Below are 57,671 nucleotides of genomic sequence, written 5' to 3'. Positions count from 1 at the left end.
ATCTATCTGCTGTTCCCGCTTTTGTACCCTTTCCTTATTGCCTGGCTCATCGCTTATGCCATGAACCCGCTTGTATCGGTGCTTCAGAGGAAAGTCCGTTTTCCCCGCTGGCTGGCCGCGACTTTTTCGCTCATTCTTTATTTCGGAGCCGTAATGGTCATCTTATCTGCCGCGGTCACCCGCATTGTGCGGGAGGTTATCTCGCTGACGGCAAGCTTTGACTTGCATATCGACGAACTCAGGGATGCATTGGTTCGCTGGACCCAAAGCGATACGATCCAGAACCTCATCGAGCAAATCAGCAGCTTTTACAGAGATAACCCCAATTATCGGGAAACCATCAACAACAATATCAGCAAAACGACGGAAACGGTCGGAACAGCCGTCACGGATCTCGTCACCGGTTTTTTCAACGGCATCGTAAACTTCCTGACCTCCTTGCCGAGTATGGGCGCAGTTTTCATTGTCATTTTGCTGGCCGCCTTCTTCATCAGCAAGAACTGGGCCAGACATGGCGATACCGTTTCACGCTGGGTTCCTGCGGCCATTCGCAGACCGATCGTTGACATCTGGAATGATTTGAGAAAGGCTTTGTTCGGTTACGTCCGTGCCCAGCTCATCATGATTTCCATTACGGCTCTGTTCGTGATGATCGGTTTGCTCGTCCTTCAGGTCAAATCCGCCTTTACCATTGCATTGATGATTGGACTTGTCGATCTGCTGCCTTACCTCGGCGTTGGTCTGGTCATGGTTCCGTGGGCGGCATATCTGCTTATGAACGGCGATCCCTATCTGGGCATCGGCATCGCCGTGATCTATTTGATCGTGCTCGTCGCCAGACAGATGATCGAACCGAAAGTGTTGGCCAGCAGCGTGGGATTGGACCCGCTCGCTACCCTTGTCGGCATGTTTGTCGGACTCAAGCTGTTCGGCGTGCTTGGGCTGATCATCGGCCCGGTCAGCCTGGTCATTCTTGATGCCTTCAACCGGGCCAACGTATTTCGTGATTTACGCAACTACGTTGTCAACGGGAAGGTTCGTTGAACGCAAAAGAGGCATCGCTTGCAGCGTATGCTGCAGCACGAAGCCTCTTTTCAATGAATACGCCAGTTCCGGACAACCTTCATGTCACCGTCGGCGGTAAAATGTGATGCTGCCGTTTTTCATTTTTTTCTCAAGCCACCCCAGGAAGAACAAGCGGTATACGGCGCGTGTTATCGGAAAGACAAGCGTAAACCCGATCAGATCCGTAACAAAACCGGGAATCAGCAAAAGAAAACCGCCAACGAACACCAACAGCCCATCCACCATTTTTCGGCCGGGCACCTGTCCGCGCTCCATTTCTGCTCTTGCGTCATAGAGCACTTTCCGTCCCTCAAATTGCAGCATGGCTATACCGATCAAGGACGTGAGAAGCATGAGCAGCAGCGTCTTTCCAGCCCCGATCCAGTCGCTCATAACAATAAAACCAAACAGTTCGATGACCGGAACAATCAATAATATGCCCCACATCCATCTTCGCATTGCGAATTACCCCTTTCCTGAAAGCCACACTTTCTCAAGCGCGCTGTAAAGCTCAGAGGCTGCCTTATCCAGCCTGACCGGCTTCCAGTCCCGGTTCACCCATACGTGCTGGGTAGCACCGGTAACCAAACGTTCTCCGGGAAGCGATTCCTCGGATGACCATACCCGCAGCTCGCCGTCAGCCTGACCGGGAGAGTCTGAAGTCATGCGTCTCACGTCATACTCGTAATTCAGGCGCAAGCCGCTAAACGCAGCAATTCGGGTAAAAATCATGATTTCATCATCATACCGGGCCGGCTTGTGATATTTTACATCCAATCCGGTGACGGGAAGCAGAAACCCCTGCTCCTCTATTTTACGATATGAATACCCCATTTGGCGAATCGTCTCGGTCCTGCCGATCTCAAACCAGTTCACGTAGTTCATATGGTACACGACCCCCATCTGGTCGCTCTCCTGATACCGAACGCGGAGCTTTGTCATGTACCAATTGCCATTGCCCGAATGCTGCATTGTCCCTGCCTCCTTTGATTCGAAATAAAAAGCAATGGGGCGCAAAACGCCCCATTGCTTCATGCTGCTTCGATGTTCTTACGAACCATTAAGCGTTGTTTGGAATTTGGCTAACTTTGATCAGGTTGGTGGAACCGGAGCGGCCCAGAGGTACACCCGCAGTGATGACAACCAGATCTCCTTCTTTGACAATGCCGGATTTCAGACCGCCTTCGATTGCGTTCTCGAACAAGGAATCCGTCGAATCGCAACGTCTGCCTTTCACCGGCGTAACGCCCCAAGCAAGCGCCAGGCGGCGGGAAGTTCTGTCTTCCGTTGTTACCGCGATGATCGGAGCTTCCGGACGGTATTTGGATACCATGCGAGCCGTATGGCCGGATTCCGTGGAAGTGATGATCGCTTTGGCGTTCAGGTCTTGAGCGGACAGCGCAACCGATTGGCTGATCGCTTCCGTAACCGTCGTTTGTTGAGCCACGCGTTGTTTCAGGTACAGCTCCTGGTAAGGAAGCGCAGATTCCGCTTTTTCGGCGATGCGGGACATCGTCAGAACGGATTCTACCGGATATTTACCGGCAGCCGTTTCGCCCGAAAGCATGATGGCATCCGTGCCGTCGAAAATCGCGTTCGCTACGTCGGAAGCTTCCGCACGAGTAGGACGCGGGTTGCGCTGCATGGAATCCAGCATTTGTGTTGCCGTAATAACCGGTTTGCCAGCAACGTTACATTTTTCGATCATGCGTTTTTGTACCAATGGCACTTCTTCCGCAGGAATTTCAACACCCAGGTCTCCACGGGCAACCATCAGGCCGTCGGACACTTCAAGGATTTCGTCCAGGTTGTCGACACCTTGTTGGTTCTCGATTTTGGAGATGATTTGAATATGGCCTGCATTGTGTTTTTCCAACAATTCGCGGATTTCCAGCACGTCGCTTGCTTTACGCACGAAAGAAGCCGCGATGAAATCGACGCCTTGTTCGATACCGAATACGATATCGTTCGCATCTTTTTCCGTAATACCCGGCAGAGAAATGGCAACGCCTGGAACGTTAACACCTTTTTTGCTTTTGATCGTACCGCCGTTAACGATGCGGCATTTGATCTCGGTGCCTTGTACTTCCACAACGGTAAGTCCGATCAGACCGTCGTCGATCAGAATGGTAGATCCCGGCGCTACATCTTTCGGGAGATCTGCATACGTAATGGAAATACGATCTTTGTTGCCCAGAATTTCTTCTGTTGTCAACGTGATGTACTCGTCCTGAACCAAATCGATCGATTCAACTTCGAGTTTACCTGTCCGAATTTCCGGTCCTTTGGTGTCCAGCAGAATAGCTACTGTTTTGTTCAATTCTTCGCTTGCTTGGCGAATGTTTTTGATCCGTCCGCCGTGCTCATCGAAATCACCGTGGGAGAAGTTCAGACGGGCTACATTCATGCCGGCCGTAATCAATTTCTTCGTGTTCTCCAGCGATTCGCTGGATGGTCCGATGGTACAAACGATTTTCGTTTTGCGCATTTTGGGTTTCCTCCGATTTTAAAGGTCTCTCTTTATCTGTTTTTTTCTTTTTCCAACTATTAAATTTACTACATTTTTGAGCATTTGTATAGGAATTTCGTCACATCATTCCGCATTTCCCGACAAATTTCTCACCGGTTCAGCTTCCACGGGCGGTTCGGAGGCCTCCGCTTCCGCTGGCTTTTCGAATGAAACGGATCCGATTTTGCGGAATTTTTCATAACGATCCTGTCTAAGCTGCTCCCCGCTCCAGCTGCCGATTTCGCCCAAATGACGAACAAGGGCTTCGCGAATAACCTCCGCGGTTTCTTCGTAATTGCGATGAGCTCCTCCGCGCGGCTCGGGAACGATCTCCTCAATCACCTGCATATCGAGCAGGTCGCTCGCGGTAATTTTCATCGCCTCTGCCGCCTGATCTGCCTTGGAAGCGTCCTTCCACAGAATCGACGCAGCGCCGTTCGGGGAAATGGCCGAATAGATGGCATGCTCAAGCATCAGCACGCGGTTGCCCACGGCAAAAGCCAGCGCACCGCCGCTGCCGCCTTCGCCAATCACCACAACGATGACGGGCACGGACAACTTGGCCATTTCCAGCAGGTTGCGGGCAATGGCTTCGGATTGGCCTCTCTCTTCTGCAGTATTACCCGGATACGCCCCTTTAGTATCAATAAACGTAATAATTGGGCGGCCGAATTTGTCCGCCTGTTTCATCAGGCGCAGCCCTTTCCGGAATCCCTCCGGATGCGCGCTCCCGAAAAAACGGGCGATGTTGTCTTTCGTATCCTTCCCCCGCTGTTGCCCGATCACGGTCACCGTTTGTCCGTTCAATCTGGCAAGGCCCCCTACGACGGCCAAATCGTCGCCGAACATGCGGTCCCCATGCAATTCTATGAAATCGGTGAAAACAAGCTGAATCAGGTCAAGAGCGGTCGGACGCTGCTGATGCCGCGCCAAATGCATTTTTTGTGCAGCCGTAATTCCGGAATAAATCTCCTCTTCCAAACGTTGATATCGCTCTTCCAGCCTGGCAATTTCCTCCGTAAAATCGATGCCTTTCTCCTGGCCGAACTGGATCAGTTCTTCAATCTTTTTGCGCATCTCAACCAGAGGCGCTTCATATGGCAACTCACCCGCCATTCAGACCCCTCCCTTTTCACTGTGCATATCCAGCAGTTTACCCAGCGTGGACCGCAATTCCTTGCGATGAACGACCAGGTCCAGCTGTCCATGCTGCTGATTGAACTCCGCAGTCTGAAAATCGTCCGGCAGCTTCTGGCGGATCGTCTGCTCGATGACGATTCGGCCCGCAAAACCAAAGACGGCTCCCGGTTCTGCGATAATGATGTCGCCCAGGCTCGCAAAGCTTGCGGATACACCACCCGTCGTCGGGTCCGTAATGACCGATATATATAATCCGCCCTGTTCGTCAAGGCGTGACAGCGCCGCGCTTGTTTTCGCCATCTGCATCAAGCTGAGAATGCTTTCTTGCATCCGGGCACCGCCGGACGTGGAGAAAATGATCAAAGGCAGACGTTTTTCCGTCGCTTTCTCGATCGCACGCGTAATTTTTTCACCCACTACCGAGCCCATGCTGCCTGTAAAAAAATCAAAGCTCATGACGGCAACGACGACAGGCAGTCCTTCGATGGTGCCTTCGCCGGTGATCACCGCTTCCTTCAGCCCAGACTTCAACCGCTGCTGCTCCAGTTTGGTGCTGTATCCCGGGAAGCCGAGCGGGTCTACCGATACCATGTCGGCATCGTATTCCACGAACCCCGTCTCATCGAGCACCATGGCAATGCGCTCCATCGCGTTCAAGCGCATATGGTAGCCGCATGCAGGGCAAACTTTCAAATTTTTCTCCAGTTCCTTGCTATATTGAATCGTGCCGCATTTGCTGCACTTGTTCATAAGCCCTTCGGGTATTTCACGTTTTGGGCGTTCCTCAGTTTCCTGGCCTTCGCCACGAACTGCACGCTCGGAAGGTATGGTAGCGTACTTCCGTTTCTTCTGGAATATATCTTTGAACACAACTACACCTCTCCAGCTGTTGATTTGATATCCGCAGCACACTCAGCCCATCACATTAATGCCTCAATAGTCTGAACGACTGCGGTAAACCGCTTACGAGCAGCACGGTGCCGCGGGGCTTGTCTCATCCGTCCACAACAAAACAATCCGCCGGCACGGGCAGCCACCAGCGGTCAGCATCATTACCGCCCTATGCTGCCGCAATCACCGAAAGATTGCCTGAGCGAATGCTTGAATCTGTGCTGGCGCAAGGGCACGGCATCACCGGTCCGATCTTGTCCTAACAAAAAAAGAAGGAAGGACAGCAGCATAACGATACGTGCAAGTCGATTCCTCTCTCTCCCTGTGCGGTCAATCCCTTATGTACCGGTTCATCGGTACTCCTTCATGCGCCAAGGCACGTCTTCTATTGAACGAATCAGGAATGCAGAATCGAGTTCAGCACTTCCTGAATCTCTTCCAACTCCCCGGAAGGGACGCGAATCTCGTATTGTTGCTTGGATACACTGATGGGACGGGTCTGTACCAGAAAACCTTCTTCCGAAAGCTTGGTTTTGATCTTGTCCGCAACCTTTGCTGTCGGTGCAATGTAAATCACCGTCCACATTCCTCGTCCGCCCCCTAAGCTAATGTTCAGAGCCCGTATATTGGACTAATGATAACATACCTCACTTTTTTTCTGCAAGGAAGGGTTCGGGACTGTACGGAAGAAATCTGCAATTTGAAGGACATTCGTCCTGTATTGCAACACGGTCCGACCGGCTCATCTATCCTGAATTTTCCTGATGGGGAGCAATCTTATCCGGCAGGGCAGCGCATGCCGCCCATGGCTGTTTTCAGAAATGCGGCAGATCCATGTTCATTCTCCTGCAGGATATTTTTTGGCCTTGACGTTGTTGTGGGCGATTCTTGCAGAGGCGGCCGCGGCCAGACCAGCGACAAGGTCGTCAAGAAAGACGTGGATGCCTGTACCATGCTCATTCAGATCCCGGATCACCCCGATTTTTTCTTTATCCAAATAACCAAAGCTGGTTAAACCAATCATGCCGAACACATGGGTAATGCCCAGGGCCAGAGTCTCGTCCACCCCGTACAGGGATTCGTCGGCTTCCATAATGGCCTGAAGCGGCTGGGGCAGCAAGCGTTTCTCCGCAAGCTCATCCAGCGCAATTCCCGTATACAGGGTATATTGCACTTCACGTTTATGCAGCACGGCCTTTACGCTGTTGACGCAATCGTCCATGGTCAGATCAGGATGATACCCGATTTGCAGCTGGTAAACAATTTTCGCAATGGAATCAAGCCCGACGCCCCGTCTGGACAGCATCGCTTCGACAATTTCATATGACATCATTTGGCCTCCCGTCTCGCTCCTCAAGGACCGTCAGGTTCTTTGGTGTTCTCAAGTGTATGCGGCAAGCCGGTGAAATGTTCATAAAAAATGCGACGAATGGCGCCCAGCGCTTTGTTTCTCCATACGGATTCCGTCCTCTGCGTCACCCCGGATGATGACAAGGATCAAAAAACCTGTCCGGTTCCGGACAGGCTTGACATGATGCCTTGAGGCCCGCGTTGGCCCCAAATCATTTGATTCGGACCGTGTCCTTGCCCAGCATGTTCTCCATCTCGGCGAACAATTCCGGCGAAGGTTTGATGCGGTAAGCATCGCTGAGTGCCAGCAGCTTCTGCTGCCGCTCATAGAAGAGCACCGTGGCCACGGGTCCCTGATGCCGCTGCAGCAGCTGCTTCAGACGCTCCAGCAACTCGGGCTGTTCCGATTGCGGCGTGATCTTCACGAACACCCGCTGCTCCGCTGCCGGGGCGCGCCGCTCCTGCACGGCTCCGCCATCGGCTTGGCCAGCCGCCGCTCGGGCAGCTGCCGATCCTCCGCCGCCGCTGCCTGAGCTGGCTCCGCCGCGCGGCCCTGCTGCGCCATCGCCTGCCCCGCTCCGCTGCTGAGCGGCTCCCGCGCCAACCGGCTGCCGTGCCCCGGCTGCCGGGCGCGAGGCGCTGCCGCTGCCGGACCGGCCGCGCCGTTCGCGGCTGCGCAGCTGCTGTTCCAGTGCCGCCGGACCGAGCGGCGCCACTTCCTCGGCCAGCAGCTTGAACCCCTCGTCCTGGTGCTGTACGCGCGCACGCACGACGAGCAGTTCGCCTTTCCCGACATACTGCTGGCTCCGCCGCCATACTTCGGGAAAGAGAACCACTTCGCAGCGTTCGATCTGGTCTTCCAGCTCCATGAACGCCATCGCCTTGCCCTGTTTCGTCGTGATCGACTTCACGGACACCACCATCCCGGCCGCGACGGCCATCGCATCGTCCGCCGCTTCCGTCAGTTCCATGATCCGGTCGGCCCCGCTGGATTCCAGCAGCGCCTCGTAATCGTCCAGCGGATGGCCGGACAGGTACAGTCCGAGCAGCTCTCGTTCGAGCTCCAATTGCTGGGTAGCGGAATATGGCGGAATTTCCGGATAATCGATTTCCCAGTTCGGCGTTTCCACAAAATCGAACAGTTGGATCTGCAAATCCTCACGTTCCTTCCGCCATTTCAACGCCGCCTCTACCGTTTCGTCCAGCATGGCCAGCAGCTGGGCCCGATGACCAGGCAGCGTGTCGAAAGCCCCTGCTTGAACCAGCGACTCGATCACCCGTTTGTTGCATACCCGCAAGTCCACGCGGCGACAAAAATCGAGCAGGCTGTCGAACGGACGCTCCTTCCGCACCTGCATGATGCTTTCCATCGCCTGCGTGCCTACGTTTTTGACCGCAGCAAGACCGAAACGAATGGAGCCCCGTTTGCTGTGCGCCTGCATGCCTTCACTGGCAATTCGGCGATCCCCGCCTTCTGTGAAGTCGAACACCGGCGTAAAAAGAATGCCGCTCTGGTTGACGTCAGGCGGAAGCACCTCGATGCCCATTCGCCGGCATTCCACGACATATTCCGCGACTTTGCGGTGGCTGCCCATGACGGCCGTCAGCATGGATGCCATGAAATGTACCGGATAATGCGCCTTGAGGTAGGCGGTCTGAAACGCCAGCACGCCATACGCCGCCGCATGCGCGCGCGGAAAGCCGTAGTTCGCGAAGCGTACGATCATGTCGTAGACATGATCGGCTTCCGTTTCGCCGTACCCTTGCTTCAAGCTTCCCTGCACGAAGTGGCCGCGCTCTTCATCCAGCACTTCCCTCTTTTTCTTGGATACTGCCCTGCGCAGCAAATCCGCTTCTCCAAGCGAGAAACCCGCCATGCGGGACGCAATCTGCATAATCTGTTCCTGGTACACGATGATGCCGTACGTATCCTTCAGGATCGGCTCCAGGTCCTTGTGCGGATACTCCACCTCAATCTCTCCATGCTTGCCCTGAATATATTTCGGAATGAACTCCATCGGACCCGGACGATACAAGGCGAGCACCGAAATGATATCCTCGAACACGCTGGGCCTCAGTTCTTTCAGCACCCGGCGGATGCCCGCGGACTCCAGCTGAAATATGCCCATCGTATCGCCCCGGCCGAGCATTTCGTAGGTCGCCGCGTCGTTATCCGGGATATGGCGGAAATCGGGAACCTCGCCCGTCTCGCCGATCCACCGCAAACACCGTTCGATGATCGACAGGGTGCGCAGACCGAGAAAGTCCATTTTGAGCAATCCGATCGCTTCCAGGTTTTCCATGGAATACTGGGTTAGCGCCGTCCCTTCGCTGCCTTCCTGGAGCGGCACGGCATCCGTCAGCGGATCGCGGGAAATGACGACCCCCGCCGCATGCGTCGATGCGTGTCTTGGCTTGCCCTCCACTCTCACGGCCATGTCCAGCAATTCGCGCGTCCTTGGTTTGGTTTCGTACAAACCCTTCAGCTCCGGAGACGCCTCCATCGCCCGCTCGATGCTGATGCCGAGTTGGGCAGGGATGAGCTTCGCCGCTTTGTCGACCTCGCCGTACGGCACGTTCAGGGCGCGGCCGACGTCCCGCACGGCCGCACGGGCCGCCATCGTCCCGAAGGTAATGATCTGGGCGACGTGTCCCTTGCCGTACTTTTGGGCCACGTATTCGATCACTTCGTCCCGGCGTTCGTCGCTGAAATCGATATCGATATCAGGCATGGAAATGCGCTCGGGATTCAGGAAACGTTCAAAGAGCAAGTTGTATTTCATCGGATCAACGTCCGTAATGCGCAGCGTATAGGCAACAAGGCTGCCTGCCGAGGAACCCCGGCCCGGGCCCGTCACGATCCCCTCGCGATGGGCGTACGCAATGAAGTCCCATACGATCAGAAAATAATCCGAGAATCCCATGCTGTCGATGACCTGCAGCTCGTAGTCAAGCCGCTGCTCCAGTTCGGATTTCAGCTCCGGATCGGTCCAGCGCGGCGTTTCCGCGTATCTGGAGTGCATGCCTTCCACGCACAGCTGACGCAAATATTCCGAAGGTGTCATGCCATCGGGAAGCGGACGGTACTCCGGCAAAATCGATTTGCCGAATTCCAGTTCCAATTCGCACGCTTCCGCGATGCGGACCGTGTTTTCCAAAGCCTGCGGCACATGCGGGAACAGGCGGGCCATCTCCTGTCCGCTTTTGAGGTACAATTGGTTGGTGCCGATGCGCAAGCGGGTGTCGTCGTCCACCGTTTTGCCGGTGCCGATGCAAATCAGCACGTCCTGAAGCTCGGCATCTTCCTCGTTCAAGTAATGAACGTCATTGGTCGCGGCAAGCGGGATGTCGAGTTCTTCCGCCAGTCGGATCAACTGAGGGTTTACCCGTTTCTGCTCGGGCAGGCCATGATCCTGCAGTTCCAGATAGAAGTCGGAGCCAAAGATCGCTTTGTAACGCAGCGCCGCGCGCCGCGCTTCTTCCTCGCGCCCGTGAAGCAAATGCTGCGGCACTTCCCCGCCCAGGCACGCGCTCATGCATATGATCCCCTCATGGTACTCGGCCAAACTCTCCATATCGATGCGGGGTTTATAATGAAATCCTTCCAGATGACCGATGGAGCACAATTTCATCAGATTGCGGTAACCGGTCATGTTTTTGGCCAGCAAAATCAGGTGATGGATCGGCTGGTCTTTCCGGCTTCCCCTTTCCTTCCGGGAACCTGCCGTCATATAAGCTTCGCATCCGATAATCGGCTTGATGCCGCGCTGAACGCAAGCTTTATAGAAAGGTATGGCGCCATACATGACGCCGTGATCGGTTAGCGCCAATGCGGTCATTCCAAGATCTGCGGCCTTGTTCACGAGATCCGGAATACGCGCAGCGCCGTCCAGCAAACTGTATTCGCTGTGAACGTGCAAATGCACAAAAGAACTCATGGCTTGTCTTCCTTTCGCCGCGGATTGCTATTCCACATTCCTTCGTCTCTATCGTTAAATTTATTTGCTCGGCTTTCCGCTCTCGGGACGGCGATTTCCCGCTCCATCGAGCTTCTGTCCTCCCCAAATTCCCGTCTATTCATCATCGCTATATTCATGATATCAGGACATACAAACACTTGTTTCCATCATAATTCATCGGCGCAGCAGAGTCAAAGCGGAAAAGCGTTTCCGTTCGTCCCGACGACTATGAAAATGAAGGAATCCCGAACGAATCTTTAAAGTTTATCATAACGTTCGGGGGCATGCCCATACATATAGAAGTACAAGCTGCTCCCCCTGCCTCTGACCGAAGACAGGAGGTGCGCCGCTGGGTCTGAAAGGGGTGTTTTACAGGTGAGCACATTTTTGTCCAAAGCCATTCTCGATTTTTTCATCGCGTTCGGCATCGTGCTGGGTGGAGCTATGTTGGGAGGCATCGGAGCCGTTCTGTCCATGCAGCCTCCGACGCAGACGATGCTTGACATTTCCAGCAAAATCAAAATATGGGCGCTGGCGGCTGCCGTGGGAGGTACCATTGATCCCATGCGGGTGATCGAGAGCAATTTCCTCGATGGCAACATGTCTCCGGCGGTCAAACAGATTTTGTATCTGATCTCGGCATTCATGGGCGCTCATATGGGAACGGAATTGGTCAAGTGGATCTGCGGGGGACGGAGTTGACATGAGGATGAGGAAGGGGCGATGTGTATGAGAATCCCTCCCTTTTCCCGCTATCGGCCGCTGATGCGCATGACCGCTGTTTTTGTACTCGGAGCGATCGCCGGCAGCATCGTATATAACGGGATTTTCCATCTAAGCTACAACAAGCTCTGGCTTACGAATCAGGAATTGCAGCTTCGACTGCATCAAAACGAAAAGGATATCATCACGCTGAAAAAATACAGCAAACGGCAAACCGTGATTAAAGAGATCAAAGTGCTGTCGGAGGAATCCGACAACGGGCCGGATCAGGCAGCGCTCAAAATCATGCTGCAAAAGCTGGGCGACGAACTTGAAGTGCTGCGCGGGCGGGACGTCTTTAACATTGACGAGTACAGCAAAATGACCCGAATCATGCTGAATCAAAAAACGTACACCGTTCGCGAAAAGCAGTACAGCGTGCAGGTCAAAACGATGCTGGTCATGGAAGGCGTGCTGCATGTATGGGTGCAGATTCGGCTGCATGTTCCTACCTAGCCAGTTGGCCGATCGGATGGAAACAAAAAGATATCCTTGTCCAAAAGGGCATGGTACACTGAGAGCAGTGAATGTTTTCCAGAAAAGGAGATGCACTGCATGCTGATTGAAGTTTTAAAGATGGTCCTCATTGCAGCATTTGCCCTTGCCATGATCTGTTCCGCCCTGAACAGCATTCGTTCACATCGTTCTTCCGGCGCCGCCCAAACGGGATTGTACCGTTCGTGGACCAACATTTGGATGGGCATTATGTTAATTCTGCTCGCCCTTATTCTGATGTTTGTGTTTACGGGCTCCACCCTGTCCGTTATTGTGGAAGCGCTATTTCTGGTTATCGGTGCTTTCAATCTGTTCGCTGGCCTCCGCAACCGAAGCCATTATGCGAGACGAATAGACCAAGCGCAAGGCGCCGGCACCGGACCCCGGTGAAAAAGGACTGGCGCGTTAGAGGATGCAGGTTGCGTTCCAATGCGGGTAAGGAGATCAGGCGAAACAATGCATTCTGCGTTTTATACGCATTCGCCAGTGATCTCCCCTTATTCTCGCAATAACTTACGCATGATCGATCGAATGCAGCGTCATGACCGCCTTGCACACCGTGTTGCCCTCGCTGGAAATGACGATATCCATTTTACAGGTTCGCCGGCTCGTTTCCAGGATGACCGGGCGGACGATGATCTGGTCTTCAATCTGCACGGGCCTTACAAAGTAGGTCGTGATATTGTCGACGACATGGTCATTGCCCGTCACGTCCCAGGCAGCACGTCTTCCGGCTTGGGTCATGATGTTAAGCAGTACGCCTTCCGAGATGGTACCCAGATCCGTCGCCATTTGCGGAATGATGAATCCATGGAAGATCAGTTCGTTCTGTTCCCCGCGCTCTTCGGCGAAGCCATTCCAGATCAAATGGTCAAACGTCTCTCCAAGCTGCGGCTGCTTCTGGGCATCCCGCATCGCCTGCAGCACTTCTTTGCGCGTCACGGACGCAATCAGCTTGCGATTCCGATCGACGATCGGCAAAAAGTCGATGCCTTCCCACGTCATGATCTGGGCGGCGGAAGCGAGAGATGTCTGCAGCGAGGCGGTAACCGGGCGGCGGACGACGCACTTTTCGATGCTTTGACCGGCCTGAAGCTCGCTGACATCCTTGAGGCTGACGATGCCGATTACCCGGTTCCACTCATCCACGACAGGGAAGCGATGTTCTCCCGTCTCTGCCACAAGCGCATGGAAATCCGCGGCCAGGCTGCTCACTTTAAGGACTTGAAGCCTTGGCTTCTGTCCGATAATATCTTCAACCAGCATGATTTTTTTCTTGATAAGCCTGTCAAAAATCGCCCGGTTGATCATCGAAGCCACGGTAAACGTATCATGTCGCGACGAAATGATCGGCAACCCCAGTTCATCCGCCAGCAGCCTGACCTCACGGCTCGTCCCGAATCCTCCCGTAATGAGCACCCCTGCCCCCTGCTCCAACGCCAGGGAATGGGCATTGTCCCGGTTGCCGACAATCAGCAGGCTTCCTGCATCGATGTATCGGGCCATGGCCTGTTCCTTCATTGCCCCAATGACATACTTGTGAAGCGGTTTGGCCAGCCCGTCGCTCCCGCCGAGAACGTGGCCTTCAACGATGGTGACGACGTCGGCAAAGGTTAGCTGCTCCGACATGCCGCGCGGTCTTTTTTCGATCCGTACCGTCCCGATCCGTTCTTTGGTGACCACCAGCCCGAAATTTTCCGCTTCCTTCACGGCCCGATAGGCCGTTCCCTCGCTGACGCCAAGATCGCGCGCAAGGCCGCGAACCGATATTTTGCTGCCTACCTTGAGTTGTTCGATGTGCTGCAATAACTGCTCGTGCTTCGTTATGTTTTCTTCCTGGCCGTCCATCTGTACCACCCCCGAAGATGAATCTGTATTATTCTGTATCTATTATAACACGGCTTTAGGAAAATAACCCCATGTCCGACATGTTGTCCCTAAGCATCGTGCCCGGATTATCTTTGGCGATATGGAAAAAGGCCGGGCTCCCTACCACACGGAATGGGAGCCCGGCCTTCTTCAGGCAAGCAATACGCAGATTATACCGATTTTCCCTGCTCCTGCTTGTCCAGCAGTTTAATTTCCCACTGACGCATTTTGGCGCGCCGTACGGCTTCCAGCGCCCGCTTCTTCTCCTCATCCACACCAAGGATGAAATGAAGATGCGCGGCGATGACGAGCAGGGAGAACAGCACCCAAACGATGCCGAAAACGTTCACCCAGTCCATTCCGCCTGCAAAGGAAATTCGCGGCAGTGCAATGACAAGCATAGACAAGGCAATCAGCAGGTAGACAACATGTTTTACTTTTTTAAACCTTTTCACGGTTACACAGCTCCTTCGCGTCCTTGGTAGACTCTATATCTCTAGTCTATGAACGCAGGCCATGCATTATGAAAGGTTTGTACACGAAACGTCCCCGATTACGCTTGAGGGCCTCCGTACAGATGGCTCAGGCTGTCAGAAATAATTTTGTTAACATCCTCGATGATTACGCTCAGACGGCGCTCTGCATCGAACAAGCGGCGAATGTTCAAGTTGAGGCTGAGTACCTCGAACAATTTCTCCATTTTCTCCATTTCTTCGGGAGCAGGCATGTCACCGCTCATCATGCGCTGCTGCAGCTCCATCTGCTGCGTACGGAAATTGTCCAGCATGCTTTTGGCTTCCGGATCCGCTTCGATCAGCTTCATCGCCGAAGTGATCTCCGTCACTTCGCTGCTTTCTTTCAATGCTTTTGCCAACTCGTTGGCCTTGTCGTAAATGTTCATGTTCATTTCCTCCTTGATTCGCCGTTACGGCCTACTTCGTTCATTTTCATTTCCATCAAAACGTCCATTCACCTACAACACGCGGATACACATCCATCAGCTGCACCTGTCCATGCCTAACCGCCGCGTCGCTCGATACATAGATTGCATTTAATCCAAATGGGTCAATCACCAAGGGATTTATGTCCTCATATGATGAAGCACATCCATGTTCAGATGCCGCTTCAACTTTAACATCAGACATCAAGTTGCCGCCCGGAAGGAGATCCGAGATGTCCACTAAAAAAGTAACGATACAGGTCATCGGCTCGGGCATCCTGCAGGACGACGTCATCATGCTGGGCGAAGGGGTGCTCAAGACACTTAAAATCCCTTCTGGTCGACCGCTAAAGCTGCAATTCGGTTCTTTCCGCAGTGAAGTCACCGTAATTCCCGTGCCAAAGTATGACGGCCTGCGGATCAATCAAACTGTAGCCAGCAGAACCGGCCTGATTCACGGTTCAGTCTTGAAAATGTCCTATCGTCCAGGCAGCCGCACGCTTCGCCTCGGTCCATTCATCTGTGTATTGGTAAGCCGGGATTACCCCGATCAGCCCGATCGGCCTTTCGGCTCCATCACCATGTTTTGCCGGGAATTGGTGAATGCATGCCGCAAGAAAGGCGCCTATGTATCCTTCTTCACCACAGAGGATATCGGAGATATTCAAGGCCGCATGCAGGGCTGGGTATACGATGACGGCTGGAAAAAAAAGGAGCTGCCCATTGCAGATGTCGTCAACAACCGTCTCACGTCCCGGAAACTCGAGAACAAACCTAGCGTACAGCATTTCATCAAAGAAGTAAAATCACTCTACGGCACCCAAACCTTCAACGAAAAGTTTCTGGACAAAAACGAAGTGTTCGATGCCTTGAAGTCCGTTTCATCGCTCAAACGCGTCCTTCCCGAGTCGCATTTGCTCAAAAGCGCGGCCACGCTGAAAACCATGTGCGGCCGATACCCGGTCGTGTTCCTGAAGCCTGTACGCGGGTCGCTGGGCAAAGGCATCATTCGGGTCACCCGGCAAAATGATGGAAGCTTCCTGACCCTTACGACCGGCGTTGGCGGTACACGGAAGCAAACGTACTCGTCGCTGGATAAATTGTATGCCAGCGTATCCGGCAAAAACAAATCCACGCGATATCAAATCCAACAAGGCCTGAATCTGATCGACAATAACGGCAGACCCGTCGATTTTCGTGCACTTGTTCAGAAAAACCGTACCGGCAAATGGAATGTAACGTCCATCGTGGCACGGATTGCGGGTGGCAGCCATTATGTTTCCAATCTCGCCAGGGGCGGGTCGCTGAGCACGGTCAAAGAAGCCGTGTCCCGGACCTCATTGTCTTCTTCCGTCAAATCCTCAGCTTACGCCAACCTGAAACAAGCGGCATTGGATATCGCCAAAGGCATCGAAAGCTCCATTCCCGCCCATTTCGGAGAGCTCGGCGTCGATCTGGCCTTCGATACGAACGGACGCGTCTGGCTGCTGGAAGTCAACTCCAAGCCGTCCAAAAATGATAATACTCCGTTGAAAGATAGCAAGATCCGGCCTTCCGTGAAGGCGATGCTTGAATATTCGACGTATCTCGCCGGTTTCTAAAGGCGAATTCCGCTGGAGGTGTTGAACCGTTGCCAAACCGAACTTTCCCGCCCGACATCCTGACGATTCTGGTCCGTGAAGCAGCTGGCTCACCTTCCTTTTCGGATGAACCCTTCTGCCGCCGGCTTAGTCTGGAGAGCGGGCCTTACGGAATTCGCATCGTTGTGCTTCCGTTGCCTGATGACAACCAAGCAGCATTGCCGAAGCAAGGATTCGTTTTCGTTGATGATCAGTGGAGAGCCGTGCCTCTGCCTGCAACCAAGCTGGTGATGGATCGCAGTCTGCAGCCATTGCCCCAGACGTGGAGACAGCAGCTGAGCGCTCCTGGCCCTGGAGCAAGAACGACGTACTGGTCCGCTTCACTGCCCGGCAAATGGAAGGTGCATCAGATTCTAAGCCGTGATTCGGAAACGAAAGAGCTTCTTCCCCAGACGGCGCTGTTTCAACCGCACGTTCGGTGGGAGACTTGGCTGGAACGATGGCCGCAGGGCCTGTTCTTCAAGCCCGTGTCCGGAACACACGGGAAAAACACCTTTCGCCTGGCTCGCGGCACCGAGCCGTCCACTTGGGTCATCGACGGCCGCAACCATTCCAACGAGCCGTTTCATTGGCTATTTCAAACGCCCGAACGCGTATCCTCCCGGCTTCATGCCTGCAGCTCCCGACGCAGGCTTCTGATACAGCCTTACCTTGACCTTAGCCATCATGGACGTCCGTTCGATATTCGGGCGCTGATGCAGAAAGACGGCCGCGGACGCTGGTTGCTCACGGGATGTATGGTACGGGAGGGCCCGGAGAAAACACTGACGTCCAACCTTCATGGCGGCGGGAAGGCCTACCCTGCGCTTCCTTATCTCCAAGACCGGTTCGGAGCTTCCGAAGCAAATGCATTGCTTGAACAAATAAAGCAGGCCGCGGGCCGGATCCCCCCGCTGTTGGAAAGGCACTTCGGCAGACTCGCCGAGTTGGGCCTCGATTTCGGAGCGGACTCCGATGGGCGCCTGTGGCTGCTTGAAGCCAACTCCAAACCGGGCCGCTCCTCGTTTGCAAAAGCAGATGACCCGCAGTTATTTCGAAGGGTCCATACCCGGCCGCTTGCCTATGCCCGTTATCTGCTGCAGCAACATGTTCTCGCTGACGTTTACCGTCCAACGAAAATGCCGAATACATCCAGCATAGCTGGCCTGAAACCCATCCGGAATCACGGCAGCTAAGGCGTGTCGCCGGCTTGCCTTGAAGGATATTTTCAGGATAGGAGGATAAATCATGAGTTTGACCACTTGCAACCTGCATTTCACGCAGCAACCGGATAAAGTGATTTATGTATCCAGTTCGTTAATGAAAAGCCTGAATCTGTCCGGCAAAAAAAAGATTCATCTGCGATTTGGGAGGGACCGGGTGCCGGCAACCATCAAGCCAATCCGAAAAGCAGGCAAACATCTATATCTTGCCTCAGGCATTCGCAACCTGATGAACGTTCCGAAGAGGAGCAGCGTCTACCTCCGCAATTTGCAAAATGACGAAGTTCAACTTGGTCCGCTGATCGGGATCCTTACCGACGGTATGGCCAGCAGTTCCAATCCGTTCGGTTCACGTACCGCATTCATCAAGCAACTGCTCCGCGAAGGGAGCCGGAAATCCTATATTTTCGCCTTTACGCCCCGGGACATCAACTGGCAAAACGAAACAGTGAACGGTTTCTTCCTGAGCAGCAGCGGCGGATTCACCCGCAAAACCGTGCCTTTGCCGGACGTGGTGTATAACCGTCTGCCCAGCCGCCGTTCGGACTTTTCCCCTGCAATCAACCAGCTGCGGGAACGATTCATCCGGCGCAAAATCCCGTTCTTTAACTGGAGCTTCTTCAATAAATCGGATATCTACAAATTGCTCGAAAACGAACCGGCCGCTAGCCTTCATATCCCGGAATCCATCACGAATCCGACGGTGGAACAGATGAAAGACATGCTGGAACGCCATCAATTCGTATATTACAAACCTACGGCAGGCAGCCTCGGCAACGGGATCTATCGCCTGACCTATTCACCCAAACGCGGCTATTTTGCACGTTACCGTACAAAAAAGGGAAATGTCCTGATGCGCTTCGGTTCCTTCAACGGCCTCATGCGCATGCTTCAGGGGAAACATGGCAGACACTTGCGCGGTTATGTCGTTCAGCAAGGCATCCGGCTGATCGAGATTGACCATTGCCCGATCGATTTTCGCTTTCATATGCACAAGAACGGGAACAACCAATGGGTCGTTGTGGGGATCGGTGCCAAAAAGGCTGGCCGCGGCAGCGTCACCACACATATCAAGAACGGCGGTTCCCTGATGACCCCGGAAAAGGCGCTCAGCCAGAATTTCGGCGACCGCGCAAGCGAGGTTCTTCAGCAAGCCAAATCCGTCGCCATCACATTGGCCCAGGCGATCGAAAATCAACACCAGCATCTCATTGGTGAACTTGGCTTTGATCTGGGCATTGATCAGGAGGAGCACGTATGGATGTTCGAAGCGAACGCCAAACCCGGACGCTCCATATTCCGACACCCTTCCCTCCGAATGGAGGGCAAATCGTCGGTGGAGCACATTTTGGAACACTGCCTGTATTTAAGCAAGTTCCGGAAGAGGGACGACATTTGATGAGCCTGCACGATGATTTCAAACCTGTCATTGCCATACTGACCATGCATGATCCTCAGCGAATGTTCAGGGGAAACCATCAAAATTTCGAGGATATCATAAACACCGGTGAAAATATGGGTTGTTTGGCATACGTCGTGACCGTCCGCGACTTGGATATGAGCGGTCCCACCGTCAAAGGCTACACGCTCGGCAAAGGAAGCAAACGATGGATTTCACAGCTCTTTCCTTTGCCTCATGTGTTGTATAATCGCATCCCGAGCCGCGAGGATGAAAGCAAGCCGTTTGTCCAGCGCAAAATCGCAGAATGCCTTCAATCCGGCGTCAGCCTGTATAACCCGTTTTACTTCAATAAATGGAATCTCTTCGAATGGCTGAAAAAATCGAAGACGACCCGACAGCTCGTTCCATACACCCGCCGGATGCGCAGCGCATCCGGTCTGGGCAAAGTGCTGCAGCAGTACCCTTACCTTTATTTGAAGCCGGAAAGCGGGAAAGCGGGCAAAGGGATCATGATGCTCAAGTTTCAGGAGAAGGATCAATTTCCCTACAAACTCAAAATCCAAAGCAAAAGACGAAGCACCACGTATAAGGCCATCACGCTCCAAAAACTGTGGGCACGCGTGCGCCAGGAGTCCGGCCGAACGCCCTATATCCTGCAGCAAGGCATTGAATTGGCTTCCTCCGGCAAACGTCCTTTCGACTTGCGCGTGCTCGTGCAAAAAAACGGGAAAGGCCACTGGAGCGTAACCGGAATCGGTGCCAGGCTGGCGGGTTCCCGCAGCATTACGACCCATGTTCCCCGCGGAGGCAGCGTGGAGGATCCGGAAAAGCTGCTGGCCGATCTCTTTGGAGAAGAAATGACTGCAACACTGATGAAACGAGTCAAATCCACGTCGATCATGATCGCCAAGCAGATCGAGCGTGGATCGGGAAGCACGCTGGGCGAAATGTCGATGGATCTCGGCATAGACGTTATTGGCGAGCTTTGGTTTTTCGAGGCAAACGCCAAGCCGATGAAATTCGATGAGCCCCAGATCCGCCGCCGATCGCTGGAACGCATATTTCAATACAGCACTTACCTGGCCCGCCAACCCAAATGAACTTGGAAAGGAATAACCGCTAAAGAAGGTGATTGTTTGTGTCCTCACCTGTTCTCGGCATCATGACGCTATATTTGAACGATCATCGCGGCTTGGAGGAGCGAGGCATTTACCGCAAGATGATACTGGAAGGTCGAAAGCGGGGACTGGATGTGTACGTATTCACGCCGGCAGACGTTCATTCCGGCGGCAAGCATATCAATGCGATGGTTTATAATCCGGGAAAAGGCTGGTCCAGGGAATGGCGTTCATTCCCGGACCTGATCTTTGACCGCTGCCGGATCCAGAGAAACCACCGGTTTGTACAATTGCAGGATTTCCGCAAAAAATACGGACATCTTTTGTATTTGAACCGCCCCTTGCGCAACAAATGGACCATTCACCAGCTCCTTGCAACCAAAGCCGCTTTTCGGGAACACCTTCCCGATACCTGCCTGTTTCAGGATATGTCGGACGTGAACCGAATGTTGAAAACCTACCCGCTAATCTATCTCAAACCGATCAACGGCACGGGCGGTCGCGGCATTCTGCGCATCGAACACAGCAACAAGGAGCCCAACACGGTTCTGGTACGCGGACGGAACCAGAAACGACAAATCATCACGCCGCGCAATGTGCATATGTCTCGCCTCGGAGCCTTTTTGCAGCACTGGGACATGAAGGACAAATATCTCGTGCAGCAAGGGATCCAGCTTCAGCTCCCCAACCAGCGCGTGCACGACTATCGCATGCTTGTTCAGAAAAACGGCGAGGGGGAATGGGAATTCACCGGTTGTGCCGGAAGGATCGGGGCGGAAAAGAGCGTCACCTCCAATCTTCACGGCGGCGGCCAAGCCATTGAAATGAAGCGGCTCATGAAACAATGGATTCCGGAAGAGGAGAAGCAGGCCGAAATTGCGAGCACCGCCGAAAAATTCGGCATTGCTATCGCTTCCTTTCTCGAGGAAACCTATGGCGCCCTCTGCGAATTGGCGCTCGATCTGGCCATAGACAAAAGCGGGCAAATCTACTTGCTCGAGGTCAACCCGAAGCCGGCACGCGAAGTTTTTTCCAGAATCGGGGAAAGCGAAATATATGAAAAAGCCATCACCCAGCCGTTGGAATATGCCTTGTGGCTTTACCGGCATCGTCCCGTTTCTTCGACCTCATCGCGCCCAAAAACAGCCGCACCGACCAAACCAGTCACACCAGTCAAACCAGCCACACCGGCCATACGCAGAAGCACCCCGTCTAGAAAGAAGAGAAGAACGAGATAACCCCGTCACCGAAAAAGGATCGGGAACTCTGGCATTCCAGAGTTCCCGATCCTTTTTGGAGTAAAGCAGCCTCAACGATCCATAAGCGCGTCTGCCGTCTAATGGAGCGAATCGCAATACAGCGATGATCGCGATTCAATGGTCAAGCTGAACATACAGCAATCCGTGCATGACGTAGTTATTCTGCAGCATTCCGATACAAGCCCAGCAATTCCGTAAAGTCGGAGATCAACACATCCGATCCGGCCAGCTCCTCATCGCGGCCGAACCCGGCATAGGCGCAGCCGATAACGGTCTGTCCGTTCATCTTGCCCGCCTCGACGTCCGAGGAACGGTCTCCGACCATCCAGGCATCCTGAATGTGGTGCTTCTTGAGCAAGATTTGCACAAGATCGACCTTGGATGGCGTCTTGTATTGGCCTGCGCTATACACACCTTCAAACAGCGGCATGATTTCGTGGGCAAAAGCTACGCCTTTCACGTAATCCTCCAGCCCGTTGCTCGCCACGAACAGGCGCACGCCCTGTTCCTTCAGCGCTTCCAGCGTCTCTTTGACCTGCGGATATAGTCGAGAATCGCCCCCATCGAGCCCTTCAATCTCCAACTGAAGCAGCAGTTCGTCCGCGCGGCGATGGGCTGCCTCGGAAGCGTCCGGCATGACGACCTTCCAGATATCCTCCAGCAGCATGCCTAGACTGCCGAGCATTCGCTCCTCCGGCGGCGTTTCTCCTTCAAAATGTCCTTCGGCTCTAAGCGTATCGAACAGACGGTGATACGCGGGCATCAACAATGTTTCCGTCTGAAACAGCGTTCCATCCATGTCAAAAATCATCGCTTCCGGTTTGCGCAATGTCGTTTCTTTCGTCATATCAGAATTCCTTTCGGCTTGAAATGTTGATCGGATTTTTCCGTTTTTCCCCATGATATACTTAAAGGTTCACCAATGTAAACTTGAGCTGTTTTGCAAACCATCGACGAATCGCTGTACCCTGCAACATTGGCCGGGAATCAGGAAAGCTTCGGACTACGCAGCGCTTCCAGCACAAGCTGGGCCCGGTAACCGTCGCTGAAATCATAGATTCTGCCGGGCTTGCCTTGAAGGCGCGCAATCACATGTTTCAGCACAGGCAGCTCGCTCATGGATTCCGGGGTCTCGATGGGCATAAGCGGTTCGCCAATGGCCCCGCCCATCAACTCCTCCCAGTTTTCCAAAGCCAGCGTCCCTTCCGCTCCATATACGATCATGGAGACACGCTCCTCGCCCGAAAAATGGGAGATGCCTTTCAGCTTAACCCGCGTCCCGTCATCCAGTCGCATATCCGCATGCACCTCGCGCTCACATCCAAGGGCATCTTCGGGATAATCCACTTCGCTTCGAAGGACGGTGATGCTGCCAAACACATTCTGGATGACGTGGATCCAATGAATGCCGACTTCCAGAATAAAGCCGCCCTGCTCGCGCCCCGTAATCCACTCATTCTGCTGCCAGCTCCGCGGCCATTGCGGAAATTGCAGAATCAGTTCGATTTTGCAGATTGAACCAATCGTTCTCTGGTCCAACAGCTGCTGCAGTTTCAGGACGGCCGGCTCGTGGGGCATGGAGAAATGCACGGCGTGCATCACCCCAGCGCTTTCCGCTGCGGCTAACATTTCAGCCGCCTCCTGGGCGCTGTTCGCCAGAGGCTTCTCGCAGAATACCGGGATTTTGCGCTGCAGCGCTTCCATAACGACCTGGTAATGAACCTTGGGCGGAACCGCAACGTACAACAGATCGATCTGGCATTCGTCCAATAGTGCCTTAAAATTTGTATATATACTCGCTCCCGGGTAGGAATCCGCAAAAGCACGCAGCCCCGCCTCGTCCGTATCGCATGCAGCCACGATTTCGATCGAAGCGCCAAGGTCATTTCGACCAGCCTGCTCAAGCATGTGATTTCCCATTTTGCCCAAGCCGATCATCGCCATTCTAATTGTTGTCATCCCACTTCACTCCAATCAGACTCCAGTATACCAGAAATGTAGGAAACATGGCTTTATTGCATAAATGAACACAGAAATGCGAACATGCGAAGCATGCTCCGCCAAACAACCATATTATGATATTTTTCGATTTTATTTTACATAAAAACTATTAATTATAATTTCTCAAAATAGAAAGACAGGCTTATGCGACTATTTATTTTTTCCAGCAGCCATAAGGCATAAACCGTTTACAACTTTAGATTCAGGAAAATTTACCCACAAAACAAGTTGACAAAAAACCACAAAAAAAGCTACTCTTCCTATTAACAAAGGATTTTTCCTTTCATATCTTCATCACGACGATCATTTGAACACAGAACACACCCTTTGGGTCTATCAACCTATTTGCGAAGCGAGGTGTTTCACATGACAACCGTAGCAGATATTTTGGCGAAAACTCTTTATGATTTGGGCGTTACCCACTTTTTTGGAATTATCGGAAAATCCATATGCCCGGCTGCTCTGAAAATGGTGGATTACGGACTTGAAATGATCCCCGGCAGACACGAATCCAGCTCGGGTTTCGCAGCTGCCGGTTACGCCCTTCAGACAGGCAAACTCGGCGTTGCCTTTGCCACTTCGGGACCTGGCGGCACCAACCTGCTTACAGCTGCTGCACATGCCAAGGCAAATAACCTGCCTGTGCTGTTCATTACCGGCCACCAATCTATACAGGAATTAGGAATCCCCCAATGCCAAGATTCCTCGTCCTATCTCGCCGACCTGGCAGAGATGTTCCGACCTGCAACGCTCTTCAGCAAGCTTGTGGAACGCGGCGACCATTTCGGCACGCTGCTGAACCATGCCCTATCCATTGCACTTGGTCCTAATAAAGGGCCTGTCCACTTATGTCTTCCATTCGATGTACAGACCGAACGCTTGAACGACTGCCGCATTGTCCTGCCGGAACACGAACCATTGCTCAGCGTATCCAATCTGAATCGCGTACTTCCGCTGCTGCAGCAATCCGAGCGGCCGCTGATCATTGCCGGAAAAGGCGTTAACCGGGCAAGGGCACACGATGAACTGGTGCATTTCGCCGAAACGTTCAACATCCCTGTCGTGACCTCGCCTGGCGGAAAAGGCGCAATCGCCTGGGACCACCCGCTCTACCACGGCCCATGCGGCGTTGGCGGCGTTCCCCATGCTGACGAAATGCTGAACCGGAGCGATCTGTTCATCGTGCTTGGTTCACGCTTGAGCGACATGACGATATGCAATCTCAAGCGCGAAAACCACCCTGCTCATCTGATTCAATTCGATACGGATCCGACATTCATCGGTAAAATCCTCGACTCGCATACCTTACATATCACCGGTGATCTGAAAGACAGTCTGCAGTTTTTGCTGGGCACGATATCCGGACACCCGATTCCCAAAACAGAAGAAAGACCGCTTCCCCCCGACTACACATTGCCTTTGCCGGAACTGACCGGGCTGTCCCTTGCTTCCATATTGGAGAATATGAGCGACCTTCTCCCCTATGATCATATGCTGTTTGTTGACGACGGAAGTCACGGTTTCCATGCGGTTCAACGTTATAAAGTGAAGAAACCGGGAAGCTTTGTCTTTGATGCTTATTTTGCCTGCATGGGCAATGCCATCGGCATGGCCATTGGCGCAAAAGCGGCCGCGCGCCAGGAAACGATCGTCTGCATTACAGGGGATGGCTGCTTCATGATGCTGGGTACCGAAATTCATACCGCGGTCTGCAACCAGCTTCCCGTCATTTTCATCGTCGTGAACAATAAACAACTGGACATGGCTTTAAAAGGCATGCAAAAAACGACCGGGCGAATCGATGGCACGTTGTACGAAGTCCCCATGGATGCAGCCAAGTTTGCCGAATCGCTGGGTGCGGCGGCATATCGGGCCGAGACCCAAGCGGAGTTCGCTTCCGCCTTGCAATCTGCCCAGCGTCTGCAGCAGGTCGCTGTCATTGAGCTTCTGACGGATCGCGATGAGATTCCGCCTACGGCTCACCGCACGCTGAATTTGGACTAGGAGGACAAAGCATGAACGAACAGGTGAATCAAGGGTTGGAGCGCTTCGCCAAGCTGTCCGGAAATTATGGAGCCAAAGCGCTTGCTCCCATTAAAGAGCATTTTCCCGAGCTTTCCGAATTTATTATGGGTACAGCTTACGGCGACATTTTTCAACGGACCACAATCAGCGAGCAATGGAAGGAAGTCGCCATCATCTCTTCGCTCATTACGCAAGGACAATACGAACAGCTGGGGATCCATTATGCGATGGCCCTTCAGGTTGGCGTGACGGTGGACGAGCTTAAAGGCGTACTGCTGCATCTTGCGCCATGCGTAGGAGCTCCGCGCATTATCAGCGCATTTAATGTTTTGTTGGCTACGCTGGAGGAAATCCAATGATTCACTTTTCTACATTTATATACACGATTCGACTTTATTATTGATCTTTTAACATGGCCGCCTTTATAATATGGTTAAATTATCCTGACCTATGATATGGGTACTCAACGTATTGTTACGACCAGTCATTTTGTCTGCAGGGTAGCTTAACTCATTTTGAAGGAGAGAACGATTATGGGAAGTTTTATTCTGAAACCCGATGTATCCAAAAAGCTGTTAAACATTGAATTGGAGGGTTCTTTCTCCGAAGAGGACGGGCTGCGCTCGATCTCGGCTTATCAGGACACGGTTGCAAAGCTCACTCCGGCGGAATACGAATTGCACATCGATTGCAAAAAGCTGAACGTCACTGCACCGGAAATTGTCCCCCTTCTGGAAGGCTGCTTGGCCATGTTTAAAAAGGACGGCTTCAAAAAGGTTATTCTGACGCTCGAAAACAATGCCATTCTGAAAATGCAGCTATCCCGTCTCGGACGCACCGTTGGTCTGGACAACCTTGAAATCATATCGACCGTTACTTCTTAAACACCCAATAAATCAGGCGGAACCATCTGGTGTATCCATCCGCGGGAGGAGATTAACATGGCCGGAATTCGTATCGTAGACATCGATATCTATCATCCAGCAAACAAGGTGGGCAATGCGTTTTACATTGATCATTTTGATGCAAGGGGTGTGGATATTCGCGGATTGTTAAAAGCACTGGGTCGCGATCAGCGTTACAAAATCGACAACGAGGATGAAAACTCGCTCAGCATGGCTTTTGAAGCCGCCAGCAACGTGCTGGAGAAAACCGGGCTGTCCGGCGCCGATATCGATCTTATCGCTTACGCAAGTCAAACGCCGGAGTACATTTTCCCTACGAATTCCTTGATGATTCATCGCCTGATCAACGGAGCTTCCCATACCATCTGCATCGACAGCAATGCCAACTGTGCCGGAATGACCGCGGCCTTTGAACAGGTGAGCCGCCAGATGCTGGGCAACCCGCGCATACGGCGGGCACTGATCATCGGCTCCGATTATGTCGCTCCTCATGCAAGCCCGGATGATCCGGTCTATTTCGCCAACTTCGGGGAAGCCGCGGCAGCCGTCATCGTCGAACGTGACGAGCATGCTGTCGGTTTTATCGATTCCATCTATCAGACGGATACTTGCGTGTACAACAATTCCCTGTTCCCGGCAGAAGGCTTGGCCAAGCTTGGCCAAACAGGAGTGGATGCAGGCGCGCTTCATGTCAAGTTCATTCCGTTCGACGACTCCATCTGCGTGGATGCCGCTTCCGAATCCATTCTTACCATGCTGTCACGCAATGAAATCGGCGTAGACGAGATCAAAGCGGCCTGCTTCTCGCAGCTTTCCATCGCCAACATCCGCGCCGTTTCCAAAAACATCGGAATCTCCGATGATGTTGCCGTATATATCGGCGATGAGTTCGGATACACCTCGACCAGCAGTCCATTTATCGCCTTCCATCGGGCCATTACGTCAGGCCAGATCCAGCGCGGCGACAAGGTTCTGTTCTGGACGGTCGGCGCAGGGTGGCAAAATGTTGCCATGGTGGTGGAATACTGAAAAGGATTGGCCCATTCGGCCGACACGGCCGCACGGCCAGCATATCACGAGAAAGCCCTCCTATATGATCCATGGAGGGCTTTATGTTGTGCATATGAGTCATTTTTGCCATGAAGGGAATCGCAAACGGCATTCGGCCGCAGACGCTAAAATATTTTTTTCGTTTCCCGGTCATCCTTCAACATTTCCACGGCCTCGCGGAACCTCAATGAATGCACGATTTCCCGCTCCCGCAAAAACTTGAGGCTGTCCTGCAAATCCACGTCATCCGTCATGTCGATCAGCCATTGATATGTAGCCCGCGCTTTCTCTTCTGCTGCAATATCCTCGTAGAGGTCGGCAATGGGATCACCTTTTGCCTGGATATAGGTTGCGGTGAACGGCACGCCGGCGGCATTGCTGTAGAACAGCGCCCGGTCGTGATTGACATAATGCGCGTCCAGCCCGGCTTTCTCCAGCTCTTCGACGGTAACATCCTTGGTGAGCTTGTAAACCATCGTGGCAATCATTTCCAGATGCGCGAATTCCTCTGTCGCGATATCGTTAAGCAGACCAATGACTTTATCCGGAATCGTATACCGTTGGTTCATGTATCGGAGCGCTGCAGCCAGCTCTCCATCCGCCCCGCCATATTGCTCCATGAGCAGCTTTGCCATATGGGGATCGCATTTGCTTACCCGCACGGGATACTGCAGCTTTTTTTCATAGATAAACATGCAATACGCCTCCTTTTACCGTTCAAAGTGGTTCCTTGCTCCCGTTCCGCTTCAGGGCCGCTACGTTTTCATTTCTTCAGAACATGTGTATGTCGTATGGCAAATGGCTAGAAGCAGCAACTCAACTTGGCGATGCGAAGGCACCTCAACCGATGGAAGAAAATCGTTGAAGTGCCTTTTTTCATGGTCCGCAAAACAGCCCACACGATGCAGCAGCCGATCCGGGCATCGATTATACCTGCCAAGGCCAGGGAGACTGGGACCATTCCCAGGGGTATTTGGAAAATGAATTGCCGAAGTTCTGCAGCGGGCCGTACAACTGCTGGAATTCATGGGCAACCCGCATCCGCTCCTGCGCAAACTTGTTGAATTGCTCGATGCTTTGATAATCCCCGGGATGCGTATCCAAATAGAGCGTCAGCTCTACCAGCACAAAATCCAAGGCCTGAAGCTCTTCAAGCAGCTCATAATATTTCAGGTCGCCAGCCTTCGGTTTGTCAGCATCCATCCCCCTTCACCTCGCTTTCCACAAACTTCTTCGACGTGTACGGACTGTACAGCGCAGGCCACAACGTGCCTGCTCTCAATGCCTCAGACGGGCTGAACTGGGGCCAACCCATGGGCTGAAACGGAATAAACAGCTGGGGCGGGACAAGATAGGTTCGAATCTCCATCGGTTTGCATGGGTCAAACGGTCCAATAAACGGCCTGTATGCGCGAATCTGAGGATCAATCAAAGAAACTCGCCTCCCTTAATAAACACGATTCTTAGGCACAACGCTATATGCCGAATCCGTTGCGTCACTATAACCTTATGTCGTTACGGACCAAGTTAATCCGAATTTTATTAAGGGTTGAGATTTGGAGATACCGGAATTTTGTCCTGTCGCCTGGATGCGTAAAAGTAAAAAAAGACCTTTGGCTTGTTGCCTCCATGCGCAACAGCCAAAGGTCCAAATATGTTCATAAGGTATGCCGCAAGCAAGTAGAGCCCGTGTAACGTTGCACCCTTCAATTCAAGGAATCTCCCGGTGGCGACGGCCTTTGCCCCGCCAAACCTTGATCCGCAAGCTGTCCTTTGGATTGCAGATCCTTATATATCCTCACTCTCGTAATGCGCAGACGCGTAGACTCTTCCACTTCAAATACGTAATCGTCCAGTTTCTTGGCCTTTCCTTTAGACGGGCTCCCTTCAAGCTCTTTGAACAGCCAGCCCCCGATCGTGTCCACTTCATCATCTTCGATCGCCGAACCTGTCCACTCGTTCACTTCTTCAATCAGGCAGCGGCCATCCACGGAAAAGACACCTTCCTTGCGCTCCACATCCGGACGTTCATCCTCGAACTCGTCATACAGTTCGCCGACAATTTCTTCCAAAATCTCCTCCGCAGTCAATAGTCCAGCCGTGCCTCCGTACTCGTCAACAACAAGCGTCATCTGGGAGTGCTTACTCTGCATCAAACGTAATACATGGCTGATTTCCATCGATTCGGGCACATTCAGGATCGGTCTGACGAGCGAAGCCAAATCCTGCTGCCGTTCAGGTTCGGCCAATAGCAGGTCCGTGATATGGATGAATCCGATGATTTGGTCCTTGTCTTCCAAGGCAACCGGATAGCGGGAATGCTTCGTTTCGTTAATGATTTTCAGGTTGTCTTCAAGCGGCAAATTCGCGTAAAGACAGTGCATGTCCGTTCGCGGCAGCATGACCTCGCGGGCGAGCATGTCCGAGAAATCAAAAATGTTGTCCATCAATTTGATCTCATCCTTGTCGATCACGCCACTCTTGGCGCTCTGTTTCATCAGAATTCGAAGCTCGTCTTCGGAATGGACCTCGCTTTCGCTCGCCGGTTCTATGCCGACCAAGCGCAGCAATGCGTTGGCCGACGCATTCAATACCCAAATGAACGGGAAAAACACCTTATAGAATATGAGCAAAGGCGCCGACAACAGCATCGCGATGCCGTCCGTTTTTTGAATCGCCAGCGACTTGGGCGCAAGCTCTCCGAGAACGATGTGCAAAAAGGTAATGATACAAAAGCCGACGATGACGGAAACCGTCGAGATCAATGCGGTATCCGTTATGCCAAGCTTGCTCATCAACGGCTGAACGAGCAGCTCGGAAATGGCCGGCTCGCCGAGCCATCCAAGCCCGAGGGATGTCAGCGTGATGCCGAATTGCGTTGCAGACAAATACGCGTCCAGCTTGCTGTTGACTTTGAGCGCGTAGCCTGCAAGCCGATGCCCCTCGGTCAGAAGTTGTGTCAGCCGGGTCTGCCTCACCTTGACGAGCGAAAATTCAGCTGCCACGAACACGCCGTTCAAAAAAACGAGCATGAACACGCAAAACAGATTAAACAGCAGCTGTCCGAAATGAAATTCCGTATGAATATCCAAGTCGAAGCTCCCCTTTATGATCTATTTGCAGGAATTAAACCTGGATTCCTAACGCAGAATGGCTTTTCGGGATTTGAAATCGATCCCTTTATAATACATGTCTGCCACAAGCAGATTCGGTCCGCAGCAGGAAGCCTCATCGCAGAAACAGTTGACGGTTTGGTTTAGCGGATGTTCCGCAGACCATTCATGGAAGATGTCGTCCAGCTTCCGGTCCTGCACATTGCCGAAGGCGGGAATGTCTGCGAAGTCGGTGACGTATACGTTCCCTGTAAACATGTTGACATTGACGCGATTCCTCCCGTCAGGGTCATTGCGGACCGTCACATTGGGCTCGCTGCGCAGGCGGCTGATCAACTTACGATCCTCCTCCGATGCACTGCAAGCAAAAAACGGCAATGTGCCAAACAGCATCCACATGTCCTTGTCACGCACATCCAGCAATCGGTGAATGGCTGCTCTCATATGTTCCAGAGAAAGGACCGGCAACGAAGACGCGAAATTGGAATTGTACATCGGATGCACTTCATGGCGGACGCAGCCCATTTCGCGAATCAGTTGATGAATGCCTTCCAGTTTCTCATGCGTGCGGAAATTAATCATCGATTCGGCGGAAATGAACATACCTGCCTCACTCAGCTTGCGCGAGTTTTCAATCATTTTCTCGTACATTTTCACAGCAACCTCGCGTTTAACCGGTCTGTTGCTGTTGGCAAAACCAACCTGATGAAAATCGTCTGCATTCAAATAATTGAATGAAATATGCATGACATCCAAGTAAGGAAGCAATTTCTCGTATCGGCCGATGTCCAGCGTCAAATTGGAATTGATCTGGGAACGGATGCCGCGTTCCTTCGCATACTTCAGCAAAGGAATAATCATCTCGTCCACCGTCTTCTGGCTGAAGCTGGGCTCTCCGCCCGTCAAGCTGATCGTTTGCAGGTGTTCGACTTCATCCAGCCGTTTCAGCATAAGGGAGATGGGCATGGACGGCGCTTCCCGCATCGTCAGCATATCTCCTACCGCGCAGTGTTCGCAGCGCATATTGCAAAGATGGGTTACGGTCATTTCTACGCTGGTCAGTACATGACGGCCATATTTACGAAGTGAGACGATCGGGTCCCACGGATCATTTGCAGGCGATAACGGCAAGATTGATTCTGGCGCTCCTGAGTTTAGCATGGTCATTGTTCTTCACCTTATTCCTTTTCTTAACCTAAAAAGTTCGATTCATATCATATCCCATCTGTATCTTATGGGAATTACCTTTAATCATAGCACAATTTTGCGGGCTTCGGGATGAAGGCCTCTGTCCATTACATGACAAAAACGCCCGGCAATTCCAGGCATGCCTGCCCTGGATATTGCATCTGAGCGCCTCCGAATCGCATATGTGAGCAATTAGGAAAATTCATTGCAGTCCATTTGGGGCGGGATCTTTTCCGCTCCTTCTACACCGGTAATCATTACCGACAGCGCTGTAGTAAGATCGATCTCATACGGCTGAGCCAGCATCTGCCCATCGGCATCTTTCAACACCCTGATCCGCGGGCGCTGCGGGATGCGCGGATGAATCGCGGACACTACCCCGACTTCGCCCGTACTGAGCATAACGGATATACCGATCGGGTAAATGGCCACGCAATCGCGAAATTTTGCCAGCATCCATTGTTCGTAGAGCGTTCCCGAACCCGTGTATAACACTTCAACCGCCTGATGGGGCAGCAAGGCCTGCTGGTACACCCGGTTGCTTGTCATCGCATCATAAGAATCGGCGAGTGCCAGCCATTTGGCATACTCATGAATCTCGTTTCCTTTCAAACCGAAAGGATAACCGCTGCCATCAATCCGTTCATGATGCTGCAGTGCGCAATGGGCGGCCAGAAGCGGGATTCCGGGTTCATCTTTCAGAATGCGGTGTCCATATGTAGTGTGCTGCTGAACGATTTTGAACTCCTCATCACTCAATCTGGCAGGCTTATGCAGAATTTCTGCCGGAACCTGGGTTTTTCCGATATCGTGCAGCAGGGCGCCAAGCCCGATCTCCGTCAGCTGATGCCTTGTATACCCCGAAGCCACACCCAGTACCAGGGTATAGACACATACATTGAGAGAATGATTGTATAGATCAAAATCGCTCGTGTTCATGTCCATCAGCATGATCATCGCTTCCTTCTGGCCGCCGATATCGTCCAGAATTGAATCCATCAAACCGCTGAACGCTTTGCCGAAATGCGGCATCCGGCTCTTTGTTTTGACCGTCGACATGTTCTGGAACTGCTTTCTGATCTCCACCAGGGCCCTGCGCCTCGTGTCTTCGTGCAGCATGTCGGGAACGATAATGTCGTCCGTGGCCGCGTCCTTGATATATACATAGCCGATCCCCAACTCTTTGAGGCGTGCAATCAAGCGACTGGTTAATTCGACCCCCTCACTAAGCAAGACCAAACCTTCTTCACTAAATATTCGTTTTCCCAGCTTCATGCCAGGCTGCAATAGGTTTATATGTACCAGACGCACAGCCTATCCTCTCCCGCTCCGTAGATGTAATTGCCAACAGCCGCCGTTATAGCAGAAGGCAAGTCTCGTTAAATATGTTGCCAGCGGGTTCGCAAACATTCGTCCAGCGCCCCTGGTCTTTTCAGTTCCGTTTCAATCAAATCGCGTATGAATTCGGGAAGACGGTACCTCGTCTCTGTTCCTTGGGCGAGGGAGGGATACCCTACATTAAACGTAAACATGTCCAAGGTCCCTATCACGATTTCCTCTTCGCCGCCAAGCGGTTCCCCGTCCAGGGAGATCGAACGGATCCGTTCATATGGACCACCATCAGGGTCAAAAGTGATCTCTAATCCGTCCACGCATAACGTGCCAAGAATATTCCCGCGGAACCCGAATCCGATAATCGGCTTGTCCGTGTACTCAGGCAGCAGACACTGCTCCAAAGCCTCCCGGAGATGACGGCCTTTTAACACTATTGTACAAGCATTGATCGGAGATGGACATAGGGAATGCAACATTCCTTTCGTAATGTCGCCTGAAGGCAAATCACCCAGCAGTTGGCCCGCGTTGACTACCGAAACCCGCGCGCCGGTGAAGCGGCGCACGGCTTGGGCCAGCAGATTGGCAAAAGGCGATTCGTGCACGTAATCGATGGCTAGCGTCCTGTCGCTAATAACCGCGGTCTGCCGAAGCGCTTCATTGGCAGCCATCCGGTCCGTTTCGATCGCGAGCACCACCTTTTCCTCCAGCAACGACCTGTCGACCGGAACGCAGCCGCCGTGCACCAAAACCGGCCTTCTCGATTCCGCTTTGCGTTCGAGCACCATTTTACCCAGCCACTGACCGAATTTCCCGCCAGCTCCGAGCGCCGTCCCGCCAATGATCAAAGGCTCCTCCAACACGTGATGGGTATGTCCGCCCAAAATGAGATCGATGCTATCCGTCTGCTCGGCCAGCCTGCGGTCCGTGGACAGTCCCAAATGGGACAGCACGATGACGACATCCACCTCGGGACGAATCGCCTCGGCCTGTTTACGAAGCGTTTCCACCGGGTCCAACACATCCCAGCCAAGCAATTCGTAAAAGGACGTAAACGGCGCCGTAGCACCTAATAGGCCGATTCTGAAACCGCCTTTATCCACGATCAGGGAGGGCTTCATCCAGGCAGGAGGGAGGCCCGTCCGTTGATCCAGAACGTTTCCGCATACGACCGGACACTGCAAACCCGAATAGGACTTGGCCAGCTGCTCCGGCGTAAAAGTCAAACCTTCGTTGTTGCCAATCGTAATGGCGTCATATCCCGTCAGATTGATCACGTCGACGTTCGCCGACCCCAGTGTTCCTTCCGTTTCCACCGCCATGCGATCCATGTGGTCCCCTATATCCAAAACCAAAAAGGCTCCGGCTTCGCGCCGTTCCCGTTCAATCATAGCGGCGATGGAACTCATGGAATCAAAATGACTGTGGATGTCGTTGGTATGAAGTATCGTTAATCGCTCATTTTCCATCAGGCTCATCCTTCCGCCAATTATAGGTCTTGACATGCGTATATTCCTCTAATAGATAAGCATAACATTTTCGGCGTCGTTATGATATATTGAAAGGGTTTAGAGATCAAAAAGAGGTGAACTCCAGCATGAAATTGAAAATTCAGTTATTTGCAGGCATTGCCGAACGAATCGGCACGTCTGTCCTTGAACATGACTATCCCGGGGAACAGCCCACGGCTGCCTCGTTAAAAGAAAGCCTTGCCCTCGCCTATCCTGAGGCGGCTGCGCAAATCCGCTCCGCTTTTCTGGCCGTCAATCAGCAGTATGCCCCGGCGAGTGCGGCAATCCAGGCTCAGGATGAGCTTGCATTGATTCCGCCTGTATCCGGAGGAGACGGCTCCGATGCATCGCCTGACCAGCCCGCCATCACCGCCGCCGAGCACCGGACGCCGGATGGCATGTACATGATCACGACCTCCCCTTTATCCGTCGAGGCCACGACCAGACTGGTGATCACTGCAAACCATGGAGCAACGCTGACTTTCGTCGGCACGACGCGCGAAATGACGGGAGAACAACGAACGGTTCATCTGGAATACGAAGCATATGTTCCGATGGCCTTATCTCAAATGGCGGCCATCGGAGCGGAAATTTCCGAACGCTGGCCTGGCGTGCAGTGTGCGATCAGCCATCGCATAGGTAAAGTGGATGTCGAGGAGATTAGCGTTGTCATTGCGGTGTCCTCTCCGCACCGCAGCGATTGTTATGATGCCAGCCGTTATGCGATCGAAAGGCTGAAGCAGGCCGTACCGATCTGGAAAAAAGAAATCTGGGAAGATGGTGCTGAATGGAAAGGGCACCAACTAGGTCCATGGGACCCTACCAAAAACCTTGATAATTAGTCTTTCCATCTCTTGAAAGCTCACATGGATCAGTAAATAAGTCGTTGTCAACCCATTTTTTTCTTGTTATTATTACTATATGTGTCGATATAAGTCGAGGAAAAGGTGGTTTATACGTGAGAGTGCATGTTACTGATCTTAAACCTGGCGATCTGTTAAAAAGCGATGTATACAACAGTACAGGTCTCCACATGCTGATGAAAGGTTCCACACTCAGCGAAGACGATATTTTCAAATTGCTGCAACATGGAATCGATTATGCAGATGTAGAGCACACAGCATCCAACGAACACTCTGATGCACAAACCTTGCCTTCCGATCAAACCCGTCGGTTACAAACTCTGTTTGACGATACGATCAAAGGTACTGAAGTGTTATTCAAACAAGCGCTGGAGAAAGGGTTCATTGACGATGAGCAGGTGAATGAGATCGTCGTTCCCCTCACCACCCAACTGGAAAAACAAAAAGACGTTGTTTCCCTTCTCCTGATGCTGGATGGAGACAATGAATACACATATAACCATTCGCTGCAAGTAGGTATGCTATCATTCTACATCGCCTGCTGGATGGGATACGATCCGGATGAATGCCTCACCGTAGCCAAGGCAGGCTACCTGCATGACATCGGGAAATCAAAAATCCCTGCTGAAATTCTACATAAACCAGGCAAGCTGACTTACGAAGAATTCGAAGAGATGAAGAAACATACCTCTTATGGATATGAGATTATCAAGAAATCCACGCAAAGCGAAATTCTTGCTACCGTAGCGCTGCAGCATCATGAACGCGAGGATGGCAGCGGATATCCTTTGGGCCTGAAGGGGGATGAAATTCATCCGTACTCCCGCATCACGGCTGTGGCAGACGTATACAGCGCGATGACCACAAACAGGGTATATCAGACTAAACAGGAACTGATTTCAGTTCTGTGCGAGCTGTACAGCCTCAGTTTCGGACAACTGAACGGGGAAGCCACACAGGAATTAATCAAGCATATGCTTCCGAATTTTATCGGCAAGCGCGTCCTGCTCTCTACAGGGGAAAACGGCCTGATCGTCATGAATAATCCTGCCGATTACTTCCGGCCACTGGTTCAAACTTCCTCCGCTTTTATCGATTTGGCCAAGGAAAGGGATATTGCCATTGTTGAAATTTATACGAATTAATCGATGACCGTCCAGCAAAACGCTATAAAGGGAAGCCTGACCACAGGCCTCCCTTTTTTAAATCCACGCTCGCTTCCGGCCCCTTCCTTCACACTTGCATACCACGCAGTCCATCGGATGAATTTAGTACGATTTTGGGACTCTACTTAGGCTGTTCCCCCATCAGACTGCGAAGTCACCGATAACCCTTTTTCCTTACGATACATGATCACCAGCATCCGCCAAAAATCATAACTGCCCGTCTCCGTCAGCATATATTTACGATAATAGTCATATGCGTCTTTTGCCCAGGCCGGACAGCTCATATTGGCTAACTTTTTCTGCTGCTCCACCCAAGCTGCCTGAGCATCCACCTTTTTCTGCAACGCCTCAAAGGCCAGCTTCTCTTCATTTGTCATGGGCGCATGCTCCTCCCCGTTCGTGCCGTATTCAGATTTCAAGTAGGCTTCCGGTTCCACTACACCGTCTTCACTAGCCGTATAGCCATAGGAAGGGGCGCTAGTTTTGCGTATTTCGTAGTGAAGGTGAGGGCCCGTGCTCTGCCCGGTGCTTCCCTGATTGCCGATCCGCTGTCCACGTTTTACCTTTTGGCCTGTCCGTACGCCAATGCTGGACAAATGGGCATAACAATGCAGGTAGCCCCGATGGTCCTCCAACGCTACTGTAAGGCCGTAACCGCCGAATCCCGAACCAGTAGCCCCCTCGGCAGCAAAGCGCACAATGCCGTCCATAAATGCAAATACAGGCGCATTCCAAGGCACTTTGACCAAATCTATCCCCCGATGAAATGTCTGCCCTCCATGAAGAGGATGGATCCGATAGCCAAATGAACTTGTGACGCGGTATCCTTCGAATGGATTCATGCTCATGGAAATGGAATCACCATCCTTTTCGATTAGTAGATGCACATGTCCCACAATTTGACTGTGTTTTTGATCCTATTATACTCCCCATCTTCCTATGAAAAGCAAAAAAATAACAAAGTTACCCTGCCGATTTATAAACGCAAAAAAGAACCAAGGGATATCCCTTGGTCCTGTTGGATGCCAACGATCGATTAACCGATGCTGCCTTCCATTTCGAATTTGATCAAACGGTTCATCTCTACCGCGTATTCCATCGGCAGTTCTTTGGTGAACGGTTCGATAAAGCCCATGATAATCATTTGCGTTGCTTCGGCCTCGGTCAATCCGCGGCTCATCAGATAGAAGAGCTGGTCCTCGGAGACTTTGGATACCGTTGCTTCATGCTCCAGCACAATGTTATCGTTCATGATTTCGTTGTAAGGAATCGTATCGGATGTGGACTCATTGTCGAGAATGAGCGTATCACATTTGATGTTGGCTTTGGCGCCTTCAGCCTGACGGCCAAATGAAGCCAGTCCGCGATACGTTACTTTACCGCCATGTTTACTGATCGATTTGGATACGATCGTGGACGTTGTATCCGGTGCAAGGTGAATCATTTTCGCCCCTGCATCCTGATGTTGGTTTTTGCCTGCTACCGCGATGGACAGAACGGAACCTTTCGCTCCGCGGCCTTTCAATACAACCGCAGGATACTTCATGGTCAGTTTGGAACCGATGTTGCCATCGACCCATTCCATCGTTGCATTTTCTTCGGCAACCGCACGTTTGGTTACGAGGTTGTAGATGTTTGGTGCCCAGTTTTGGATCGTTGTGTAACGAACGCGGGCATTTTTCTTACAGATGATCTCAACGACCGCACTGTGCAGCGAGTTGGTGCTGTAGATCGGAGCCGTACAGCCCTCAACATAGTGAACGAAGCTGTCTTCGTCCGCAATGATCAGCGTACGCTCGAATTGTCCCATATTTTCGGAGTTGATCCGGAAATAGGCTTGCAAAGGCACTTCGCATTTCACGCCTTTTGGAACGTAGATGAAGCTGCCTCCGGACCATACCGCACTATTCAATGCAGCAAATTTGTTGTCTGCCGGCGGAATGACCGTTGCGAAATATTCGCGCAAAATTTCTGGATGCTCTCTGAGGGCAGTGTCCGTATCCATGAAGATCACGCCTTGCTCTTCCAGTTCCTTTTGCATGTTATGGTATACAACCTCGGACTCGTACTGAGCGGATACCCCTGCCAGGAATTTTTGCTCTGCTTCAGGAATACCGAGTTTGTCGAACGTTTCCTTGATTTCGGAAGGTACCTCTTCCCATGTTTTCCCTTGTTTTTCGGAAGGACGAACATAGTATTGAATATCGTTGAAATCCAATTCGTCCAGATCTCCGCCCCATTTCGGCATTGGCATCTTTTCAAATTGTTTCAGAGCTTTCAAACGAAACTCCAGCATCCACTCCGGTTCGTTTTTGATCCGGGAAATTTCGGTGACGACTTCAGCCGTCAGACCTTTACCGGTTTGAAAGATGGATTTGTGTTCGTCGCGAAAACCATATTTGTACTCTTCCAATTCTGGTGCTTTTTTAGCCATCTTGCTCTACCTCCCTATCGTTATTGTACATTGTCCTCATCGTCAATTCCTTTGCGCAGTGCATTCCAGGCCAGAGTGGCACATTTGATGCGTGCAGGGAACTTGTTCACACCGGATAGGGCTTCGAGATCTTCATAATCGTCGAAATCAACTTCTTCCCCTTTCATCAGTGAGGAAAAACGGTTCGCCAGATCGAGCGCCTGCTCCATCGTTTTGCCTTGGATGGCTTCGGTCATCATCGACGCCGAAGACATGCTGATGGAACAGCCTTCTCCCGTGTATCTGGCCTCCTGAACGATTCCGTCCTTCAACATAAGCTGCAGTGAAATCCGGTCGCCGCAGGTTGGATTGTTCAAGTCCACCGTGACGGCTTCATTATCAAACGTTCCGCGATTGCGCGGGTTTTTGTAGTGGTCCATTATGACTCGCCGGTACAGATCATCAAGTTGCATCGCCAAAATACTCCTTTGTCTGGATTAAGGCGCTGACAAGCCGGTCCACATCTTGTTCGGTATTATACAGATAAAAGCTGGCGCGAGCCGTCGCGCTGACCTGCAGCCAACGCATCAATGGCTGGCAGCAGTGATGTCCGGCACGAATCGCGACTCCGCTGGCGTCAAGCACGGTTGCCACATCATGCGGATGAACGTCGCCCAGATTAAAGGTAACGACACCGACATGGCGTTTGGCCGGCCCATAGATGGTCAGCCCACCGATTTCAGACAGGCGTTCTGTGGCATACGCCGCCAGCACGCTCTCATGCCGGGCAATTTCGTCCATGCCGATCTGCTCCAGGAAGTCAATCGCAGCGCCAAGCCCTACTGCACCGGCAATAATCGGCGTACCGCCTTCGAACTTCCACGGCAGCTCTTTCCAGGTGGAATCGTAAAGACCGACATCGTCAATCATTTCACCGCCGAACTCGACGGGTTCCATGGACTCCAGCAGCGCCTTTTTGCCGTAAAGCGCACCAATTCCGGTAGGACCGCACATCTTGTGGCCGGAAAGCGCATAAAAATCACAATCCAAGTCCTGCACGTCAACCTTCATGTGCGGTGTACTTTGCGCTCCGTCCACAACGATAACGGCACCGTGGCGATGCGCAATTTCGGCAATTTGTTTCACTGGATGGATGACACCCATCACATTGGATACATAAGCGATCGCGACAATTTTAGTATTGCCCGTGATCGTTTTTTCGACATCGGCCAGATCGATATTGCCGTCCGGCTGAAGCGGAATGTATTTCAACGTCGCTCCAGTTGCCTTGGCCACTTGCTGCCATGGAATCAGGTTGCTGTGGTGCTCCATCGCCGTAATCACGATTTCGTCGCCTTCCTTGCACACGGAGCGTGCATAGGAAGAAGCGACGATATTTAAAGCCGTCGTTGTGCCGCGGGTGAAAATGATCTCCTGCGTGCGACGGGCATTGATGAATTTGGCAACCTTCTCGCGAGCGCCTTCGTAGGCGTCCGTTGCCCGGCTTCCAAGCGTATGAACTCCGCGATGCACGTTGGAGTTCTCAAAATCATAATAATGCTTAATCGCATCGATAACCGACTGCGGTTTCTGCGACGTCGCCGCATTGTCCAGATATACGAGCGGGTGTCCGTTGATTTCCTGGTGGAGGATCGGGAACTGCTCGCGGATGGATGGGTTCATCGACCCAGCTTCCGTTCGATCAGGGATTGCAATTGGGTACGCAATGCTTCCAAAGGAATATCCGCCACCACCGGAGCCAGGAAGCCGATGATGATCAGGCGTTCCGCATCCGTACGGTTAATCCCGCGCGACATCAAGTAATGAACCTGCTCTGCATTGACTTGGCCTACCGAAGCTGCGTGACCTGCCGTTACGTCATCCTCATCGATCAGGAGGATCGGGTTAGCGTCTCCGCGTGCTTTCGGGCTCAGCATCAACACTTTCTCTGTTTGCTGTCCGTCCGCTTTGGTTGCGCCTTTTTCGATCTTCGTGATTCCGTTGATGATCGCCGAAGCTTCTTCGCGCATTACCGCGCGTGTGATCATTTGGGATGGCGTATTTTTACCGAAGTGACGTGCTTCGGTCGTGTAATTGATTTTTTGCGATCCGGAACCAACCGCGATCACTTTGGAATCGGAGTTCGAACCATTGCCTTTGAGCACGCTCATCGTGTTGCTCGCCGTATCTCCATTGTTCATTTCCCCGACGATCCATTCGATCGTTGCGTCGTTCTCCAGAACAGCGCGGCGGAACGATACGTCCGTCACTTGAGCATCCATTTGATGGACTGTCGCATAACGCACTTTCGCGCCAGCTTTGGCGATGACTTCTACGACGCCGTTATGGAATACAGGTGCAGACAGCTCGCTCGAAACATAGTTATCCACGTAAGTAACGGAGCTGTTCGTATCCGCAACAACCAGCACGTGCGGCGCAAATGTGGCAGAAGCATCATCGGTCAATAAAACGGCTTGCAGAGGCACTTCGATTTCCACGTTTTTAGGAACATAAAGGAATACTCCACCGTTCCAAAGCGCTGCATGCAGCGCAGCAATCGAATGCTCATCGGCTTTGACAGCCGTATTCAGGTACGGTTTCACCAGGTTTTCATGTTCACGAGCCGCCGTAGCGAGATCCGTGAAAATAACACCTTTGGCAGCGAGCTCTTCCGACAGTTTTGCGTATACGTTGCCGGAATTGCGTTGGATGACCAAGCCGCCTTCGTTTTGATCCTGTACCAGGTCTTTGATGCTCGCAGGAGCATCATCCAGGGAAGTCAGGGCTTCCGCTGCTTTATATGTTCCATATTCGCTGATATTCCAGCGTTCGATTTTTTGCTTTTCCAGTTTGGGAAGCGCGAGTTCGCCTGCAAGCTTCAGTGCCTCAAGACGCTGCTCAGTCAGCCAGCCGGGTTCTTGATTGCTTTCCGACAAGGCGCGAAGCGCTTCAGATTCAACCGGAAGAATGGTTTGTGTAGTCATGAAATTTCCTCCTCCGTTTAGTCTTTACGCTTCTTGGCCTACAGTTTCGTCTGTAATTCCCAGTTCTTCTTTAACCCAATCGTAACCTTCTGCTTCAAGGCGTTCAGCAAGCTCAGGACCGCCGGATTTGACGATACGGCCTTGCATCATAACGTGAACGTAGTCAGGCGTGATGTAGTTCAACAAACGTTGGTAGTGAGTGATGATCAAGAAACCGCGCTCTTCGCTCTTCATGGCATTGACGCCATTCGCTACGATTTTCAAAGCGTCGATATCGAGACCGGAGTCGATTTCGTCCAGTACGACGATTTTTGGATCAAGCAGCATCATTTGCAGAATCTCGTTCCGTTTTTTCTCACCGCCCGAGAAACCCTCGTTCAGGTAACGATGCGCAAATTCCGGGTTCATGTCGAGGTCTTTCATTTTGCCTTCCATTTGACGAATGAACTTGATCAGGGAGATCTCGTTGCCTTCGCCGCGACGTGCATTGATTGCGCTGCGGAGGAAATCGGAGTTGGTTACGCCTGCGATTTCGCTCGGATATTGCATGGCCAGGAACAGACCGGCGCGTGCGCGCTCATCCACTTCCATCTCCAGCAGGTCTTCACCGTCCAGCGTTACGGTTCCATCGGTTACTTCATATTTAGGATGTCCCATCAATGCGGAAGCCAGCGTGGATTTACCGGTTCCGTTCGGACCCATGATCGCGTGGATTTCTCCACCTTTCATTTGCAGGTTGATTCCTTTCAGGATTTCTTTGCCTTCGATCTCCGCTTTCAGACCTTCGATGACGAAATTCGTAGCCATGTGTATTGTTTCCCTCCATTGGTAGAATTGATGTTAGCTGTCAAAACGAAAAAGCACCCATCATTGTATCTGAACAGGGCTTCCCCTGAATTTCCGGTTGTCTTCAACCATCAGCATAGAACTTTAGAATAATTCTAATCTGATTCTCACTGATTATCAAGACATTTCCTAAAGAAAGGATGTCTTTCCTTCAAACATTATTCTACATGATTCTATAATAAATCGGGACTTGAATCAAATTAGAATGCGGTGCCGCGGCAATTGAACAGTGAGAAAAATCACTGAAATTGACAAACGGCATCTTGGATCCTTTCTTTGTAAAGCCAAAAAAAGGACTTATCCAGATTATGGACAAGTCCTTTCCGCGTTAATCCGCTCGCAGCGCTTCTTCAATTCGCTTCACCCGTCTGTCATATTCCGCAACGTCCAGCACCGGCGTCATTTCGCGCAGCACCGGACCATTAGGAACGGAAATCCAAGATTTGCAGCCATTGTATTCGGGCAGCACAGGGATCTCCATCGGCTCATTCAGACGATATACGCGAAGCAGCAGCACATGAAGCGGATCTTTTCTTTTCCATTTTAAACGCGCTTCCGCAAAATCCGAAGTCCACATATGAAATTCTTGCAGTCGCTCCAGCGTTTCCTGATCCCGGATCTCAAGATCCTTCGTCACTTCGGCGTACGCCGTCAATTGGATCGCCTGCAGATCCGGGGACCACCCCGCCATGGATTCATCTACACGCGGTTGTTCTGCCGGCTTGATCAATTCTTTGCGCTGGTGCTCATAGGTCGGATACAAATAGAAAGCAAGGCTTTTCAGTTCGAAATGCCTCGTTTCCTCCACGATGCCGCCTTTGCGCATCACCAAAATTTGGCGGCCGCTTTCCAGCTCTTTGATCGCAGAAGCCCATTCCTTCAGAGCCGGAGCCGTTGGTTGTGACATGTCGTCCCCCTCCCGAATCGGTCTTTGTCAGCAGTATAGATGCTTGGCGCATTTCTGACAACTTATCCTTTCGGAAGAGGAACCTTCAAGCCGGGTGAGTATTTATTATCCAAGGAACGAGCGCAGCATCCACATGTGTTTTTCCAGATCGGCCTTAAAGCCGGTCAACATGTCCGAAGTCGGTTGATCCTCCGCTTCCTCTGCAGCGTCAATGCCCTCCTGATACTCGTTCGACAGCGTTGCGAAATCCTCGATTAAATTCTGGACCATCGCGTTTGCGTCTTCTTTTCCGGATGCCTCCTGAATGGTGGAAAGCTCCAGATACTCTTTCATCGTAGCGGCAGGGCTTCCTTTTAGGGTCAGCAAACGCTCGGCGATTTCGTCCATCTGTGCCGTAATTTCGTTGTAAAATTCCTCAAATTTCACATGCAATGTATAGAAATGCGGGCCTTTGACGTACCAGTGGTAGTTGTGGATTTTCACGTAAAGGACGTTCAGGTTGGCCACCTGACGATTCAGTATTTCTTGAACGGTTTTTGCTTGATTGGTTTTATTTGTTGTAGCCATGCATATCCCATCCTTTATCTAAAATTAGCCTGTCATGCCATGCTTCCCGGGTTCATGCGCGGGCACCACAGAGACTTTACCAATGATTCGTGATCTCCCGGGCACGTTCTCCGTCGGGCCTATCCTGATTTTACCCATGCTTCCCCGGGTTGAACCAAGCTTGAACGCCCTGCAGCAAAAAAAAGTACAAAAACGCGGGTATTTCCGATATACTGACACTTATACCAAGCAGAGAAGTAGGTTTTCTGTTTTCTTAACCATGGAGGTGGCATCCTTGACTCAATATCATCCATTGACTTCCCAAGACGCGATGGAACTCGCAAAAACGATACCCGGTCCATTCACGGCCGATTCCGAGTTGGAATGCCGCGAGATCGGCGACGGCAACCTGAATTTGGTTTTTCACATCACGGACCGAAACTCCGATAAAAGTATCATTATCAAACAAGCCCTCCCTTATGCGAAAGTCGTCGGTGAGTCTTGGCCCCTTTCCTTGGAGCGCGCCCGGATTGAAAGGGAAATTTTGCAGGAGCAATATCGCATTTGTCCGGGATCGGTCCCGGCGGTCTACCATTATGATGACGTTCTTGCTTTGACGGTGATGGAGGATTTGAGCGATCACACCATTATGCGCAAAGGCCTGATCGACGGCATGTCTTATCCGCTCTTCGCCCGCCATATCGGAGAATTCATGGCGCGGACGCTGTTTTTCACCTCGGACCTGGGCATGGATCAGAAATCGAAAAAAGAGAAACAGGGCCGCTTCATCAACCCTGACCAGTGCAAAATTACGGAAGACTTGATTTTCGACGAACCTTACCGCATTGCGGAAAAAAACAACTATGAAGCCTCCATCGAGGATGAGGCCGAAGCCCTTCGCACGGATGCAGCATTGCATCTTGAAGTTGCGCTGCTGCGGGAAAAGTTTTTGACCCATGGCGAAGCTTTAATCCACGGCGACCTTCACACTGGAAGCATCTTCGTTACCCCGGAATCGACCAAAGTCATCGACCCGGAATTTGCTTATTACGGACCGATGGGTTTCGATATCGGCGCGGTGCTGGCCAATTTGCTTCTTCATTACGCTGCCGTGCCGGGGTGGATTCAGGATGACGCTGCCCGGAAGGCTCGCGAAATCGAAATGCTGGACATGGTACGGGATGTATGGACCGAATTCGAATCCCGTTTCCGTGCCTTATGGACAACCCATTTGCTCGATCCTGTGGCGAAAGCCCCGGGCTATGAGGATCATTATGTACAAAAACTGCTGCGTGACACTGCCGGTTTTGCCGGCGCCAAAATGGTCCGGCGCATCGTCGGCCTTGCCCACGTCGCGGATATCGACACGATTAAGGATGCCGCTTCCCGCGAGCGGGCCCAACGCAAATCGCTGGCCATCGGCAAAGCATTGATTAAAAGCAACCGCAGCTTGAATTCGATCGACGAACTGCTCGATACCGTGGCTGCGGCCGGATCCACGCTGGAACGCTAAAAACAGGAACGGGGGAACACCATGACAACAACCGATTATCAACCTCTGTCTTCCCTTATATGGAAACAGGACAAGCTTGAAATGCTGGATCAGCGACTGCTTCCCGAAAGCATCGTTATGCTGAAGCTGTACACGCCGGAAGAAGTATGGGAATCCATCCACTCCATGAAAGTCCGCGGAGCGCCAGCCATTGGCATCGCTGCTGCCTTTGGCGTGGTGCTGGGTGCCAAAGCTTATGACGGCTCATCCATCGAAGGATGGCTGGAACATGTCAAATCGATCTGCGCCCACCTGGCTACATCGCGTCCTACAGCCGTGAACCTGTTCTGGGCACTGGATCGCATGTTGAACAAAGCGCAGGAATTGGCTCAAGCCGGAGCCTCCATCGATGACGGCAGCGCCGCCTTGGAAGCGGAAGCCTTGTTGATCCAAAAAGAGGACGAAGAAGTGTGCCGTATGATCGGTGAAAATGCGCTGCCACTCTTCGAGCACGGCATGGGCGTGCTGACGCACTGCAATGCCGGCGGACTCGCTACGGCCAAATACGGTACGGCGACCGCGCCGATGTACCTTGCCAAGGAACGCGGCATCGAACTCAAGGTATTTGCGGACGAAACCCGTCCCGTGCTGCAAGGCGCGCGCCTGACTGCATTCGAGCTGCAGCAAGCCGGCATCGACGTTACGCTGCTATGCGACAACATGGCCGGCATGGTCATGTCCAAAGGATGGATTCAAGCCGTTATCGTTGGTACGGACCGCGTGGCGGCCAATGGCGACGTAGCCAACAAAATCGGCACGTACAGCCTCGCCGTATTGGCGAAGGCCCACAATATTCCGTTCTATGTGGCAAGCCCGCTGTCCACCATCGACTTGTCCACGCCGTCCGGCGATCTCATTCCGATCGAAGAACGCGCAGCCGAGGAAGTCACCGAAGGATTTGGCAAACGCACGGCGCCGCAAGGCGTCAAAGTGTTCAATCCTGCGTTCGACGTGACCCCGAACGAATATGTAACGGCCATCATCACGGAAAAAGGCGTCGTGCGCGCACCGTTTAACGAAAACCTTGCCGCATTGTTTGCGGACGAACAGGCTTAATAATAATAAAAATAAAGAAGGCTCCCCTCCGGGAGCCTTTTGTCATCATGTCGTAATTAAATCTAAATTAAATCATTTTCAATAGAGCTTCGACGCCGCTCATGCCCACGGTAATGCCCATCGCTTCGGCTTCGGTCGTTACCGATTCCATAGGCGCATGCAGCAGCTGATCCAACGTGCGTACGCCGACCGCACGGGCGGCAATGATTTTACGGTCCCCTAGCTTCTCATTCAGCAGCCCAACGTCCAAGGCACCACACATGATGTATCCCTTCGACGTATTTATCGTCAGCAAAGTGGTTTTGGGCAGCTTCACTTCCACGCCTGTCAGAACATGCCCTTCCACCACGATCGGTTCCATGGTCACCATCTGTTCGTTCCTCCTCTTCATCGCAGATCACGATAAAGTGTATGCCTGAATCAGGGCGGCTGTGTGGACATCTGCCCGGGTTTAATAAGATCTCGATGATGGGCCGCAACCTAACTTATCAACGTTAATCTAATAGGTTTACTGTGCACCTACGGTTCGAAGCGAACCTCAAGAATACGGATTCGTCGTTCCAGACGGATAATCATATGAAATGCGACATCTGCTGGTTTCATGCTAAGAGTAAAATTCAGCTTCCCATACACTATCTGTATAAATAGAAACAGACTCATCCCCCGTAGTACTCTAGGACAAAACAAATAGCCTGAACCCTTGTTAAGAGGCTCAGGCCACCTTCATTTTTTGATTTCCGTTTTTTGATCGGGATAAGGTTTTCCTTCCGCATCATCCTCAGCGTATACATACCAGTGAGTGTACACTGGTTCATCTTTATCCGTTTCGACGTTCTCTGGCATGCAGATGAACCGGTAGACCGCAGCATCTTCTCCGCGAACCGTTAAAGTAATTGCAAGCTCCGGGTCGCCCCAACTTGGATACTTTATACGGTACTGACCATCAACCACCTCGCTTTGAAAGGATGGACTTGTCATGAATGCTTGGGTCTTCGTAAAAAGAAGCTGCACCTCTGCTTCGTTAAGTTCTTCTTTGAGCTTGTAAGTAACTTCAACCCTAGGAGTGGAGTAACGAATCTCCGTCTTTTGGATAAGTGGAAAATTCTGCTTGATATCCTGCCTAAAAGCTTTAACCCCTTCCGAAGACACTTTGGTGTATGAAGTGCACGCCGTCATGAAGAGAACCAGAGCCAGAACCGGCGCCATCCGGAATACGCTGAAGTATGGCGTAGTGCTAAACCTCATCCGATCACCTGCTTTTTGAAGATTCGCCTGTTTCCTTAAAGTGAACCTTGGAAGTTGGGAGAACGATTTTCCTCATTCACCAAACCCCGAATAAAGGTGTCAACATCGGGAGCGAGCCAAGTGATCTTGTAACCTTGGTTTTTATCGATATGAACAACCTCGGGCTCGCCAGCATTCCCGGCTGCCCGATAATCCAGCATCACCACCTCTGACTCGGCCGGGCACTCGCATAGCACTACGCCAATTTCCGGGTAGCCTCCTTGCTCGATGATGAATCGGCTGCCGGCTTCTCCACACAGCGAGTGTCTCTTCTCCCGCCCGATGCCCAGCATGCCCGAAACCTCAATGCGTCTCTTCTCGGTAGCGTCCGCATCGCTGACAGCGAAATACCGATAACGCGGAACTCCACCATTATGTAATTTCATCATCTTAATATAGGATGCGGGCAGCTTGAAAACCAATTGTTCCTCCACGGCAGCAATCTGCTCATCGGTCGGCGGGGCCAACACAAATTGTTCTGCGGTTTCTGCGTGATCATCCCAAAAATCCCCGATTTCCGCTTCGCCAATGCTTGCCGTTTCGATTGGGGTTCCGGCGGCAGATTGGGCTGTCCCTACAGCCTTCTCATCGGTTTTGGTTTTGCTCCGAATCCATTCCAGAAATTCTTGCGTATCTTCATCTCCCGGCTCCAGTCGGTCTGCCTTTTCAAAGGCTTCACGGGCATGTTCATATTGCTCCAAATAATAATAAGCCAGACCGATGCGATAATGCCAGAGCGGGTCATCCTGTCCCTCTTCAGCAACCGACAAGAACTGCTCGACTGCTTCTTCGTAACGCTCCAAATTATTCAGTGCTCTCCCCAGATGGCTGACCAGGGCATAATCCCGCTCTTCCTCCTTGATCTCTGTAATCGCATCCACGATCTCCTCGAATTCATCCTGTTCATGCCAAGCTTCAAGCCGTTCCAAGAACTCATCTTTCATTGGCCTTGCCTCCCTCTCCTATTCTTTGTAGAAATTATATCATTTAGGTGCTGCACACTCCACAAAGGCGATCGATACCAAACATCCGTCGTCTAAAACCGTGCAGACTTCTCTTCATTTTGAAAACGGGTCCATGTCCTCTTTTCTTGTACAGTTTTTGTATACTCGTTTCGTTTAATATCAAAAAGGATTTTTATTTCTTGGGAGGTAGGTTATGAACGTTTCATTAAAGAAGTATGCTGCTGAATTCATTGGAACTTTTGTTCTGGTTCTATTCGGCTGTGGCAGTGCCGCAACGGCAGGGGGAGAGCTTGGATATTTGGGCATTGCATTGGCATTCGGGCTGTCTATTGTGGCGATGGCCTACGTGATCGGACCGATTTCGGGATGCCATATCAACCCGGCGGTTTCACTCGCCATGTTCATGAGCCGTAAATTAAAGGGTAGCGACTTTATCGGGTACGTTATTTCGCAAATCCTTGGGGCGATCGCTGCCTCTGCCCTTCTGTACGCCATCATCGTCTCCGCAGGCATGCCCACGACGGGGCTCGGTCAAAACGGTTTCGGCCCTGGCTACGGGATCGGGATTACGGCGTTCATGGCGGTCATTGTCGAGGTCGTTTTAACCTTCGTATTTATTTACACGATTCTGGGCGTGACCTCCAATGAAAGCAATGGAAACATCACCGGTCTGGTCATCGGACTAACGCTCGCTTTCGTACATATTCTTGGCATCGCCTTGACGGGAACGTCCGTCAATCCTGCAAGAAGTCTGGGACCAGCTCTTTTGCTCGGCGGACAGGCCTTATCCCAATTATGGGTGTTTCTCATCGCCCCGCTTGTCGGTTCGGTATTGGCCGTTGCTGTGTATCAAGGGCTGAATAACCATAGGGGAAAGTAAGGGCACAACGCTCTTTTATTTTTTAACGTATAGCCTCCGCTCCTTCCAAAGATGGTGGGGGCTATTTTTTTGCATCCAGATAAAAAAGAAGAGATCGGACGGATTTAAACGGAGATTTAAATTCCATTGTCGCCTCGTGCTATTAAGAAAACCAATGCTCTTCACCAATAGTTTCAGTTAATACCTAAATCAGCTTACAGTAATTACACCACACATATGTATCCCTTCGACGCATTTATCGTCAGCCAAGTGGTTTTGGACAGCCTCATTTCTAGAATCGGTCTTGTAGGAAAGGACAAAAAATGGTTACTAATTGTAACACAGAGAGTTTCCCTTCTAGTTTCATAGGACCTGACTTAAAAATATGGCTATGTTCGATCCTAATGTTAATTACTAAGCATAAGACAACCGCCTTGCTTAGCAAGGCGGTTGTACTGTGGAAGTGATTCTTTGGTTATATCGTAATTTAGACCATGCCCAAAGCTTTCGTATGAATAGATGGTGACTTTATACATTTATTATTCTCGTATATAGCTTTGATTACTGATATTTCAACGATACTAGCACTTATTTTTTCGATTCTTTTAGTGCAGTAAGACATCGCTTCTTTTAAATTCTCATCGCTTAATCTGTTTGCTATTGTACAGTGAGGTATCCAGTTATTAGGAAGATATTGAGACTCAGCATTCATTCGATATTTTTCAAAAAAACTGTGATGATTAGCATGGAACGTTAAAAACTCTATGGAAGGAACAGGAGCAAGGAATAAAATCCCTGTGTTCAAAAAGGTCCCTATCGAGTTCATAGTGATTGAAAGTTGTTTTTTTGATTCATAAAAGCAGTCAAAATCGCTTATGAATTTCTCGATATCTACGTCAGAGTCATAACCTGCTATCGTAATATGAGGTCGTCTATCTTGTACTTCTTCTGCATATTTGGAAACTGCATTATCACTCAACTCTTTCCAAACCTGCTTTACATAGAGCTCTGTATCCTGGTCAAAATGAGCAACAACTCCGTACACCGCTATAACCCCCTCAATAACTTTAACCCCTAACCTGAATCTGTGTAAGATTCATTTGTTTTCTTGCTTTCTTTAGTCTCTCACCAATGGCATTTTTCATAAAAGCCCCCGATCATTGACATATTTTTTTATTTCAACTTGATCATATCTGTATACAGCAATCTCTGCTTATTAGGCAACTCAAAGTCATGATGAAAATGGCCAAAGTACCATTGCTTATACACTACCTTCTGTTCAATGTCATAAAAATATAGATGCATCTCATCCAGATCCATATAAATGTCACACCTCTGCTCAATGTATTCCAAGGCTGTGGTTGAGCAAGTGTGAGTAAGTATGTAATCCATTTTCCAGTTATGCCTCTCTAAGTTCTTCAATCCTTCTTGGTACTCTTCTAGTGATGGCATCTCTCGACTCCACCAGGATTTACCTTCCTTGCGGTATTCTTTGTCGTGTGAAGCAGCCCCTCCAAACGTGAAAAACTTCTTCTCTTCAATAGTGAACACCTGTCCACGCATCAGATGAATAACGCTGTTGTTGATTCTATGCACCATACCGCCATTCCATTGTTCGACTGGATACTCTTCAAGCAAATCAAAGTTCTCATGATTACCATCTATAAAAAGCGTTGTGAAAGGCTTCGTCTTGTTCAACCACTTTAGCCAGTATTCGTCTTCATGACTACCATTCCAAATCAATCCAAAATCACCTAAAATAATTACATAATCATCTTTCGTCAGTTGTTTTTGTTGTGGGAAATTTTTTGAGTTGAGACGTTTATTAACGCTAATGGTTCCGTGAATGTCTCCGGTAATATAGATCGCCATACTTTTCACCCTTTCTCCAAGATCGTAAAGGAACTGGAGTAATATACATATTCATATTACCACTGTTTGGAAAGGATTTACCCATGGATTTAAACTGAAACGTCGGAACCAAAGGTGTGACGATTCAGTTCGAGCGATGAAATTCAATTACCGACTTTAGGGATTTATTCTAATTTTTGTCAAACCAATTTGGCAGGTTAGTGGATTGAAGGGTGTTGTTTTAAACCAACATTTAATTAAGGAGAATATTTATGAAACAAGGCCGAATTATTATAATTACGGGTTCACCAGGGACGGGTAAAAGTACAACGGCATCCATTGTTGCTAAAGAGTCTAATTTAACAAAGTCGGTACATATGCACACTGATGATTTCTATCACTATATTCAAAAAGGGACAATCCCTCCATTTTTACCGGAATCACAAGAACAAAACTTGATTGTTATTGAAGCCTTTTTGGAAGCTGCAAAACGTTTTGCACGTGGTGGGTTCGATGTGATTATAGATGGAATTGTTGGTCCTTGGTTTTTAGAGCCATGGTTAAAAGCTGTACAAGATCATTATGAAGTACATTATATTATCTTAAGAGCGACTAAAGAAGTAACCATGAGACGAGCAATCCATCGATCCAAATTGGACGAAAATTCCAACATAGAGTTGGTAGAGAACATGTGGGAGCAGTTTAACAATTTGGGTCGCTATGAATCCAATATTATTGACACAACCCATCAATCCATCGAACAAAGTGTTTCAACAATAAAAGCTGTGATTGAAAAAAAATCTTCTTTACTCACGATTTGATGCGTTACACAGTTAAAAATCGATATCCCAATGTACGTAGCCTAACGAAAAAACCACTTCAAGCATCATGAAGTGGTCCCATGGAATTTGGTTACTGCTTTTTTTTCATATGCCTTATGTCCGATAATTCCTTTCGAATGGCCAATATGCGTTCAAGTTCCGTTTTGCGGGTCTGCTCTTCGTTCGCCAGATTCAAATGATGCGCATCCATTTCAACAGGTCCTTGACCACCAAGCTTCTGAGGCGGAGCAGCTCTGCCCGGCTGAGCCCGTTTAGGGAGCTGGCTTCGTTTTGATTTCATGATTTTCTCGAAAATGCTGTCTCTAGGTGGCATGCCGATCATCCTTTTTTTACGTCAGTCATTATATCATCGGTATAATCCACAAAAAATATAAGAGACAAACGTTTACTCTACTAGCTTGGGGTCTGCTTTCTCAACGAAGAAATGTCCACCCGTCGACCTAACGGTATATAACTCGTCAAATCCTTCACGATATGATGGGGATTGCATTTTCTTCAATGTACTCTTGATGCCGATTTCCGGAATTCTTTCTTCCCCCGTCCTTTTCCCGTTTCTTTCCAACGAGAGGGCATAGTCGGGCTCAAAAAAATAACCGATGACTTTAAATCGATGTTCTTTGGCACAGCCTATATATTTCTGCCGCTCTTCCATGGTCGGATTGGTGTTGTCGATGACAAAAGGCTGCTTGGCCTCCAGCGAAGCTTGTATAAACAAGTTCTCCCGATTTCTCGTCCTCAACATGTCGAGATTAATCCTCATGTGTGTTTGGAAAAACCTCTCTCTATAGAACGTTGATTTCCCTGAAGCCTGAATCCCGATAAAAATGACGCATTCCATGCTTACTCATCCCTTGAAAAATAAATATGATTCCTTTTCCACAATCAACTTGCCTGAAGCTGTATTTCGTATCCTTTCATTCTGTCACCAAAATCGCCTTTTTCATCACGTGCTCCTTTCAATGCTAGTGTCTGTGTGCTCAAACCCCATATACACACCCTATTTTCTCTGTATTGAACACTAGGATTATTACAATTTTAATGATATAGTTAATGATGTTCATCATTGCATTTGTCAAGGCACCTGCCTACGCAGTGCAATTTACATAAGTTCGGCAAAGGCAATGTCTGGATGTAATCGTGTACAAGGCCAATGTCAGACGACACATATCTTTTAACGGGGCTGGGATCAATGAAAGAAAACTTATCCAATAGTGAAGACGTCGGCTATTTGTTTAACGTCGATATTCTAATCAAGAGCCGCTCGAACGCTTTGGCAATGCAGTCCCTCTTGGAACTCTTAAATGCAGGGGAACCGATCGCGGATTTTCGGATCCAATCCGGCATCGAGCTTGGCAAAATTATCGAAGCGACCATCCAAGCGAAAAAAGACTCCATTATTGCACGGCAAGGAAAAAAAGTGCAAGTGCAGGCACAAGCACAACCGACCGCTCCGCCGGAGGCTCCTGCTTCCAAAGAGACCGGTTCGCCTACCGGCAATTCGTTTGATGCATGGATTGAAACGCTAATCAAGGAAAAACGACTGACGCGGATCGTTGTGAACAACAAAAAAGGCAAACATCAGAGCATTCCATGCCGAATTTTAAATTTTGACCGGGACAACGATATGGTCAGCGTATATCATGTGGATGAAAAACAGGTTTATTCTTTTAAAACCAATGAAATCGATGAGTTTTTATAATATCGCCAAAACAAACGAAAGCAGCCTACGCCGGAAACGTCATCACTTCCCCGTAAGCTGCTTTTTCCTTCATTTTCGGCTTGCGCCGCGCTGCCACAAATCGAGCGCGAACAGCAGCCATCCGAGAATGAACGCTACGCCTCCGATGGGCGTGATGGCTCCCAACATTTTGACCCCTGTTATGGTGAGTGTATACAAACTTCCCGAAAAAACGATAATGCCGATCAACAACAACCTCGCCGCCCAGCGAAGTTTGGCCGATTCACCGAGTTGCCCTGCCGTCAGCCCGATGATCAGCAAACCGAGGGCATGAATCATGTGATACTGCACCCCGGTTTCATATACGGCGATGGCGTCGGCCCCAACGAACTCCTTCAGCATATGCGCTCCAAATGCGCCTATGGCTACGGACAGCATCGTCAATACGGCACCAACCGTCATCCATCTTCGTTGCATGTTCTTCTCTCCTCTTGATTCAGTCTTCCCACTTTCACTCTGCACCATGTTTATTGTAACGAAATGACGGGGCATTTGCCAGTTGCGCAGAATGACGCCGTTCATTTCCTCCCGGCACGGATGAGGCTTAATCTCGTATACATGCTGCATGCATACAAAACCTTGATTTTTATCGTTAATTATGGAAAAGTTATAAGGTAAAATTGCAGCGAGCTAAGGATTGCAGTTTTGTCAATGAAAGAAAAAAATGAAGTTTAAAACCCTACTATAACGGATAAGGAGGGACATTACGTTATGGATCAAAAGCCTGGGCATGAATTTGACTTCCCTGAATCATCCCCCAATCAGGATTATCATGCAAACGATCAATCATCTAACCCAAAAACAAAACATTCCGGTCCCGGAATCGCCAGTTTCGTGATCGGCATCACGGCGCTGCTTGCCTACATCGTCATATTTGTTCTGGTGACAGCCGCGATAAGCAGCTACATGGGCCATGCGCTCACTCCCGAGCAAGTGGAACAGCTTGCATTGCACCCGGCCATCATCCTGGCCTCCGTCTCGATGCTGGCCTGCATCATTCTTAACCTGGCCGGCTTAATCGTCGGGATCGTCGGCCTGGTCATACGGAATCGCAGGAAAGTATTCGCCGTCATTGGAACCCTGCTGAATGGCCTGATGATTCTGGCCTGTGCAGCTCTTGTGTTCGCCGGGATCTATCTACTTTAATGATGTAACGTCTTCAACATTCCAATTGAACAAAGGAGATCGACATGCCACGAATCAAAATTTTTTCGGACAGCACCAGCGATTTGAATCCCGAATGGATTCAGACTTATGACATCGGCGTCATTCCCCTTTACGTCGTTTTCGGGGACGAATCGCTAAAGGATGGGGTGGAAATCACCCCTGAACAACTATATGCGCGAGTGGACCAGGACGGACGGCTGCCCAAAACAGCTGCACCCTCCCCGGCCGATTTCATGGCTGCTTTCAGACCCTACATAGAACAGGGAGACGACATCCTGTATATCAGCCTGTCCTCCGATCTTTCTTCCACATATCAGAACGCCAAAATTGCCAGCACTGAATTCCCGGAGGGGCGAATTTCCGTCGTAGATTCCCTTAATCTGTCTTCCGGGATTGGTTTGCTCGTCATGAAGGCGGTGCAGGCGGCTGAAAAAGGGCAAACCTTGGCTGAGGTCACCAAGCTGGTGGAAAGCGTGCGGCCCCATGTGCGAACAGAGTTTGTCATTGACACCCTGGAATATTTGTATAAGGGCGGACGCTGCTCCGGCATGCAAAATCTGATCGGCAGCCTGTTGAAGATCCGTCCGGTCATTCGTGTGGCCGACGGGAAAATGACTCCGGCTTACAAAGTGCGCGGCAAACGGGAAAAAGCGATGGATCAGATGCTCCAGAACAGTCTGGCCGATAAAGAGCAGATCGATAAAGACCTGATCATCGTTGTGCACACCATGGCGAAGGAGGATGCGCTTGCTCTCCAAAAAACGCTGCAGGAGCAAACGGGGGCCCGCGTAGAAATCACGACCGCCGGATGCGTAATATGCAGCCATTGTGGTCCAAAAACAATCGGCATCATTTATCATACCGTAGTCTAACCAAACATCGAAAAAGGGCATTCCTGCACGCGGACGTCGTACGCCGGACAGGATGCCCTTTTTATGTGAACTTACCCTCAATAACTTTTCGTCTTCAGCTCGTTCAAATGTTTGAATACATATCCCTGCTTGCGCGCTTCGTCGATAATGGATGCCAGCGCCTCCGTATTATCCTTTGAGACCGAATGAAGCAAGATGACCGCCCCGGGATGTAATTGCTTGAGCACTTGCTGACGCGCATAATCGGTCCCCCGCTGAACGTTCGTATCCCAATCCTTGTAAGCTACGGACCAAAAAACGTTCACATATCCTTGGGCACGGCTCTCGGCCAATGTACGGTTGTTGAAAATGCCGCGCGGCGGGCGCAAATAGGACGTTTGTTGGCCCGTGAGACGATGGATCTCCGTTTGAACCTGTGCCAACTCCGTTTTTATTTTTTCATTGGAGATGCGAGTCATGTCCGGATGGCTCCAGGAATGATTCCCCACGACATGCCCTTCCGCTGCCATGCGTTTCACGAGTTCCGGCTGATCCTTTAAATAATGGCCTGTGACGAAAAAGGCGGCAGGCACCTTCTTGTCGCGCAAAACATCCAGAATCGCCGGCGTAAATCCATTCTCATACCCGTTGTCAAACGTGAGGTACAATTCCTTTTGTTTCGTATCTCCCAAAAAAATGGCATCATTCTGCTGCAAAATGGCTTTGAAGCCTTCTTGATCAATGGACGGCAGCTGGCCTTTCTCGCTTTTTTTGAAACCAAAATGATAAGCCCCGTTAATCGGCGATGCATCCACTTGTCCCGTGCCCACCAACATGCCAATGGCCAGCAAGGTCAATTTGGCGCAAAGTAAAAATCGCTTCATCATATTCTCTCCTGTTCCTGAGTATAGGGCGTCGTTCTCCGACACAGACGTACAACCATCTACAGGTAATATGCCACAGGACTTTCGAATATATGTAACGGTGCAGCCAGCCTTTTCCTCAATCCAATAACGGAAGCAGTCTCTCAAATAAATAGCTATAATATTGAAAAT

The 57,671-nt window shown here is 51.0% G+C and carries 59 protein-coding genes (1 of these 59 running past the window's edge); 22 read left to right on the top strand and 37 right to left on the bottom strand.

The features are described 5' to 3' along the window. A protein-coding gene (gene ytvI / locus L6H98_RS29090) for a sporulation integral membrane protein YtvI (RefSeq protein WP_236421195.1) crosses the window boundary here: on the top strand, positions 1–1,044 show its 3' portion. 75 nt of this gene lie to the left of the window's left edge; only the last 1,044 of its 1,119 coding nucleotides appear in the window; the start codon falls outside the window, past its left edge; it ends in the stop codon at positions 1,042–1,044. An 84-nt stretch (positions 1,045–1,128) separates the two neighbouring features. Here the strand turns inward: ytvI and L6H98_RS29085 are convergent, their stop codons facing one another. The 8 genes from L6H98_RS29085 to L6H98_RS29050 all read right to left on the bottom strand — a co-directional run bounded on the left by L6H98_RS29085 (position 1,129) and on the right by L6H98_RS29050 (position 10,893). After that, entirely contained in the window at positions 1,129–1,524 is a 396-nt protein-coding gene (locus L6H98_RS29085) for an FxsA family protein (protein ID WP_236421194.1), read from the bottom strand. 6 nt (positions 1,525–1,530) lie between these two features. Then, on the bottom strand, positions 1,531–2,037 hold the full coding sequence (locus tag L6H98_RS29080; RefSeq protein ID WP_236421193.1) for a thioesterase family protein: 507 nt from the start codon (positions 2,035–2,037) through the stop codon (positions 1,531–1,533). Positions 2,038–2,125: 88 nt separating this feature from the next. Further along, the gene (gene pyk / locus L6H98_RS29075) at positions 2,126–3,553 is read right to left on the bottom strand and encodes a pyruvate kinase (RefSeq protein WP_236421192.1); all 1,428 of its coding nucleotides are present in this window, start codon (positions 3,551–3,553) and stop codon (positions 2,126–2,128) included. Positions 3,554–3,658: 105 nt separating this feature from the next. After that, positions 3,659–4,690 (bottom strand): acetyl-CoA carboxylase carboxyltransferase subunit alpha, encoded by a 1,032-nt coding sequence (locus tag L6H98_RS29070; protein WP_236421191.1) that lies wholly within the window; start codon positions 4,688–4,690, stop codon positions 3,659–3,661. Beyond that, entirely contained in the window at positions 4,691–5,584 is an 894-nt protein-coding gene (gene accD, locus L6H98_RS29065) for an acetyl-CoA carboxylase, carboxyltransferase subunit beta (protein WP_236421190.1), read from the bottom strand. It lies immediately after the preceding gene. 418 nt (positions 5,585–6,002) lie between these two features. After that, positions 6,003–6,191: a glutamate decarboxylase gene (locus L6H98_RS29060; protein WP_236421189.1), complete on the bottom strand. Its 189-nt coding sequence runs from the start codon at positions 6,189–6,191 to the stop codon at positions 6,003–6,005. A gap of 252 nt (positions 6,192–6,443) precedes the next feature. Beyond that, entirely contained in the window at positions 6,444–6,935 is a 492-nt protein-coding gene (locus L6H98_RS29055) for a phosphatidylglycerophosphatase A (RefSeq protein WP_236421228.1), read from the bottom strand. 232 nt (positions 6,936–7,167) lie between these two features. Further along, on the bottom strand, positions 7,168–10,893 hold the full coding sequence (locus L6H98_RS29050; RefSeq protein ID WP_236421188.1) for a DNA polymerase III subunit alpha: 3,726 nt from the start codon (positions 10,891–10,893) through the stop codon (positions 7,168–7,170). Positions 10,894–11,289: 396 nt separating this feature from the next. On the opposite strand from L6H98_RS29050, the gene L6H98_RS29045 reads away from it, so the two are divergent. From L6H98_RS29045 to L6H98_RS29035, 3 genes are all read left to right on the top strand, one after another. After that, positions 11,290–11,616: a YtrH family sporulation protein gene (locus L6H98_RS29045; protein ID WP_236421187.1), complete on the top strand. Its 327-nt coding sequence runs from the start codon at positions 11,290–11,292 to the stop codon at positions 11,614–11,616. Between the two features lie 27 nt (positions 11,617–11,643). Next, positions 11,644–12,132, top strand: a complete 489-nt coding sequence (locus L6H98_RS29040) for a cytochrome b-c1 complex subunit 9 (protein ID WP_236421186.1) — start codon at positions 11,644–11,646, stop codon at positions 12,130–12,132. Positions 12,133–12,231: 99 nt separating this feature from the next. Next, on the top strand, positions 12,232–12,561 hold the full coding sequence (locus tag L6H98_RS29035; protein WP_236421185.1) for a YtpI family protein: 330 nt from the start codon (positions 12,232–12,234) through the stop codon (positions 12,559–12,561). 123 nt (positions 12,562–12,684) lie between these two features. On the opposite strand, the gene L6H98_RS29030 is transcribed toward L6H98_RS29035, so the two are convergent. From L6H98_RS29030 to L6H98_RS29020, 3 genes are all read right to left on the bottom strand, one after another. Then, the gene (locus tag L6H98_RS29030; RefSeq protein WP_236421184.1) at positions 12,685–14,019 is read right to left on the bottom strand and encodes a DRTGG domain-containing protein; all 1,335 of its coding nucleotides are present in this window, start codon (positions 14,017–14,019) and stop codon (positions 12,685–12,687) included. Positions 14,020–14,210: 191 nt separating this feature from the next. Continuing rightward, a complete protein-coding gene (locus L6H98_RS29025) occupies positions 14,211–14,495 on the bottom strand; it encodes a hypothetical protein (protein WP_236421183.1) in 285 nt (94 codons plus the stop codon). A 98-nt stretch (positions 14,496–14,593) separates the two neighbouring features. Then, complete coding sequence (locus L6H98_RS29020; protein ID WP_236421182.1) at positions 14,594–14,941, bottom strand: YlbF family regulator; 348 nt, start codon at positions 14,939–14,941, stop codon at positions 14,594–14,596. A 272-nt stretch (positions 14,942–15,213) separates the two neighbouring features. Between L6H98_RS29020 and L6H98_RS29015 the strand changes: the two genes are divergently transcribed. The 5 genes from L6H98_RS29015 to L6H98_RS28995 are packed head-to-tail and all read left to right on the top strand — an operon-like array spanning position 15,214 to position 21,580. Continuing rightward, positions 15,214–16,581 carry a YheC/YheD family protein gene (locus L6H98_RS29015; protein ID WP_236421181.1) on the top strand — a complete coding sequence of 456 codons (1,368 nt, stop codon included), beginning with the start codon at positions 15,214–15,216 and terminating at the stop codon, positions 16,579–16,581. 29 nt (positions 16,582–16,610) lie between these two features. Further along, complete coding sequence (locus tag L6H98_RS29010; protein WP_236421180.1) at positions 16,611–17,795, top strand: YheC/YheD family protein; 1,185 nt, start codon at positions 16,611–16,613, stop codon at positions 17,793–17,795. Between the two features lie 52 nt (positions 17,796–17,847). Next, a complete protein-coding gene (locus L6H98_RS29005) occupies positions 17,848–19,221 on the top strand; it encodes a YheC/YheD family protein (RefSeq protein ID WP_236421179.1) in 1,374 nt (457 codons plus the stop codon). Further along, a complete protein-coding gene (locus L6H98_RS29000; RefSeq protein WP_236421178.1) occupies positions 19,221–20,324 on the top strand; it encodes a YheC/YheD family protein in 1,104 nt (367 codons plus the stop codon). The genes L6H98_RS29005 and L6H98_RS29000 overlap by 1 nt, the downstream gene beginning before the upstream one ends. Before the next feature lie 38 nt (positions 20,325–20,362). Then, positions 20,363–21,580, top strand: a complete 1,218-nt coding sequence (locus L6H98_RS28995; protein WP_236421177.1) for a YheC/YheD family protein — start codon at positions 20,363–20,365, stop codon at positions 21,578–21,580. A gap of 178 nt (positions 21,581–21,758) precedes the next feature. Here L6H98_RS28995 and L6H98_RS28990 read toward each other — a convergent pair whose 3' ends face one another. Together L6H98_RS28990 and L6H98_RS28985 are read right to left on the bottom strand one after the other, a co-directional pair. Next, entirely contained in the window at positions 21,759–22,448 is a 690-nt protein-coding gene (locus L6H98_RS28990; protein ID WP_236421176.1) for an HAD hydrolase-like protein, read from the bottom strand. A 140-nt stretch (positions 22,449–22,588) separates the two neighbouring features. After that, entirely contained in the window at positions 22,589–23,560 is a 972-nt protein-coding gene (locus L6H98_RS28985) for a Gfo/Idh/MocA family oxidoreductase (RefSeq protein WP_236421175.1), read from the bottom strand. A gap of 408 nt (positions 23,561–23,968) precedes the next feature. On the opposite strand from L6H98_RS28985, the gene L6H98_RS28980 reads away from it, so the two are divergent. The 4 genes from L6H98_RS28980 (at position 23,969) to L6H98_RS28965 (ending at position 27,561) form a co-directional block, all read left to right on the top strand. Next, positions 23,969–25,606 carry a thiamine pyrophosphate-binding protein gene (locus L6H98_RS28980; RefSeq protein ID WP_236421174.1) on the top strand — a complete coding sequence of 546 codons (1,638 nt, stop codon included), beginning with the start codon at positions 23,969–23,971 and terminating at the stop codon, positions 25,604–25,606. A gap of 11 nt (positions 25,607–25,617) precedes the next feature. Then, the gene (locus L6H98_RS28975) at positions 25,618–25,986 is read left to right on the top strand and encodes a carboxymuconolactone decarboxylase family protein (protein WP_236421173.1); all 369 of its coding nucleotides are present in this window, start codon (positions 25,618–25,620) and stop codon (positions 25,984–25,986) included. 174 nt (positions 25,987–26,160) lie between these two features. Continuing rightward, positions 26,161–26,511, top strand: a complete 351-nt coding sequence (locus tag L6H98_RS28970) for a hypothetical protein (RefSeq protein ID WP_236421172.1) — start codon at positions 26,161–26,163, stop codon at positions 26,509–26,511. A 57-nt stretch (positions 26,512–26,568) separates the two neighbouring features. Beyond that, positions 26,569–27,561 (top strand): 3-oxoacyl-[acyl-carrier-protein] synthase III C-terminal domain-containing protein, encoded by a 993-nt coding sequence (locus L6H98_RS28965; protein WP_236421171.1) that lies wholly within the window; start codon positions 26,569–26,571, stop codon positions 27,559–27,561. Positions 27,562–27,707: 146 nt separating this feature from the next. Here L6H98_RS28965 and L6H98_RS28960 read toward each other — a convergent pair whose 3' ends face one another. From L6H98_RS28960 to L6H98_RS28930, 7 genes are all read right to left on the bottom strand, one after another. After that, on the bottom strand, positions 27,708–28,277 hold the full coding sequence (locus L6H98_RS28960; RefSeq protein ID WP_236421170.1) for a manganese catalase family protein: 570 nt from the start codon (positions 28,275–28,277) through the stop codon (positions 27,708–27,710). A 232-nt stretch (positions 28,278–28,509) separates the two neighbouring features. Then, entirely contained in the window at positions 28,510–28,785 is a 276-nt protein-coding gene (locus L6H98_RS28955; protein ID WP_236421169.1) for a spore coat protein CotJB, read from the bottom strand. Further along, complete coding sequence (locus L6H98_RS28950) at positions 28,775–29,014, bottom strand: spore coat associated protein CotJA (RefSeq protein WP_290371506.1); 240 nt, start codon at positions 29,012–29,014, stop codon at positions 28,775–28,777. Before L6H98_RS28950 ends, L6H98_RS28955 begins: the two co-directional genes overlap by 11 nt. Before the next feature lie 274 nt (positions 29,015–29,288). Further along, positions 29,289–30,674, bottom strand: a complete 1,386-nt coding sequence (locus tag L6H98_RS28945; protein WP_236421168.1) for a hemolysin family protein — start codon at positions 30,672–30,674, stop codon at positions 29,289–29,291. A gap of 48 nt (positions 30,675–30,722) precedes the next feature. Beyond that, positions 30,723–31,862: a radical SAM/CxCxxxxC motif protein YfkAB gene (gene yfkAB, locus L6H98_RS28940; RefSeq protein ID WP_236421167.1), complete on the bottom strand. Its 1,140-nt coding sequence runs from the start codon at positions 31,860–31,862 to the stop codon at positions 30,723–30,725. A gap of 213 nt (positions 31,863–32,075) precedes the next feature. After that, positions 32,076–33,158 carry an HD-GYP domain-containing protein gene (locus tag L6H98_RS28935; protein ID WP_236421226.1) on the bottom strand — a complete coding sequence of 361 codons (1,083 nt, stop codon included), beginning with the start codon at positions 33,156–33,158 and terminating at the stop codon, positions 32,076–32,078. Positions 33,159–33,262: 104 nt separating this feature from the next. Further along, a complete protein-coding gene (locus L6H98_RS28930; RefSeq protein WP_236421225.1) occupies positions 33,263–34,693 on the bottom strand; it encodes a bifunctional UDP-sugar hydrolase/5'-nucleotidase in 1,431 nt (476 codons plus the stop codon). A gap of 119 nt (positions 34,694–34,812) precedes the next feature. On the opposite strand from L6H98_RS28930, the gene L6H98_RS31310 reads away from it, so the two are divergent. Together L6H98_RS31310 and L6H98_RS28915 are read left to right on the top strand one after the other, a co-directional pair. Beyond that, positions 34,813–35,568 (top strand): molybdenum cofactor biosynthesis protein MoaE, encoded by a 756-nt coding sequence (locus L6H98_RS31310; protein ID WP_290371505.1) that lies wholly within the window; start codon positions 34,813–34,815, stop codon positions 35,566–35,568. Between the two features lie 116 nt (positions 35,569–35,684). Then, the gene (locus L6H98_RS28915; protein ID WP_236421166.1) at positions 35,685–36,734 is read left to right on the top strand and encodes an HD-GYP domain-containing protein; all 1,050 of its coding nucleotides are present in this window, start codon (positions 35,685–35,687) and stop codon (positions 36,732–36,734) included. A 146-nt stretch (positions 36,735–36,880) separates the two neighbouring features. On the opposite strand, the gene L6H98_RS31305 is transcribed toward L6H98_RS28915, so the two are convergent. The 8 genes from L6H98_RS31305 to L6H98_RS28875 form a co-directional block, all read right to left on the bottom strand. Next, on the bottom strand, positions 36,881–37,603 hold the full coding sequence (locus L6H98_RS31305; protein WP_290371504.1) for a M23 family metallopeptidase: 723 nt from the start codon (positions 37,601–37,603) through the stop codon (positions 36,881–36,883). Between the two features lie 188 nt (positions 37,604–37,791). Then, positions 37,792–39,189 carry a Fe-S cluster assembly protein SufB gene (sufB, locus tag L6H98_RS28905; protein WP_236421165.1) on the bottom strand — a complete coding sequence of 466 codons (1,398 nt, stop codon included), beginning with the start codon at positions 39,187–39,189 and terminating at the stop codon, positions 37,792–37,794. Between the two features lie 20 nt (positions 39,190–39,209). Then, on the bottom strand, positions 39,210–39,641 hold the full coding sequence (sufU, locus tag L6H98_RS28900) for a Fe-S cluster assembly sulfur transfer protein SufU (RefSeq protein WP_236421164.1): 432 nt from the start codon (positions 39,639–39,641) through the stop codon (positions 39,210–39,212). Continuing rightward, on the bottom strand, positions 39,631–40,851 hold the full coding sequence (locus tag L6H98_RS28895; protein WP_236421163.1) for a cysteine desulfurase: 1,221 nt from the start codon (positions 40,849–40,851) through the stop codon (positions 39,631–39,633). The genes sufU and L6H98_RS28895 overlap by 11 nt, the downstream gene beginning before the upstream one ends. Next, complete coding sequence (gene sufD / locus L6H98_RS28890; protein WP_236421162.1) at positions 40,848–42,152, bottom strand: Fe-S cluster assembly protein SufD; 1,305 nt, start codon at positions 42,150–42,152, stop codon at positions 40,848–40,850. The genes L6H98_RS28895 and sufD overlap by 4 nt, the downstream gene beginning before the upstream one ends. A gap of 24 nt (positions 42,153–42,176) precedes the next feature. After that, positions 42,177–42,959 carry a Fe-S cluster assembly ATPase SufC gene (gene sufC / locus L6H98_RS28885; protein ID WP_236421161.1) on the bottom strand — a complete coding sequence of 261 codons (783 nt, stop codon included), beginning with the start codon at positions 42,957–42,959 and terminating at the stop codon, positions 42,177–42,179. A gap of 367 nt (positions 42,960–43,326) precedes the next feature. Further along, positions 43,327–43,905, bottom strand: coding sequence for a DUF1802 family protein (locus L6H98_RS28880; protein WP_236421160.1), 579 nt, complete (start codon positions 43,903–43,905; stop codon positions 43,327–43,329). A 105-nt stretch (positions 43,906–44,010) separates the two neighbouring features. Further along, a complete protein-coding gene (locus L6H98_RS28875; protein WP_236421159.1) occupies positions 44,011–44,472 on the bottom strand; it encodes a Dps family protein in 462 nt (153 codons plus the stop codon). Between the two features lie 274 nt (positions 44,473–44,746). Between L6H98_RS28875 and mtnK the strand changes: the two genes are divergently transcribed. Together mtnK and mtnA are read left to right on the top strand one after the other, a co-directional pair. Beyond that, positions 44,747–45,964: an S-methyl-5-thioribose kinase gene (mtnK, locus tag L6H98_RS28870; RefSeq protein ID WP_236421158.1), complete on the top strand. Its 1,218-nt coding sequence runs from the start codon at positions 44,747–44,749 to the stop codon at positions 45,962–45,964. A 21-nt stretch (positions 45,965–45,985) separates the two neighbouring features. After that, positions 45,986–47,059: an S-methyl-5-thioribose-1-phosphate isomerase gene (gene mtnA / locus L6H98_RS28865; RefSeq protein ID WP_236421157.1), complete on the top strand. Its 1,074-nt coding sequence runs from the start codon at positions 45,986–45,988 to the stop codon at positions 47,057–47,059. Positions 47,060–47,126: 67 nt separating this feature from the next. Here mtnA and L6H98_RS28860 read toward each other — a convergent pair whose 3' ends face one another. The 3 genes from L6H98_RS28860 to L6H98_RS28850 all read right to left on the bottom strand — a co-directional run bounded on the left by L6H98_RS28860 (position 47,127) and on the right by L6H98_RS28850 (position 49,287). Further along, the gene (locus L6H98_RS28860; protein ID WP_236421156.1) at positions 47,127–47,429 is read right to left on the bottom strand and encodes a DUF1805 domain-containing protein; all 303 of its coding nucleotides are present in this window, start codon (positions 47,427–47,429) and stop codon (positions 47,127–47,129) included. Between the two features lie 353 nt (positions 47,430–47,782). Then, on the bottom strand, positions 47,783–48,265 hold the full coding sequence (locus tag L6H98_RS28855; RefSeq protein ID WP_236421155.1) for a hypothetical protein: 483 nt from the start codon (positions 48,263–48,265) through the stop codon (positions 47,783–47,785). Positions 48,266–48,339: 74 nt separating this feature from the next. Continuing rightward, positions 48,340–49,287 (bottom strand): SMI1/KNR4 family protein, encoded by a 948-nt coding sequence (locus tag L6H98_RS28850; RefSeq protein WP_236421154.1) that lies wholly within the window; start codon positions 49,285–49,287, stop codon positions 48,340–48,342. 214 nt (positions 49,288–49,501) lie between these two features. Here L6H98_RS28850 and L6H98_RS28845 point away from each other — a divergent pair, with 214 nt between their 5' ends. After that, a complete protein-coding gene (locus L6H98_RS28845) occupies positions 49,502–50,188 on the top strand; it encodes an aquaporin (RefSeq protein WP_236421153.1) in 687 nt (228 codons plus the stop codon). A 466-nt stretch (positions 50,189–50,654) separates the two neighbouring features. Here L6H98_RS28845 and L6H98_RS28840 read toward each other — a convergent pair whose 3' ends face one another. Next, entirely contained in the window at positions 50,655–51,212 is a 558-nt protein-coding gene (locus L6H98_RS28840) for a 2'-5' RNA ligase family protein (protein WP_236421152.1), read from the bottom strand. A gap of 128 nt (positions 51,213–51,340) precedes the next feature. Continuing rightward, positions 51,341–52,039 carry a metallophosphoesterase family protein gene (locus tag L6H98_RS28835; protein WP_236421151.1) on the bottom strand — a complete coding sequence of 233 codons (699 nt, stop codon included), beginning with the start codon at positions 52,037–52,039 and terminating at the stop codon, positions 51,341–51,343. 251 nt (positions 52,040–52,290) lie between these two features. Between L6H98_RS28835 and L6H98_RS28830 the strand changes: the two genes are divergently transcribed. Continuing rightward, positions 52,291–52,839, top strand: coding sequence for an AAA family ATPase (locus L6H98_RS28830; RefSeq protein ID WP_236421150.1), 549 nt, complete (start codon positions 52,291–52,293; stop codon positions 52,837–52,839). Between the two features lie 91 nt (positions 52,840–52,930). Here L6H98_RS28830 and L6H98_RS28825 read toward each other — a convergent pair whose 3' ends face one another. Continuing rightward, positions 52,931–53,173, bottom strand: coding sequence for a hypothetical protein (locus L6H98_RS28825; protein WP_236421149.1), 243 nt, complete (start codon positions 53,171–53,173; stop codon positions 52,931–52,933). 72 nt (positions 53,174–53,245) lie between these two features. Continuing rightward, complete coding sequence (locus L6H98_RS28820; RefSeq protein WP_236421148.1) at positions 53,246–53,698, bottom strand: ATP-binding protein; 453 nt, start codon at positions 53,696–53,698, stop codon at positions 53,246–53,248. Positions 53,699–54,049: 351 nt separating this feature from the next. Between L6H98_RS28820 and L6H98_RS28815 the strand changes: the two genes are divergently transcribed. Next, positions 54,050–54,559, top strand: a complete 510-nt coding sequence (locus L6H98_RS28815) for a hypothetical protein (protein ID WP_236421147.1) — start codon at positions 54,050–54,052, stop codon at positions 54,557–54,559. A gap of 69 nt (positions 54,560–54,628) precedes the next feature. Here L6H98_RS28815 and L6H98_RS28810 read toward each other — a convergent pair whose 3' ends face one another. Next, on the bottom strand, positions 54,629–55,015 hold the full coding sequence (locus L6H98_RS28810; RefSeq protein WP_236421146.1) for a DUF423 domain-containing protein: 387 nt from the start codon (positions 55,013–55,015) through the stop codon (positions 54,629–54,631). A gap of 294 nt (positions 55,016–55,309) precedes the next feature. Here L6H98_RS28810 and L6H98_RS28805 point away from each other — a divergent pair, with 294 nt between their 5' ends. Both L6H98_RS28805 and L6H98_RS28800 read left to right on the top strand, forming a co-directional pair. Then, positions 55,310–55,744, top strand: a complete 435-nt coding sequence (locus L6H98_RS28805; protein WP_236421145.1) for a hypothetical protein — start codon at positions 55,310–55,312, stop codon at positions 55,742–55,744. Positions 55,745–55,788: 44 nt separating this feature from the next. Next, positions 55,789–56,637, top strand: coding sequence for a DegV family protein (locus tag L6H98_RS28800; protein ID WP_236421144.1), 849 nt, complete (start codon positions 55,789–55,791; stop codon positions 56,635–56,637). A gap of 77 nt (positions 56,638–56,714) precedes the next feature. Here the strand turns inward: L6H98_RS28800 and pdaA are convergent, their stop codons facing one another. Then, a complete protein-coding gene (pdaA, locus tag L6H98_RS28795; RefSeq protein ID WP_236421223.1) occupies positions 56,715–57,500 on the bottom strand; it encodes a delta-lactam-biosynthetic de-N-acetylase in 786 nt (261 codons plus the stop codon). Positions 57,501–57,671: the final 171 nt, after the last annotated feature.

The organism is Paenibacillus sp. JJ-223 (assembly GCF_927798175.1).
In the GTDB taxonomy this organism is placed as follows: Bacteria; Bacillota; Bacilli; order Paenibacillales; family Paenibacillaceae; genus Paenibacillus; species Paenibacillus hubeiensis.
This window is presented reverse-complemented; position numbering and strand designations above follow the sequence as displayed.

Bases quoted from the DNA above. Each gene is read 5' to 3' on its own strand.
- L6H98_RS29085 (WP_236421194.1), bottom strand. From the start codon at position 1,524: ATGCGAAGATGGATGTGGGGCATATTATTGATTGTTCCGGTCATCGAA.
- L6H98_RS29080 (WP_236421193.1), bottom strand. From the start codon at position 2,037: ATGCAGCATTCGGGCAATGGCAATTGGTACATGACAAAGCTCCGCGTT.
- pyk (WP_236421192.1), bottom strand. From the start codon at position 3,553: ATGCGCAAAACGAAAATCGTTTGTACCATCGGACCATCCAGCGAATCG.
- L6H98_RS29070 (WP_236421191.1), bottom strand. From the start codon at position 4,690: ATGGCGGGTGAGTTGCCATATGAAGCGCCTCTGGTTGAGATGCGCAAA.
- L6H98_RS29060 (WP_236421189.1), bottom strand. From the start codon at position 6,191: ATGTGGACGGTGATTTACATTGCACCGACAGCAAAGGTTGCGGACAAG.
- L6H98_RS29055 (WP_236421228.1), bottom strand. From the start codon at position 6,935: ATGTCATATGAAATTGTCGAAGCGATGCTGTCCAGACGGGGCGTCGGG.
- L6H98_RS29050 (WP_236421188.1), bottom strand. From the start codon at position 10,893: ATGAGTTCTTTTGTGCATTTGCACGTTCACAGCGAATACAGTTTGCTG.
- L6H98_RS29040 (WP_236421186.1), top strand. From the start codon at position 11,644: ATGAGAATCCCTCCCTTTTCCCGCTATCGGCCGCTGATGCGCATGACC.
- L6H98_RS29035 (WP_236421185.1), top strand. From the start codon at position 12,232: ATGCTGATTGAAGTTTTAAAGATGGTCCTCATTGCAGCATTTGCCCTT.
- L6H98_RS29030 (WP_236421184.1), bottom strand. From the start codon at position 14,019: ATGGACGGCCAGGAAGAAAACATAACGAAGCACGAGCAGTTATTGCAG.
- L6H98_RS29020 (WP_236421182.1), bottom strand. From the start codon at position 14,941: ATGAACATTTACGACAAGGCCAACGAGTTGGCAAAAGCATTGAAAGAA.
- L6H98_RS29015 (WP_236421181.1), top strand. From the start codon at position 15,214: ATGTCCACTAAAAAAGTAACGATACAGGTCATCGGCTCGGGCATCCTG.
- L6H98_RS29005 (WP_236421179.1), top strand. From the start codon at position 17,848: ATGAGTTTGACCACTTGCAACCTGCATTTCACGCAGCAACCGGATAAA.
- L6H98_RS29000 (WP_236421178.1), top strand. From the start codon at position 19,221: ATGAGCCTGCACGATGATTTCAAACCTGTCATTGCCATACTGACCATG.
- L6H98_RS28990 (WP_236421176.1), bottom strand. From the start codon at position 22,448: ATGACGAAAGAAACGACATTGCGCAAACCGGAAGCGATGATTTTTGAC.
- L6H98_RS28985 (WP_236421175.1), bottom strand. From the start codon at position 23,560: ATGACAACAATTAGAATGGCGATGATCGGCTTGGGCAAAATGGGAAAT.
- L6H98_RS28980 (WP_236421174.1), top strand. From the start codon at position 23,969: ATGACAACCGTAGCAGATATTTTGGCGAAAACTCTTTATGATTTGGGC.
- L6H98_RS28975 (WP_236421173.1), top strand. From the start codon at position 25,618: ATGAACGAACAGGTGAATCAAGGGTTGGAGCGCTTCGCCAAGCTGTCC.
- L6H98_RS28970 (WP_236421172.1), top strand. From the start codon at position 26,161: ATGGGAAGTTTTATTCTGAAACCCGATGTATCCAAAAAGCTGTTAAAC.
- L6H98_RS28965 (WP_236421171.1), top strand. From the start codon at position 26,569: ATGGCCGGAATTCGTATCGTAGACATCGATATCTATCATCCAGCAAAC.
- L6H98_RS28960 (WP_236421170.1), bottom strand. From the start codon at position 28,277: ATGTTTATCTATGAAAAAAAGCTGCAGTATCCCGTGCGGGTAAGCAAA.
- L6H98_RS28955 (WP_236421169.1), bottom strand. From the start codon at position 28,785: ATGGATGCTGACAAACCGAAGGCTGGCGACCTGAAATATTATGAGCTG.
- yfkAB (WP_236421167.1), bottom strand. From the start codon at position 31,862: ATGACCATGCTAAACTCAGGAGCGCCAGAATCAATCTTGCCGTTATCG.
- L6H98_RS28935 (WP_236421226.1), bottom strand. From the start codon at position 33,158: ATGAAGCTGGGAAAACGAATATTTAGTGAAGAAGGTTTGGTCTTGCTT.
- L6H98_RS28930 (WP_236421225.1), bottom strand. From the start codon at position 34,693: ATGAGCCTGATGGAAAATGAGCGATTAACGATACTTCATACCAACGAC.
- L6H98_RS31310 (WP_290371505.1), top strand. From the start codon at position 34,813: ATGAAATTGAAAATTCAGTTATTTGCAGGCATTGCCGAACGAATCGGC.
- L6H98_RS31305 (WP_290371504.1), bottom strand. From the start codon at position 37,603: ATGAGCATGAATCCATTCGAAGGATACCGCGTCACAAGTTCATTTGGC.
- sufB (WP_236421165.1), bottom strand. From the start codon at position 39,189: ATGGCTAAAAAAGCACCAGAATTGGAAGAGTACAAATATGGTTTTCGC.
- sufU (WP_236421164.1), bottom strand. From the start codon at position 39,641: ATGCAACTTGATGATCTGTACCGGCGAGTCATAATGGACCACTACAAA.
- L6H98_RS28895 (WP_236421163.1), bottom strand. From the start codon at position 40,851: ATGAACCCATCCATCCGCGAGCAGTTCCCGATCCTCCACCAGGAAATC.
- sufD (WP_236421162.1), bottom strand. From the start codon at position 42,152: ATGACTACACAAACCATTCTTCCGGTTGAATCTGAAGCGCTTCGCGCC.
- sufC (WP_236421161.1), bottom strand. From the start codon at position 42,959: ATGGCTACGAATTTCGTCATCGAAGGTCTGAAAGCGGAGATCGAAGGC.
- L6H98_RS28880 (WP_236421160.1), bottom strand. From the start codon at position 43,905: ATGTCACAACCAACGGCTCCGGCTCTGAAGGAATGGGCTTCTGCGATC.
- L6H98_RS28875 (WP_236421159.1), bottom strand. From the start codon at position 44,472: ATGGCTACAACAAATAAAACCAATCAAGCAAAAACCGTTCAAGAAATA.
- mtnA (WP_236421157.1), top strand. From the start codon at position 45,986: ATGACAACAACCGATTATCAACCTCTGTCTTCCCTTATATGGAAACAG.
- L6H98_RS28860 (WP_236421156.1), bottom strand. From the start codon at position 47,429: ATGGTGACCATGGAACCGATCGTGGTGGAAGGGCATGTTCTGACAGGC.
- L6H98_RS28855 (WP_236421155.1), bottom strand. From the start codon at position 48,265: ATGGCGCCGGTTCTGGCTCTGGTTCTCTTCATGACGGCGTGCACTTCA.
- L6H98_RS28850 (WP_236421154.1), bottom strand. From the start codon at position 49,287: ATGAAAGATGAGTTCTTGGAACGGCTTGAAGCTTGGCATGAACAGGAT.
- L6H98_RS28845 (WP_236421153.1), top strand. From the start codon at position 49,502: ATGAACGTTTCATTAAAGAAGTATGCTGCTGAATTCATTGGAACTTTT.
- L6H98_RS28835 (WP_236421151.1), bottom strand. From the start codon at position 52,039: ATGGCGATCTATATTACCGGAGACATTCACGGAACCATTAGCGTTAAT.
- L6H98_RS28830 (WP_236421150.1), top strand. From the start codon at position 52,291: ATGAAACAAGGCCGAATTATTATAATTACGGGTTCACCAGGGACGGGT.
- L6H98_RS28825 (WP_236421149.1), bottom strand. From the start codon at position 53,173: ATGCCACCTAGAGACAGCATTTTCGAGAAAATCATGAAATCAAAACGA.
- L6H98_RS28820 (WP_236421148.1), bottom strand. From the start codon at position 53,698: ATGGAATGCGTCATTTTTATCGGGATTCAGGCTTCAGGGAAATCAACG.
- L6H98_RS28815 (WP_236421147.1), top strand. From the start codon at position 54,050: ATGAAAGAAAACTTATCCAATAGTGAAGACGTCGGCTATTTGTTTAAC.
- L6H98_RS28810 (WP_236421146.1), bottom strand. From the start codon at position 55,015: ATGCAACGAAGATGGATGACGGTTGGTGCCGTATTGACGATGCTGTCC.
- L6H98_RS28805 (WP_236421145.1), top strand. From the start codon at position 55,310: ATGGATCAAAAGCCTGGGCATGAATTTGACTTCCCTGAATCATCCCCC.
- L6H98_RS28800 (WP_236421144.1), top strand. From the start codon at position 55,789: ATGCCACGAATCAAAATTTTTTCGGACAGCACCAGCGATTTGAATCCC.
- pdaA (WP_236421223.1), bottom strand. From the start codon at position 57,500: ATGAAGCGATTTTTACTTTGCGCCAAATTGACCTTGCTGGCCATTGGC.